The organism is Dermabacter sp. Marseille-Q3180, from assembly GCF_940792985.1.
Classification (GTDB): domain Bacteria; phylum Actinomycetota; class Actinomycetes; order Actinomycetales; family Dermabacteraceae; genus Dermabacter; species Dermabacter vaginalis.
This window is the reverse complement of sequence record NZ_CALNWU010000002.1, coordinates 230,319-286,449: the sequence shown is the minus strand read 5'-3', so window position 1 is coordinate 286,449 and position 56,131 is coordinate 230,319. Positions and strand designations below refer to the sequence as shown.

Below are 56,131 nucleotides of genomic sequence, written 5' to 3'. Positions count from 1 at the left end.
TGTGCGCATTGCGTCCTCGTCCATCACTCTGGGAGTGCCGCAGAGACACGCAGCTTCCGGATGACGTCGCGCGGCTTCTGGCGACAGTCCCGGAGTGGTTCGGCCTGGAAGAAGCGAATCAGGAGTACATCGACGCTGCCCGGCACATGGAGACGTGGTCTGTGCGCGACGAACATGGAAGGATCATCGGCGTGACCTTGGTCGACCGCGACTTCCCGATATCCGCCGACATTCACCTCATGGTCGTGGACCGAGCTTGGCTTGGTCAGGGCGTTGGATCAGCCATGCTCAGGGCTGTGGCGTCAGCCTCCCGTGCCGATGGTGTTCGGCTGCTCCAAGTGAAGACCTTGGGGCCGTCGCATTCCGACGCTGGATACGCCCGCACCCGCCACTTCTACGAGAAGTGCGGTTTCCTGCCGCTGGAGGAGACTGATCTGTGGGGTGATGACAACCCCTGCTTGTTCATGGTCATGCCTTTGTAAGGATCGCTGGGCTTCATGACCTGGGCTGCGGTGATCAGTCGTGCTTACCGGTGTCGTAACTCGATTGAGTTCAGGTTTAACGTCTAGCGTTAATGACGGCCCCCGTTATAGACTGGCTCCATGATCAGATCGTTCGGCGACAAGGCGACCGAACGGCTGTGGCGTCGTGAGCGCGTGCGGTCCATCGATCCGAGGATCCATCGCGTCGCACTGCGCAAGCTGCGTCAGGTGGGGTCCGCGGAGTCTCTCGAGGACCTCCGGGTCCCGCCCGGCAACCGGCTTGAGGCCCTCAAGGGTGATCGGGCCGGGCAGTACAGCATCAGATTCAACGACCAGTGGCGTATCTGCTTCGTGTGGAGCGACGCCGGACCGGAGGAGTTGCAGATCGTTGACTACCACTGACAGGATCGAGCCGATCCACCCGGGTGAGGTCCTCATGGAGGACTTCATCGAGGGCTTCGGCATCACGCAGAACAAGCTCGCCGTCTCGATCGGGGTTCCGCCGCGGCGGATCAATGAGATCGTGCACGGCAAGCGGGGCATCACTGCCGACACCGCGCTGCGGCTCGCGAAGTACTTCGGCACGTCGGCGGAGTTCTGGATCAACCTGCAGAGCCACTACGAGCTGGACCGTGCGGAGGACCTCGCGGAGGAGCAGATCGCGGCGATCACGCCCCTGCAGGTCGCGTGAGCTCTCGCAGACGGCTGGCTGTCGGGTCCGGTCTGGTGGTCGCAGGAGTAGCGGCTGTTGAAATCTTCGCCCGAATGAGAACTCCGAGCCTGTGCCGCGAGTCGTCGGGAGATCCTTGGCTCGTTCGTGAAGCCGAGACGATTCTTCGACGTTCGCGCGGGCCTCGAGACCGAGCCAGTATCGCAGTTATCGACAACGGTGTACTCCGTGAGGCTCATTTCGGTGCGGGTCGTCATACGCAGTACGAGATCGGTTCGATCACCAAGACGATGACGGCTGCGGTCTTTGCTGACATGCTGGAGCGCGGTGAAATAAGCCGACGGACTCCTCTGGGAACCTTCTTTGATCTGGCGAGCAGCGAGGTGGCTGCCATCGAGCTTGAAGAGCTTGCTACTCACACCAGCGGCCTGCCTAATATGGCGAGCACATGCCGCAACGTCGCTGATCTTGCTCTTTGGCCGTTGCTCGTGCATGACCCAAGTTCGTCAGTGACTCTCGAGCGTCTGATTGCGGATGCGAGCCGGTCTCGCCTGGGGCCAAGGGAATACGCATACTCAAACCTCGGCTACTCCTTGCTTGGGCAGGCGCTGGCTCGCCGAGCGGGAACGAGTTTTCCGCGACTGCTACAAGAACGGCTGTTCGCACCATTGGGGATGGACGACACCTTCGTTCCAACAGATCCGACGTCGCTTGGAGTAGATGCGCCCCGCGGTTACTCGGTCATGTGGGGGCGGCGATCCGCGCCATGGACGTTGGGCGCTGAAGCGCCCAGTGGCAGTGTCCGATCGACCCTTGCTGACATGACTCGATATCTTCAGTCCCTGCTGGACGCCACCGCGCCGGGCAGGGCTGCGATGGATCAGGCAGTCGTTGCCAGAGATGGTCTGCGCATCGGCTACGGCTGGCATATCGACCAGAACTCACTGGTGTGGCACAACGGCATGACCGGTGGCTTCAGCAGCTGGATAAGTCTTCAACCCGGCCGTGGGCAGGGCGTGATCGTACTTAGCAACACGATGAACTCGGTTGATGACCTTGGGATGGCACTGGCCCGCTCGCTGCCTTGAAGCACCAGTGAGGTAGGAAGCGTTCGCCGTATGTTTCTACCCAGCGGAACTCGACCACGTTCCGTAGCCGAATAACCTCAGCTTGCGAACTCGGCAAAGCAGCGCGATGAGCACGCCGCAGAGAGCCAGCGGCGCACCGAGCCGGTCGAGCCCGTCGTCCAGGAAGACCGCCATGTCGTGGGAGAGCAGGACGATTGGAGTGACCGTGACCAGCAGGAGGAGGATCCGCGCGATGACGTCGGCGCGGTGCTCGCGCAGGATTGCGCCGATGCCCGGCTGCCCCTCGTCTGCTGCGGTGCCCGCGGCTCGTCGGGGAGCGGTGACCGCGGGTCAGGTTCGATCCCTACTCCGCTCGACCAGACAGACCGCTGCCGCAGCAGTTGAGAGGGCGGCGACGATTGCGACCGGCAGCCAGGCGGTGCCGCCGATGAGCGCTCCGGCGACGGCGGTGCCGGCCGAGCCGGCGGCGATCTTCAGCGCGCCGACCCAGATGAAGATCTGCCCGCGCGCCTCGGGCGGGGCGTACTCGCTCCGAGCCGCGAGCGTAGCCGCGAAGAACAGTGAGTTCGCAATCCCTGCTGCGCCGAACGCGACGAGGGCAGCAGTGAAGTTCGTCGTCGCGATGACCAGGAGCAGTGCCGCAGCGACGACTGCCGCGAGGACGCCGGTGAGCTTGTCGGCGTCCCCGTGCAGCGGCCGGACCATGAGCAGTCCGGAGCCGGCGAGGGTGCCGATTCCGTAGCTTGCGACCAGGCTCCCGGCCAGCGCCGCCTCGCCCAGGGACTGCGCGACCGCGACGGCATAGATCGGCAGCGCCGCGACGGAGAATGCGACGACGACGGTCAGGACGAGAGTGCGCCGCAGCGGGCCGGATCGCCGGATCGTGACGAGGGTGCGTCCTGGGGACGGGACCGCGCCGGGGTCGTCGAGCGGGGACTGGCGCGGCAGGGCGAGCACGGCTCCGGCCCCGACGACCTCAGCGGCCGCCAGTGCCAGGGTCGCGACGAGCGGGCTCGCGGCTGCGGCGAGCCAGGCGACCGCGGCCGGTCCCAGGGTGCCGCTGAGCCTGAAGTGCTCCCCGGAAGTTGGACTGAGAATTCAGTTTCTTCTTCCGGGGAGTCTTCATGTATGCGAGTAGTTCTCTGACCCAAGCCCAGCAGCGGGCGGCTGTAGGGTTGTTCGAGGCGGGCTGGGGCGACACGGCCGTGGCGTCTGAGCTTGGTGTGAGTCGTTGGCCGGTGCGAAAGTTGTTCCAGCGTTGGCGTGTTCGAGGCAGAGGAGCGCTGGTCATGGCATCGGGCAAGAAGGTCTATCCGTTCGAAACGAAGGTGGCCGTCGCGCAGCGTTTCCTGGCTGGGGAGCCGAAGACGGACCTGGCGATCGAATTCGGTCTGTCCTCTCCCCAGATCGTCCAGAGATGGGGAAGGATCCTGCGCGAGCAGGGCGAAGACGGTCTCAGACCCAGACCACGAGGTCGGAAGACGGCCACGGGGCCGTCCGACGAGATCGAAACTCTGCGGCGCGAGGTTGAGCGGCTGAGGGCGGAGAACGCCTACCTGGGAAAATTGCGGGCCTTGATGGAGCCACAACGTCGGTCAAGGTGATGGCCGTCGTTTCCCTCAAGGCAGACCACAGGCTCACCGATCTGCTCGCCGCGGCCGGGCTGGCGAGATCCACGTTCTTCTATCACCAAGCCCGCCTCACCGCCCCGGACCCGCAGGCTGGGTTGAAGGCGGCGATCAGGGAGGTCTTCGAGGCCTCGCGTCGCCGGTTCGGGCATCGACGGGTCTGGGCCAAACTGCGGGCCCAGGGCTGGATCGTCGCGAAGAAGACCGTCCTGAAGTTCATGCGCGACCTCGGGCTGCGTTGCGAGATTCGCCGCAAGCGGTTCCGGTCCTTCAAGGGCGAGGTCGGCAAGACCTTCCCGAACCTTCTCCAGCGTGACTTCACCACCACTGGCCCGAACCAGAAGTGGGTCACCGACGTCACCGAGTTCCACCTCGACGGCGAGAAGGTGTATCTGTCGGCGGTCATGGACCTGTTCGACCGCCAGATCATAGGCGCGACCATCGGCCCGTCACCGAACCTGGCCCTGACCAACACCTCCCTGGAACAGGCCGTCGGCCGGCTGCGAGAGGGAGACCACCCGATCGTCCACTCGGACCAGGGATTCCAATATCAGCACTGGCAATGGCGCAGGATCCTCGGCCAGGCCGGCGCGAGAGGATCGATGTCCCGGCGCGGGAACTGCCTCGACAATGCCGTAATCGAGAGCTTCTTCGGCCACCTCAAGGACGAACTGTTCTGCTCGACCACGATCACCACCGTCGAGCAACTCACCACCGAGTTCACCGACTACATCGACTGGTTCAACCACCACCGCCCCCACAACAGCAACAAGGGCCTGCCCCCGGTCCAATACCGGGAACAGACCCTTGCCGCCTAGGCCCTAGGCTTTCAAACCAGTCTGACAATCGGGGGCCAGTTCACCAAATCTGGCTGCGGGGCTCTTATGTCACAGGTCTCGGAATACGAACACCCCACCGTCGGGTGCGGGTATGACGGTGTGGTCGAACAGCAGGTCGCGGGTCCATGATTCCCAGTTGAAGTACCGCTGAGCCTCCTCGGGCCATCCGTCCATTAGACCGGTGTCCTCAGCGAGCTGGGCGGCGAAGTCGTCGAAGCGCTCCCACTGCCCGCAGTAGCGCTCCTCGAAGTCGGAAGTGCTGGGCAGGCAGCGCCCCACGGAGGTGTAGTTACCCGACTCCACCCAGGCGCACAGCGCAGGCCACAGAGTCTCACCGACCTCCTCGTGGACCTCACCCCACTCGGCGACCTCGGCAAGGCCCATCTCGCAGGGCACCGGGATGTTCTCGTGGTCGAGGCACCAGACCTCCTCACAGCCCGTGTACGGGCCGCCAGCGTCCCCGTGGAGCTGGGCGAGGGTGACGTCGGCGGCGTCGGTGCCGGCGGGATGGAACTCGACAGGGCTCGCGAGGATCTCGTCGAAGCCCATCGGCGTGACCGTCTCGTACACGACGTCGACGATGTGCTCCCCGTCGACCACCGGCTGGCCCCGCCAGAGGTTGCCCGGCTTCATGATGGCGCCCATCGACTTCGAGATCCACCAGCCGTGGACGTTGGCGCGGGCCCGCTCGCACACGAGCCATGCGCCGTTGAGGGCTCCTGCCGACGAGCCGTACACCGCGTCGAAGGCCGCCAGCAGGCCGCGTTCCTCCAGCTCACAGATCATGCTGCCGCCGTGGGCTGCTCGCGAGCTGCCGCCCTCGAGCACCACGGCGAGGCGGGCGTCGTCGTCCCGGTGCAGCGGACGGGAGCCCGCGGCCATGCGGGTGCGGATGAGGTTGAGGACGGGGTGCACGGCCCCATCCTGCCGCGCCGAACCGGCGCCCGGGTTCATGGCACGAGCTGGCGCACCAGGGGCAGGGCGTAGGCCCAGTCGTCGCCGTCCTCGTCGATGAGTCCGCTGCCCTTCAGCCAGGTGCCGTCGGCCTCGGGGTGCGGGCCGATCAGGCCGATGCGGCCCTGCCCGAGGACGTAGCGCGCCGCGGCGATGTCGCCGGTCTCGTAGCGGGCATGCACGACGGCGCCACGTTCGGGCAGTCGGGCACCTTCCTGGAAGTACGTCCACCGTCGGGTGCCGTCCCAGGTGACCGCGACCAGGTGGTCGGCACTGTCCACCACGGGAAACCCCGGCGCCCCGACCTCACCGTCGATCTGCCTTGGGATGAGTCCGAACCCGTCGTTGCCAGCCAGGTAGGCCCCCATGCAGACGCCCAGATAGCGGCCCCCGCCGCGCACCCACTCCTGCAGCGCCTCGACGAACGGTGCGGGGAACTCGGCGGCGGCTGCCGGGATGTCGTCGCCGCCGCCCGGCTGGACGTACAGGTCGATCCCGTCGAGGGCCCCCGCGTCCAGCGCAACCTCCTCGTCGGGGCCGACGAAGGTCACCTCCATGTGCAGCGGCGCGCCCGCGAGTCGTTCCGCGAGCGTCTCGGCGCAACCGTCGCATCCGGCTGAGCCGCGATACACGGCAGCGACGGTCGGTCGCGGCGTCGGTTGCTGGGCCGGAGGCGTCGGCGAGGCGCACGACGTCAGCCCCGCGGCGACCGGCACCAGTGCGGCTCCGGTGAGGAACCCGCGACGGGTGGCGCGGGCGGGCGGACGGCAGGACGACGCGCCGGCAGCGGGGCTGCGCTGGTCAGTCGTCGCGTGGTCCATGGGCCACATGGTTATTGGTCGCTGGCGTCGTCACCAGTGACTACTCGACATCCAACCTGAACAACGGCTGGTGATGGCGTGGATCGATCTGCCTTCGCTGGAGGTCAGCGCCTCGGAGCAGTACTACGCCAGCATCGATCGCGGCTCGGTTCGCTTCATCAACGGGACGAGGACTTCGACGCTGTGCTCGACGTCGACGGCGACGGCGTGATCACCGACTACCCCTTCGCCCGAAGGATCGAAACTGGCGCCTGACAAGGGCAACCGGCGAGCATCCCCGCCAGCCGGGACGGTGATCACTCGAACCGGCGCAAGGTACACCAGTCGGGGACGCTGTCCGTCCGGTAGTAGTGGACGAAGATGTCGCCGGCCTGTTGCGCAGTGAAGACCTCAAGCTTCGGAACCGTCTCCGCCCGACCTCGCCAACGAACCTCCAGCTGCGCGGCTCCTTGTTCGTCGGAGCCCCTGCACCCGAGCTTGTACAGACCCAGCTCGCCCGAGGCATCGAACTGGCTCACTTCGACCATCATTGCCGTCGCTGCCCCCGCCGCCTGCAGGAAGCACAGTGGCCACCCGGAGGCCCGGGGATCCCACAACCGCTTCCCCTCGGGGAACCGTGCCAGGGAGACGGCGAACTCCTGCTGACCATCCATGCCCGACAGGACGCGCCGCAGCATCGCCTCCGGATCGAGCAGCTTGCACACTTCCGTCACGGACGCGCCGCCGTTGAGCGTCAGTGCATGCGTGGGATCCCAGGAACCCATACAACCCTCCTTCGAGCAATCAGCGGTGCAGCGAGCACCAAGTATAGCCAGACCAATGACCCGCGAGCGGAGCACGCCCGCAGGCACGGCGTCGCTCATCGAGCCGCAGGACCAGCGGCCCTGCGGCGACGGGCGGGGATTGTAAGAGGTAGCCCGTACGGTCGGCGACACGGGTGAGGTCAAGGAGAATCCCGGGCATGCACCACGATGGATACGGCCAGTCAGGAAAAGGCTGGAAGAGCTGGCAACCGCCGGCGGCAGAGCCGAGCGAGGCAATCACAAGCGTAGAGAGATTCGCTCCTACTGGTGCCGAGACTGCCACGCCTACCACCTCACCGGCAAGCTCCTGAGGTGATGCTTGGAGCGACGAAACCAGGTTCCGACACCGGGGACACGCTGGGCGTTGAGCGAGGCCGCGTCGCAGCTGCACCGCTTGGCTCCCCGAGGTGCCGTCACAGCCCGTTCAGAGCACGGGGACAACTCCGACGAGATCGCTTGACAGGGGGTCCCCCCTGATGGCAGCGGCGTACCTGTCGCTGTGGATCGCCGTGGGCTTCAACGAGGAGATCTGGTTCCGGGGTCTGTTGCTCGCCGCCCTGCGGGGGCGCGGCGACCGGTTCGCGATCGTCGCAGGCGCAGTGATCTTTGCACTCCTCCACCTCGGCAACATCTTCACCGGCCAGCCAGTCGTCTACATCGTCGGCCAGCAAGCGCTCGCCCTGCTCGTGGGGATCGTCCTCGCGGGAATGGTGATCGCATGCCGGAGCCTGTGGATCGGGATCATCTGGCACGCGGTCTATGACTACGCGGCCTGGCTGACCGGGGATTCGGTCGACACTGCAGGGCTGATCAGCCTGTTCGGCACCCTGGCCCTGCTGGCAGTGCAGGCGGTGTGGTGGTGGCCCCGCACCACCCAGGCCGAGGCAGAATGAACCCATGGAACTGACCTCACGGCAGCAGGCCTATGCCGACGCGGGCCTGGCCGTCATGGCTCGCGACGGCATGGGAGCGGTATCCTATCGCAGCGTGGCCGCAGAGGCGGGAATGTCGCTCGGGGCGGTCCAGAAGTCCTTCGCCACCAAGGACGAGCTGCTCCAGGCGATGCTCGCCCGCTTCCGTGCAGCCGCGGCGGCACCGGCTGTCGCCGTGCCGAGTCAGCCGACGCTCGTGGACTGGCTCGTCGCCCTGACGCTGCAGATCCTGCCACTCAACGAACGGAGCCGCCGCCAGGAAATCGTCGCGACGGGATTCGGAAACCTGGCGCACACCAATCAGGCCTTTTCCCTCGCACTGCGCACGGAGGATGCCGAATTGGTGGGGCGCATCGCGTCACTCATCGGACGCGCCATCGCGGAGGGCGAGATCCAGCCCGTCGATCCAACCCGCGCGGCACGCATCTGGCTCGCCCTGGTGCAGGGATATGGCTCGCAACTGCTCTATGACCCACGCACGGCTGACGCCGTCGAGGAAGAGCTCCACATCGCCTTATCGGCGCTGTTCAGACGCGCCGATCGCGTCGAGTCGGCGTAGCCACCTGCACAATGCCCCTGCGGCCCCTTGCTCCAAGTCGCAGCAGCCAACTACACACAAACCGGAACTCGACCGGGTCGCCACGATTAGGGGCAGTCAGGTGGATCTTGGAAGGCTCGCCACAGGGCAGCTGACCTCAGGCCTTACATGCCGCTGCCACAGGGTCAGACGCCTGTGCTCACCCACCGTCTCTCACCGTCGACCACATCGGTCGGGACCATGCCCAGCTTCGCAGCTACCGCCTGCGAGGCCAGATGATCGGGATTGATATGCGCAGCCACACTGTGAACTCCACGTTGAACGAGCCGATCGACCAGCAGCTGCGCGGCCCGCGACGCATAACCGTGGCCCTGCCACGGCTTACCGACCACCCAGGCAATCTCGGCGGGTCCGCCATTCTTGGGAACAGTGGCTTGCACATATCCGATGGGCTGGGCGTCAAGCAGCACCACCAAGTTGATCCAGTCCTTCGAGCCATCGAGGGAGCAGCCCCGAGTCTGGATCGCGTACGGCCGCTCGAGCTCCGTAGCGCTCGGCGGACCCACCGGTGAACTCGTACAGCGATGGGTCCGCCAGCACTTCGGCCATCACCTCCGCGTCATGGACCGACAGCTCACGAAGGTGCACAGCGTTGACCATCAGGAGCATTCCAGCACCAGGATTCACCCCCAAGCAAAGCATTCCCCACGCTTCTGGGGCGGCGAAGCATTCTGGGTGCCGAGGGGTCGTGGCAAGCGAGCCTTAGGCGGCCCGCAAGGGCTTGATCGCAGCGATCTCATTGATTGCCCGATCCTGCGCAAGCTCTAACCAAGGCCCGCGACGAGCCCGAGTCACGAAGCGGGGTGCGAAGTTCCTGTCCACGGATCAAACAAGGAGACACCGGTCCTCAGGAAGTCCTTGATGTTGCGCGTCGCACAGACCGCTCCCCGGGCTCGACAGATCGCCGCTATCTGCGCATCCCCAGTCGAGACCGGAAGACCAGCCGCTTCTCGCTGGGCCAGGGTGTCGGCATAGTGCGGAGCCGCCACGGCATCGAAGGCAAGAATCGCACCGGTGTCGCGATACGGACGCAGAGCACCCTCAACCGCCCCAGTGAGCTCGGTCTTTCGCCTACCATCAGGCAACCTGCGCAGGCCCGCCAAGAGCTCAGCCAGAGTGATTGCGGTGATGGCAACGTCATCAGTGACCGATTCCAGCCATTCCACGACGTTCACTTCCGGACGCGGCCTGAGCACCTCGGAGACGACGTTCGTGTCGAGAACGATCACGAGAAGTCCACTACGCGGGCGCGGTCAGAACGTTCGGGAATCGGCAAGTCTTCGACCCCACCGGCCAGCTGTCCCGCACGCAACAGCGCGAGCCCAATGTTTGGACGGGTCGCCGCCCGCGTCAGGATGTCACGAACTTCCGCCTCCATGGAGCGACCATGCTCCCTGGCCTGAGCAGCCAAGCGAGCCTTGACCGACTCATCAAGCCCACGGACGACAATGGACGACATCACGATCACCTCCCGAAGGTGCTTGCACTCATGCTATCACCCCAACATCAGCTCCAATCGGACTGGCCCCGGAGCCGCCGGCGACCGCCTCACACGTTGAAGCGGAACTCGACCACTTCGACATCAGTCGCCAAGAAGTCTTCCGGTGGTGCATGCGCTACAACACCCGCAGACGGCACTCCTGGTGCAACTTTCTAGCCCCCAATGACTTCGAAGCACTCACATCAGCTACGCTGACCCAAGCAGCATAGCTAACCCCCGACGTGTCTACTTTCCGGGGGTCAGGCCCGTGCTCGACAACCCCAGCGGACTCAACGCCCACGCCAGCGTCGCGGACCATGCGGCCGGGTACCGGAAGGTGGCCAAGGCCGCGGGCATCGCGATTTAATCCCGCGCAGAGCCGGAGACTGTGACCTGGCGATCATTGATGCGCAAGGTGCTGTCAGCGGCAGCAATAACTGCGGCATCGTGCGTGGCGGCCAGAACGAGTGCGCCCCCGTCCGCAGCTCGCCGCAGGAGCGCGATAACTTGGTCGCGGTTAGTGGGGTCGAGGGAGGCGGTCGGCTCGTCAGCGAACACATAAGCCGCGCCGCGGAGCAGGGCTCGGGCGATCGCCAGCCGCTGCTGCTCGCCTCCGCTGAGAATAGCTGCCGGCCCGTCGAAGGGGACATCAAGACCGACTTCGCCGAGGGAGTGCAGCAATTCTTCTTTGGAGTATTGCTTCCTGGATAGTCCGAGGGTGAGGTTATCTTCGCAGCTTAGTTCGGGAATGATTCCGTGGTCTTGGTGGATTATCGCTGCGCGTTCTCGCCAGAATCTCCGCCTCCGCTTCATCCTCCACGCGGAGGCATTCTCACCGTCTATCCGGAGGAGGCCGTCCGCCGGCGGCAGGAGCCCGGCCAAGGTGTTGAGCAGCAAAGTCTTTCCGGAACCGCTGGCTCCACAGATGGCGACAAAGCCTGGCCCGGGTAGGGAAAACGTTGCATTTTCCACGAGGGACTTCTTCACCATCCGCGTGCTGCGCCCCACAGAAAAAGTCGACTCCGCGGCGAGACAGAGATGAGAGGTGGAAATCTCCGGCGGCAGAGTGGGGGACTGATTGGGGCTAGCCAATGACATTGTGACTCCTAGGGGAGGCGGACATGTGCTGAGAAATACTGAGACGGGCAAAACCGAGGTAGACGATTAAGACAAGGCAGCTTAGCGCGGTGAAGGTGTAGAGGAACGGGTTGGGAAGCAGTAGCGGAGCCAGGACGGACAATATGACGACAACTGTCAGGCTGACCAGTTGGCTTTTGAATAGTCGCCACATCGTTTTGTCCGGTGATTGCCCAGCGCTGTGGAGGAGTACCAGGAGGCGACGGTGAACTCGGAGCTGGATGCGCGCCTGGACTATCAAGGCCGCAAGCGTGGCGAGCAAAGCTCCGAGGACGCTCAGGATATTCAGCCAGAACAGCGCCGTGCTGGCTACTAGTTCGGCCAGACCGCGATCGGCCGCGCGTACCGGGTACACGTAGCCTTCGAGGCCGGCAGCGGTAAGTTCTGGACCCAGTTCCGAGAAATCCGCGAAGAGCAAATTTTCACTCGAAGCTGTGGAGCTTAGGAAGTCTGCGTCGAAGCCGGATAGATCGTCCGTTTCAAGCACGTAAAAACAATCGCCGGGAACCAGTTCCCCCGACATTGTTCCACTAATGAATCCGACCGCATGATCGGCACTGACCGGACCAATTTGCGCAGACTTAAGGAGCAGGTCGCCGGATTCCTGAGCCCACAGATCCACGGAAGCTGCGAAATGCTCTTGGGCTGCGGAATAGTCGACCGAGTGGTTGTCGTCTCCGGGACGGAACTGATAATCCTGCAGATCGTGCCATTGGCGGTTAGCAAGTGCCACGGGGCAGGAGTCCGGCACACCGGTACCTTCTTTCGGCAAAGTATGGCTGAGGACAGCCCCGTGCTCCCGTTCCCAGCTGAGCGCGAAGTCGCGGAAGTTCTGCTGCACACTGGGCGGCAAGAGCTCGCCTCCTTCCGCGCGGCCAGCAGGGCCGTCGAAGTTGGCTGAAAAATGCAAGGCTCCAAACTCCGCGAGAGATTTCCAGGTCTGCTGGGCCTCGGATTCCTGCTGGTAGGAGCGGAGCGCAGCCGCTGAGCTAAGACCCGCTGCTACAAAGGTCACGCAGGTAAAGACCGAAATTACTTTCAGCGCTTTTCCCGCCGCCTTCTCTGCGGGGGCACGCTGCCCCAGCAGCGCTACTGCGCGGCGCAACAATGGGGCGGTGACGGCTACGGCCAAACCGGTGGTGGCCAGGGCCAAGCCTATCCCGGCGGCGTAGAACCTGAGGAACAGGAAGGCAAAAGAATAGCTTCCTTGGCGGGCGAGGAATGTACTCGCAAGGCCAATGAGAACTAGGTGTGGGAGGATGACAAAGGCCCATTGCCGCCAATTGCCTTTTTGACTGCGGTGCCCGCCATTTATTGTGCGCAGCGCTGCCAATCTAAGACCGGAAACCCGAAGAACAAATACCAGGGCAAAAAGGGAAACGACAAATAGAAACAGGATCGCCACCAACGCGGGCAGGCGGAATACGACCGATTGGATGAGGTGAAGGAACTGCGTCTTTTCGCTTAGCCTGAGCCCGTCATTCCTGGCCGATTCGTAGAAGTGGTTCGCATTGCCACCCGTTGCTTTGGGAACCAAGACGTAGTCACCGTGGTAATCCAGCGACCCAAGCTCACTGGACGCTTGGCTCAAGGCATCCGGCCGGTTGAGCCGGGGAATGCGTTCCGGTGCTGGATAATTTTGCTCCAGCGGGATGAAAACCTCGTGGGAAGTCCCGCTTGCGTCATCGGTGCCAGTCAGCCGGTAGATGGAGTAGCCGTTCTGCTCGGCCAATGAAACCAGTGAGTTACGGATTACCGTCGGTGCGTAGTCTGACTCAAGTTCCTCCGCGAGTGAAGTCTTAGGCTCGACGTAGTCAAGACTAAAGGTTGATTCGACCCCTAAGGACAAGGGCTTGGTGGAGTCAACCAGGGCTGTCAGCAGCCACCCAGTAGTCGCGATGACTGCAGCAAGAAGTAGGCTCAAAAGCCCAAGTACTAGGGGTCGAATGCGCATGAGTTCTAGCAGAAGTTGTAGTAGTAGCTGTCCTTAGTGCCCGGCAAATTCGTTGCCGAAAGCTCGGCGATTGACTTCTGGCCGCCGCGGGTGTTGATGCTTCGTTGCGTTCTGCCGTTGACGGTCACAGTCGAAGTATGGCACCGATTCACGGTGAAATAAGAACGCGCCTTAGCGTTCCAGAATCCGTCGATCTCGCCGCGCTCAAAGGACGCCACCATCGCGTCGTAGTCGGGACGGTCCACGTCCTTCTTTGATGCAGAGATCGATTGATCGACGTAGGTATGCACGACGTCCCAGCCGCGTTGCTCGGCGAGGGCTTCGCAGTCCTGACGCTGCCGGTCGATGGCGAGGCCGTCCATGGCAGCATCTAACGAGATACGGAGGTAAATAGCAGCGCGTGTAGTCATACGCTATTCATAGCGTATTTAGGTTACATTGAAACGAAACTCCACCGTGTTCAGTTTTGACGTGTAGCGCTGTTGAGTCGCGTTATTTTTCTCCGTGTCTCACTGGATGCTGCTAAGGATGGTCTAGTCATCGAGCGGCAGCGTGAGTACTAAGCCATTGCGAGCAGCGTGACTTTTAGCCGTGGCATGTACGAGGCTTAGTCGATCTTGGCCTCTGAGAAATATAGAGATTGTCCTGGCCACGACGCGGGCATGCCTTGTGTTGGGATTGAGGTCGCCTCAGACGGCAGCCCGCACAGCTCGACTATTGGATCTCGATTGCGACGACACCGCGACTGGCTGGCGCCTTACGGAAGAAGACCTAAAGCGCACGCACCGTCATAATTGGGCGACTGGGTCTTTGGCGTTGAGATTCTCAGGCTCGGTTCATACCGGCTCGATCGGCCAACACCTTGGCTGTTACCGAGCGCGAATCCGGATGAAGGGCATGCTGAGCGACCGCCGACGGTGTGCCAGTGACCAGGATCTGGCCACCCTCATCTCCGGCTCCCGGGCCGACGTCGATGATGTGGTCGGCTTGCGCGATGACCCGGAGATCGTGCTCGACGACGACCACTGTCGCGCCGTCGTCGACCAGGCGACGCAGCTGGCTCAGCAGTAGATCAACGTCCGCCGGATGCAGCCCCGTCGTAGGCTCGTCCAGGAGGTACAGGCTGTGCTTGCGGCTGGAGCCTCGTTGCATTTCGGTGGCGAGCTTAATGCGCTGCGCTTCCCCACCCGAGAGTTCCGGGGACCCCTGCCCTAGCCGCAAGTAGCCAAGGCCGAGTGCATGCAGAAATTTGACGGTGCGCAGAATCCTCGGCTCCTCGGCAAAGACCTCGAGCGCCTCGTCCACGGTGAGTGCCAAGATCTCCGCGATGCTGCGGCCACCCCACTGCACCTCGAGGATCTCCTGCTTATAGCGCTTGCCGTGGCAGACCGGGCAGGTGGTGTACGTGCCGGGCAGGAACACCAGCTCGACCTCGATGCTGCCCGCGCCATCGCACTCCGGGCAGCGGCCCTTCTTCGTGTTATAGGAAAAGTCCGACACCGACATATCCCGCTGCTTCGCCTCCGGGGTGTCAGCAAACAGCCTGCGGACGTAGTCGAAAAGGCCCGTGTAGGTCGCGACGGTGGAACGCACCGTGCGTCCAATCGGCTTCTGGGTGATGTGGACCAACCGACGGATGCTATCGATCCCCGTTGCGCTCTCCACCCGGAAATCCCGGGTCGGGTCAGAGCCTGCCGTGAAGTCAGCATCCGGATCCTCGTCCGAGACCTCGTCGGCGCCGACCACCTGCTTAGCCGCGCGGGATGCCACGTCGGCCAGCACCCCGGTGACCAGGGTGGATTTGCCGGAACCGGATACCCCCGTGACTGCGGTGAGCGCCCCTAGCGGGAAGTCCACGTCGACCCCATCGAAGGCGCGCGCGTGCACGCCGCGAAGGCCGATGGATTCACTACTTCCGGCCGGGGTGTCCGTCAGCTCGGGGAAGCCCTCGTTCAGGGCGGTAGCAGTGGGCGAGTCCAGCTGCTCGGCGTTGGCGCGGAACTGGTCAATAGGTCCGGAGAACACCAGCTCCCCGCCGCGCTCACCGGCGCGGGGGCCGATATCGACGATCCAATCGCATTTCGCCACCAGCGACATATCGTGCTCCACGAGAAGCACCGAATTACCCGCGTCGATGAAGCGCTGCAGCAGCTCAGAGACCGCCTTTCGCTCCACGACGTGCAGGCCGGCCGAGGGCTCATCCAGCACATAGGTTGTGCCGAACAGGTTCGAGTTGAGCTGGGAGGCTAGGCGCAGGCGCTGGTGCTCGCCCGCTGACAAGCTCCGTGCCTGGCGGGCGAGGCTCAAATGCCCCAGTCCCAGCTCGATCGCCGCGCGCACCGTGGGTAGCACCTGATCCAGCAGCAGTTCTTCGGCCTCGTCGTGTTCGTTCCACTGCTGTTTCTCGATCGCCGCTAAGTGCTGGAGACGGTCTTCCAGTACAGTCAGCAGGTCCTTCAATGCCAAGTCGTTGAATTCGTCGATGGCGTAACCGGCGTAGGTGACCTTCAAGGTATCCGGCTGGAAACCGCGGCCCTCGCACGTCGGGCATATCGATGAATTCATGAACGAGAGCACTCGGCGGCGGGTCTTATCCGATCCCGTCTCCGCCAGGGAGTCGGTGAGGTAGGTGGCGACCGAGCGCCATTTGCCTTGATATGACAGATGTACGGCGTTTTCGTCCCGAACCGGGTGGACGGTGACCACCGGCTGTTCGTCAGTGAACAGGATCCAGTTGCGATCCTCTTGCGGAATGTCCCGCCACGGAACGTCGAGCGGATAGCCGAGAGCACCAAGGATGTCCCGGAAGTTCTTGCCCAACCACGCTCCCGGCCACGCGGCGATTGCGCCGTCCCGGATGGACAGGCTGGGATCTGGCACCATTGACTCTTCCGTCGGCTTGTGCACGGTGCGGGTTCCCTGGCACTCGGGGCACATTCCGGCGGTGGTGTTGGGGGAGAAGGCGTCGGAATCCAGCCTGCCGTATTCCAGCCGCTCGCGCATGCCGTCCGGGTAGCTGCCGGAGCGGGAAAAGAGCAGCCGAACACTATTCGAGATATTCGAAATCGTGCCCACCGAGGAGCGTGCCCCACCCAGGGAGGTGGACTGCTGTAGGGCCACCGTCGGAGGCAGGCCCGTGATGGATCCAACGCGCGGGTTGACCGCGCCACCGATGAGACGTCGTGCGAAGGGGGCGACGGACTCCAGGTAGCGACGCTGCGCCTCGCCGTGGATGGTGCCGAAAGCCAGGCTGGACTTGCCCGAACCTGAAACGCCGGTGACCGCCACGAGAGTGTCCCGGGGCAGATCGACGTCGATGTGTTTCAGGTTGTGCAGGTGCGCGTCACGCACCCGGATCATCGGATCGTGGCCCGCAGGCAGCGTGGTGTGCGGAGCCGGGAACTCGTGCGTGGCGTGAGTCATGGTGGCTACTCTACCGAGCAGACAGCGCCCTGGTGGGCGGCGTCTTGCCGATGTCAGTTGCGGGCGGCGCTTGGCCTTCCTGTCGTTCTAGCCTTGAGACCGGGAGGGCTCCACGATCAGTGCGAGCCCCGCATTGAGGTCTGCCAGTAACTGCTTTGCCGAGTTTTTCGGGCCGTTGAGGTAGTCGATCGTGAGCCCGTTGACGAGTGCCGTGACCAACCGAGCTCCTTGTTCGGGCGATAGTCGGCTGTTCAATCTCCCATGCTGTTCAGCTGCCGCAAGCCCGTTGCTTACACGTGCTCGAAAGCGTTCCACTTCGGCGTCGTATAGGTCGGCTAGCCATTCGCGTGTGGAAGCGGCAGCGCCCACGATAACCCACACTGCAGCGTCCTCACGCTGTACAGGACCAATCGGCAGGAGCTCGGCTAGGCGGCTGTGGATGACCGCGTGAAAGTCTGTCGCGTCGGTCTCTCGGAGCGCCCTCGACTCCTGCCGCTGAATCGAGCGCATGAATGCTTTCGCGATGATGTCGTCCCGCGTTCCCATCTGATACTGGACAGTCCCGGGTGCGACCCCCGCCTCCGCCGCGACATTGCGAACACTCAGGGCATCGAGGCCTTTGTTGACCATCACTCGAATAGCAGCGTCGGCGATCAGTGCCGCTGTGCCGGTGAGGGGGGTGTTGCGGTCAACGGGCATGAGTCTCCAATCTTGCGTGACCCAAGTGCGGCCAGCCGTTCGTTACCTGGTTGCATTTCACTGACACGTTCCATACGATCGTATCAATCGAAAAGTTCGTACAAATGTATGGATGTGGAATCTCCTTCATCGTTCCGCAAGCTGAGGAGAGCATTCCCATGGCCGCGATTTCCGTACCTGACCATTGGAGAACGTCATGTCAGACTTTCTAGCCCTCGCTGGTCTCGCGCTCGTCGACAGCTTGAGCGTAGGAACTCTTGTCATTCCTATTGCTCTCATTTTTGTGTGGCGTCGAGTCCGTTTCGGCCTGTTGGGTGCATATCTCACGACGATTGGTGGGGCCTACTGTGGTCTCGGCATTGCTTTGCTGTTCGGTTTTGAAGCGGTAGTGCAGCGTTTTTCTGGAGTCGCCGAGGCCGATTGGTTCCGATGGGTGACTCTTGTTCTAGGTGTGGGGCTTTTCCTTTTTGGGGTGGCCGCCCCAAACCCTAAAAAGCAAGCAGCCAAGGGGTCTGATTCGGTGGAGCAGCCGTCTGTGGCGAGTGTCGACGCCGCTGCCGCAACTATTACCTCTGCCGCTGCGCTTCCTGACGCCGATGTCCGGGAGGGTCGGGCATTTCGCCTCGCCCGGGGTGTTTCGCTGAGTGTGAGCGGTATGGTGGCGTTGGCGTTGGGAGCCGCCGTTGTAGAGGCAGCCACGATGTTGCCCTATTTGGGTGCGATGGGGATTATCCAGTCCATGTCAGTGGGGATGTCCAGCAAGATTGCGCTGATTGTGGGTTACTGCGCCGTCATGATCTTGCCAGCGATTCTGATGAGCGTCATCGCGGGCGTCGCGGGGCCCGCTATTTTTCCGCGGCTGGAGCGTGCCATTGGCCGGCTGGAGTACGAAGCCAAGGTGACACTGCTGTGGATCGCGGCAATCGTTGGTTTTTATATGGCGTACAGGAGTGCGGTGCGGCTCGGGCTGATGGGCTGAGCAACAGGTAGTAGTGCAACACGGTCCGTCTTCGTCGGTGTCTCCTTCTAGGGAACGGGGTATGGGAGCCCGTGAGACGTGAGAGCGTGCCGTAGATGACTGCGTACAGCGCTACTCGGTAGGGGGTATCAGGTAGCTGTTGAGTTCGCGGATCTTGTTGCCGGTGAGTCAGCTAACCGCCCCAGGTGAACGGCGCGTAATTCAGTAACTCCCAAACACGTCGCGCTGCGATTTTGGCTTAACGTCTCCCATGCACCTCGCGCGATTGAGGCGAGCCGTCTGGATCAAGCCGCCGGGGGGTATCGAGTCCGGTTTCCGACGCCTGACGCAATGATGATCGCCACGGAAGTGCCGGCGTGAACGAATTAAGTAAGGCGAGCCTTTCCTAATTATGGTACGTTGTGCGGCATGAGATCAAAGCTCTCGTATACCGCGGTTGAGGTCCGCGTCGACGCGGTGCACGACCTGTGCCCCTCGATGCGTCGAGTCACCCTAAGCGGAGAAGGACTTAAGAAGGCTGCTCCACTTTGCCTCGACCGTCGGATCAAGCTCGTGCTGCCCCGATACCACGGTGACGCACTGGAGGACATCCCGCGTATCCCAGGTTGGTATGACGCCCTCGTGTCTTTACCGCCAAGTGATCAGCCGCCCGTGAGGACATACACGGCACGGGCAATGCGTTCAGACATGGCCGAGCTTGACGTCGATGTGGTTCGCCACGGCACCAGTGGCCCCGCGGGCCGGTGGATCGAAACCGTGGCTGCTGGCGATCGGCTCGTTGTTGCCGTCCCCCGCGCCGATTTCAAGGACATTGACACCATTGGCCTGGCCTGGCATCCGGGTAGTGCCAAGCAAATCCTGGTGGCTGGCGACGAAACCGCGGCACCGGCGATAGCCAACATCGCCGCCTCCCTGGCCCCAGATGTCGTCGGCACGATTTTTGTCGAGATGCCGACTCTCGAGGACTCCTGGCCTCTCACGGCCCCGCCCGGGGTTGACGTTAAGGTGCTGTGCCGCGAAAGCGAGGCTCCCGGCAGCTTGCTCGAACGTGAACTTCACGCGCTGACGTGGCCGCCCGAAGCGGCCGAAAGCGTAGCGGTCGATGACCTTGACGATGACGCTGGAATCCTGTGGGACGAACCCGCCGGAGATGCCGACGGCGAGCATTTTGCCTGGTTGGCAGGCGAAAAAGGAGCTGTGCAACGTATGCGCCGCTTCCTCGTACGCGAACGCGGCTGCCCCCGCGATCGGGTGGCCTTCATGAGCTACTGGCGTCAAGGGTACGCCGAATCCTAACCATCCCGGCGCGACCGCGTCGGTCTCGCATAACCCCTAAAGGAACATCAGAAATGTACCCCTCAGATCAGCGTCTCAGCATGCCTCGTCGCGGGCTGCTCGCCCTGGCCGGAGCCTTCTCGCTGTCTGCCGTCACCGGTTGCGGCAGTAACCGTTCGAGTGCTGGGTCAACGTCCACCGAAACCGCGTCGGCGGGCAGTTTCCCCGTTGTGATTCGCCATGCCTTGGGATCCACGACCATCAAGCAGGCGCCTCAGCGAATTGTCACCATCGGGCAGGGCGCCACTGAGGCCCTCATCAGTATGGGGGTCTACCCGGTTGGCGTTGAAACCTATGCCTGGGGAGCTGACAAGGATGGACATCTACCCTGGAACCGAGAAGCCTTCGAGAAGGCGGGACGGCCCCTTCCAGCTCTATTCGCCGGCGGTGAGCAACTCGACGTCGAGGCCATTGCGGAGCTCGAGCCCGACCTGATCCTCGCTCCATGGTCAGGGCTCACCCAGAAACAGTATGACCAACTGACCGCGTTCTGCCCGACTGTCGCCTACGAGAAATCCGCCTGGACCACTACTTGGGACGGCGAGATCCGCATGGTGGCCAAGGCGCTGGGGCGCCCCAGCGACGGCGACAGAGTCATTAGCGACCTCAAGAAAACCCTCGCCGACACTGCTGCTCAGCACCCACATTGGGAAGGCACGACCTTCAGTTACATCTACACTGAAGGCCAGGGAACGCTTGGCATTTTTCGTCCCACGGAACAACGCGTGGCCTTGATCAGCATGCTCGGCCTGACGGTCGACCCAATTGTCGATACCATCACGGCCAACGATGGGTCCGATTGGGCGCTCATCAGCCTCGAGAATGCCGATAAGCTCAAGGATTCTGACCTCATCTTCACCTTTCATCTGGATGCCGCGACCAAGAAACAGGCCACCTCGCAGCGGCTCTACTCGTCCATCCCTGCCATCAAGCGTGACAGCGTGGTGGCCCCGACTGACCCGCAGCTCGTCACAGCGATCAGCATGATCAACCCGCTCACCGTGCCGTGGAGCCTTCCACGTCTCACTGATCTCATCGACCAGGCCGTCGCGAAGGTGACGGACTAACTCTTGCTGGCTCGTCGACGTACTCTGGTCGCCACCGCTCTCGTGGCGATGGTGCTCGGTATCACCTGTGTGCTCAGTCTTGCTCTGGGCAGTAAAGCCATCGGACTCCGTGACCTGGCGGAAGCCATCCACAGTGGCGGCGATCCCCACGTGCGGGAGGTGCTGGCAGCACGTGTCCCACGCACCTTGTGCGGGCTGGTTGCGGGCGCTGCCCTCGCCAGTTCTGGCGCCGCGATCCAGACAGTCACTCGTAATCCCCTCGGGGATCCGGGGGTTCTGGGGCTGACAAGTGGTGCAGCAGCTGGAATCGTTACCGTCACGTCGATCCCCGGGCTCGCTGGCCTCCAGCTCGTCGGGGGAGCCTTCGCCGGAGCAGCGGCGGCCACGGTTGCAGTGATGGTACTTGGCAGTTTCGGGCGTGGCACCGATGCCACCAGGTTGGTACTCGCCGGGGCCGTGACGACAGCCGTCGCCGTTGCCTACTCGCAGGCCGTGAGCCTACGCCACAAGGCAGCCTTTGACGCGTTGCGCTATTGGTCAGCGGGATCGCTGGCGGTAGGCGACTTCCTCGATTGGTGGCCCGTGGTGGTGATCGCAGTCGCGGGCGCGGGGCTCTTCGCCGTGGGACGTGGGCTGGATGCCGTGGCTCTTGGCGACGAAGTTGCCGCGGGCCTGGGACACCATCCCGCACGTGTGCGCGCTCTCACTCTTACTGCGGTGGCTCTGATGACCGCGGCCGCGACAGCGATTACTGGCCCTATCGTCTTCGTCGGTCTCGCTGCACCGCACTTGGCCCGACGATTCGCTCAAGGCTCGGCGCGTGCGCTCATCGGGTTGTGTTGTCTGATTGGGCCGGTACTCATGCTGCTGGCTGATGTGATTGGACGCCTGGTCCTGCGTCCTGCTGAGGTACCTGTTGGAGTCGTGACCGCACTCTTGGGTGCGCCTTTGCTGCTCGCAGTAGTCCGCCGCTCACGAGGCGTGCTGTGAACGCGGCCCCTACCTCCCTCGCCGCGAATCAGGACCGCGCCGCCCGTCTCGCCCAGCGCAGCCGTACCCGGCATGTCCTCGCGGTGGTGATTCTGGTGGTGGCTCTAGTGGCATCCTGCGCGTGGACGCTGGCCGTTGGCAGGCTCGGCACTCCCATTACACGTCAACCGCAAGCTTTGCTCGATCTCCTCACCGGACGCGGGAGCCTCGCTCTGACGACACTGCGCGGGCCGCGCCTTGCCGTGGCGGTCGGGGCGGGTGCGGCGCTGGGACTGGCAGGAGCATTATTTCAGCGCGCTACTGCGAATCCACTCGTCACTCCCGATGTCATTGGGATTACCACCGCAGCTGGAGCTGGGATGGCGGTGGCGAGTGCGCTCAATGTTCCGACCAGTCTTGGCGCGCTGGGTGGTGCCCTTGCGGCCGGCCTCATCATCCCGTGGGCCACGACAACAGGCTTCCGTAATCCCGGCGCGGTGATCGTCGCAGGGATCGGTATTGCAGCGGCCTCCACCGCGTTGACGCAGTTTGTCTTGGTTTTCTCGCGCCAGTCCGAGGCCATGGCTCTCGCGGCTGCACTCACGGGGTCGCTGACCGCGCGAACCTGGGGTGATGCTCTGGTCGTCTGGTCGGTGCTCCTACTACTGGGACCGGTGGCGCTGGGGCTACGTGTTGATCTCGATCTCATCAGCCTTGGCGACGATGCGGCTCACGGTCTCGGATCGCGCCCGGCCAAGACGCGTTCTTTCGCGCTATTAGTGGGAATTCTGCTGACTGTGGGCGCGGTGGCAGCAGCAGGCCCGCTCGCCTTCGTGGCGCTCACTGCCCCTCATTTGGCTCGTGGATTGACCGGGCGGCCGGCGATGGGATCCGCTGCGTTAGTTGGCGCGACGACGGTGTGCCTGGCTGATCTCGCCGTTCGACACGTGGCATTCCTGGCCGGGCTTCCCGTGGGTGTACTCACAGCCCTGATCGGCGGGCTTTTCCTTGGCGCGGTTCTCATCTCACAAATCCGGGAGGGCACACTATGACCAGTTCGGCAATCGACATGAACGAGCTCACCATTCGCTTCGGTGGCCTGACCGCTGTCGATCGCCTTAGTGCCACGGTGCCGAAGGGAAGCTTCAGCGTCGTCATCGGCCCTAACGGGTGTGGCAAGTCGACCTTGTTGCGCGCTGTGGCCCAGGTGCGGCCGGCCGACGAGGGCAGTGTTACGGTGCTCGGCCACGATGTTTCCCGCATGGGGCGTCGACAGCTGGCCCGCACCTGCAGCCTTCTGCCGCAGACCACCGTGGCCCCACGAGGTCTGCGCGTGGGGGAACTCGTGGCGCGTGGCCGCCACCCCTACCACTCGTTTCTCAGGAGCAGTGCCCCCGGTGACCAAGAGGCCATCAACCGGGCGGTTGAACGCGCCGGAGTTGCCGACCTCGTCGGCAGGCACGTGCACGAGCTGTCTGGTGGCCAGCGGCAGCGTGTTTGGTTGGCGATGGTCCTTGCCCAGGACACCCCGGTCATCCTGCTGGATGAGCCGACCACATTTCTGGATCTCTCGGCGCAGTACTTACTTCTCGATCTATGCTCCGACCTGGTCGATGAAGGTCGTACGGTCATGGCCGTTCTGCACGATCTGCCCCAGGCAGCTGCCTATGCCGATCACGTGCTTATGCTGAACCAAGGGCGATTGGTTGCCGCGGGATCTCCTGCCGAGGTGATCACTGAGGAGAATGTGGAGAAGACCTACCGAATCAAATGCCGCGTGGACCTCGAGGATCCGCGCGGGCCGGTTGTTCTTCCGCTTGCTCGCAAACACCGACTGTGAACTAGCCGGTGCAGCCCCTTGGGCCGTTCGAATCCGACAGCTCAAGGCGGTGAAATGCGGACCCCAAGCTCGGTATGCACGCAGTGGACTGCGGTCTGAAAAAAGGAGATGCTGAACAGTTCCGATCGGGGTCTAACCAGGAGTAGGGCCGCCCACGCAGAACTCGTTGCCTTCCGGATCCTGCATAACGGTCCACACGAGTCCCGGTGCTTCATGACTGCCGAGTTCGGTGGCGCCTAGCTTCTTGAGGCGCTTTACTAAAGCTTCGCGTTCAACCCCGCCGCCGTCGAGATGCACGCGGTTTTTACCGGGAGTGGGATCTTCAACGCGCTGAAAGCCTAGTGCCGGAGTGCAGTCGAGCAAAACGAAGTCTCCGTAGTCGGCGGCGATAGCGCATCCTGTGGCGGACGCCCAGAATTCAGCGAGCTTAGAGGGATCGTCGCAGTCGAAAGTTATCTGGCGGATAGCAAAGGTTGCGTCACGCATAGTCCGCATCGTACGCGTGTGTCGTTGTTCCTGCCTGTTAATCGCAGGTAGGTAAATGTCCAACGGTGCGCCGTGGGATTCTGCTTTAATGCCTCGGTCGTTATCGGGCCGTGTCACGTCGACGCTGAGCAGTGACAAGTGCGTAACCGGTCGTGGAGTCGATCCGCCCGGAATCATCGGCGTGGGCCTCGAGGTGATCGCGCAGCGCGGTCCAAAGAGCCTCTCGGCGGGCACCGGCATTGTCGGCCATCCACGCGTGCGTCGGGCTTCCTTCTCGGTAAAGCTGCATACCCTCTTCGACGCTTTCGAATGACCACTCCAGGTCGAGGTGTTCGATGCTGATGTGGTCGAACCACGGCGACAAACGCTCGTGCGCCGCATCGTCGATGCCCCAGGCCATGTGTGGCGGGATCTGTGTTGACCGATCGGGAGCAATGGCATCGTTCATCGCGTCGGTCATCGTCGCGAGAAAGCCCTCTTGGTTCCACGCGGTCATCATGAGCGTGCCGTCGGGGCGAAGGATGCGAGCCCATTCCGCCGGCCCTTTCGCGGGGTCGCAAAACATTGTCCCAAAGGTGCTTGTGACCGCATCGACGGATCCCTTCTCTAGGCCCGTGGCTTCGCCGAAGGCGTCAATCCACGTCGCCTCGGGTGCGAGCCGCTGCCCGATCGTGCGGATCCGTGCGGTCGGCTCGATGGCGGTCACGGAGTAGCCGCGGCTGAGGAGCTCCGCGACACCTTCGCCATGCCCGGAACCGATGTCGACGACAGTTGCGGGACTGGGCGTGCGGCGAGACAGTTCGGCGGCAACGAGTGTGGAGACTGGGCGCAGGCGTGCAGCAGTCGGGGCGTAGTCGCACGCGGACCAGATGTCGCTAGGGGAGGCCATGCCCACACCCTACATGAGAAGCGTTATCAAGTATCTTTTGCGGAGGGCTCAGCAGGGCCGCTCAGTTCAAGTCAAAGGTCACGATGTCGACACTGTCGTCCATTGCGAGGCCCGGGTAATGCTTATCGAGAGCTTCGTGCAACTCCGTTAGGGACGCAAAACCGTCACGCTTTGCATGCTCCTCGGTGAGGTCGTTGCGGCGAGTGGGCTTCACGGAGGTCACGGAGGCATCGATCGTCGTGACCTCACCGCTCTCTTTTTCGAAAACGAGCTGCGCGGGGCCTGGCCGGAACGGGTCGTCGACTCGGATGGTCTGCCGCTTATCTCCCTCCCTAATCGTGCGCTCGTAGCCTTCCCACATGTAGAGCTTTTGCGGGCGTTCCATGGCACGCCAGTCATAGGCGTAGGGGAGCAGCTCGGCAACACTCGCGGCCTCAAGTCCGTTGGACCCTCGAACCACGCACTGGATCGCGGGATCGCGGTCAAAAAGCACCTGTCGGCACTTCCCACACGGGGAAATGACCTGCCCGGTTGGCCCGTAGACAGCGGCGACGGCGACAACGGGGTCGTCGGAACATTCGGCGGCGTGATTAGCGAGAGCCGAAATCTCGCCACACGGTCCGCCTAGAAAATGGAATGCGTTGAGCCCGAGCACTGTTCGGCCAGACTTCGTGAGAAGGGCAGCGGCCACCGTGTGGTCGCCACCATCGTTGCCCCGTTGGGCATGGTCAGATGCAGCACTTACCAACTGTCGGAACTCGGACGTTATCACGCCCTCACCGTATCAGTGCCCTAGCGGGGTCGGTTCGTCTCAAATAAAAGCCAGGCGACCAGGAATCCTTGCGGTTATGCGAGTTTCGCCAGTTCTTGGGCAGCGTCAACCATTGTCCGACGGTCGCTATCCGACGGTTCTTTCTTATTTTCGGAGGCCGAGCGCGACGATGGCACTGTCGCCAAGCTATCGTTTGCCGATACGGTGAGTCGTGCTCGTCAGCCGGTTGAGCGCTGAGTTCCAACGATCGCGCAAAGCGATCTATGGGCCGATCGCTTCTCTGTATGGCATAGCTCCGGCCTTGGGGCCGAACAGGCGTTGCTCCACCTTGCCGTCGTCTTTCCCGACGATCCCCAAGAGAGCCGTGAGGATCCGGAGGCTGACGTTGCGTGAGGCAGCCGGAGCGCCGATCAGCACCGCAGGCGCCCAGATCGCCGCGATGTGTCGGGCACGCGGGGCAACCTGCGCCACGCGCAATGTGAAAGATTTCTAGCACATTGATTTTGAAGACGTGGACCCGTGGAACGTGGCCACAGAAGCCATCCTCATTCGAGGCCCGGTACCAGCTGCTTGGCGCCGGGGAAGTAGGCCGGGGGTTCCGCCATACGCCCCGGAGTGACCACGAGTTCATGTAGCGGGTAGGCAAGAGGGCCGAATTTGCTCCAAATGGTGGACCTCCGCTTAGACAGCCGTCGAATCGTGACGGTGTAGTTGCCTGGCGCCAGCTCGGTCAACGGCTCGAGGTCGCGAGTCTGCGTGTCGAGTCGTTCGTCGTTGAACTGTGCCACCATCGAGAGGCCGCCATAGGTCACGAATGACACCGGGCCCTGCTCCACCTTGAGTGGCATGGTGTGCTCCCACACTGCGGGCCGCTTGCTGGCGGTCTCCCGCAGCTTGAAGCGGCCGAAAGCATCATCCTGGCCCACATACGCCACAACGAGTTTCCCTTCGCGCATGCGCTCATTGAAAAGCGTGATGATCTGCTCGAGAGTCCAGTCCGCGCCGATGAATCCCTCGTAGGTGGAGGGCTCGCACAGTGCCAGAAACCCGTCGTTGTCGAAGTATCTGATCGTGGTCATGGCATGCCTTTCTTGGTTGTGTCAGCACCCGATCGGCCTTATGAGTACGCCGTGCCTTGATACTAAAACGGCCTTTTGTGAATGAGCATTGCGTAGCGGGGCGTATCTTGTGGCGTCGACTAGTGAAGAAGGCTTTGGTAGTGAGGGCGTCTTCGTGAAGATGCGCGGCTGGCTCCGCCACGAAGGCATGACGGCCGATGGCTCGCTGAGGCGCCAAACGTGGGCGATACGCCCCGACTTTTCCTCGCCCCACGAGATCTCGGCCGGAGCTTCCCCAACTCCCAATTACGTCCAGGCTTTTTTGTAACGCTGTCCCCGCAACTCCACACGGAAGAGGAAATCATGAGTTGGGAAGAAGACATCGACGCTCTCGCCGAAAAGGGAAACGAACGCATGGATGCTGAGGATTACCTTGGCGCGGTGGAGTTTTTCGATCTTGCCTGGACAATGCTCCCGGAGCCAAAAACACAGTGGCCGCAAGCGACGTGGCTGCTGGCGAGCATCGGCGATGCGCACGTGCTTCGCGGGGATTACGAGACGGCACACGCGGCTCTCACGACGTGCATGCACTGCCCTGAGGCGATTGGAAACCCGTTCATTCACTTGCGTCTTGGCCAGGCGCAGTTTGAGCTCGGCAATGAGCCGCGCGCGGCGGATGAGCTCATGCGCGCATACATGGGTGCGGGCCCGGAGATTTTTGCCGACGAACACCCGAAGTACATCGAATTCTTGGCGAGCAAGGCGCCGCATATCGAGCGGCCGCGCAGCTGAGGCTCACGAAAACGCCTACCGGCTCGCTGAGTCACCTCGCCCCTGCGCGGAAGCCATGAGCGCGAGTCAACCGTCGGAAATAGTGAAGCCCCCGCCTCCTCGCACGAACGCGAGGAGGCGGGGGGCTTCTTCGAGCTTTAGTGCTTCAAAGCTTCTCAGACGGTGTCGCCCTTGCGGTTGCCCTCGGCGTCAACGCCGTCCACGGCAACCTCTTCGTGTGCAACGTCGGTCGAGACTCGCTCGGTGTCCTGCACGGTGCGGGTGCCCACGCGGACGTCCTCAGTTGCAACGGTCTCCTTGTTCACGACGGGGCGCTCTTCGGAGATCGAGACCTCGACCTCGTCCTCGCCGAGGGGAGCGTCGGTGGCGGTGCCGCTGGCGGGGGGGCGCTCAACGACGAACTCTTCGCGCTCAACGGGAACCTCGATGGTCTTCGTGTCGGTCACGACGTGCTTGCGAAGGCGCACGCGGCCGGTCTCGACCTTCTCGGTGCCAACGTTGACCTGCTCCTCGTGGAGGGTGATCTTCTGCTCGCCGTTGACGTCGGCAGCCTCGCGGCGATCCGCATCAGCGGCGTGGCCTTCGCGGTTCGCATCGGTAGCGGCATCGCGCTCACCGGCAGCGCCCGCAACGCCAGCGGTGCCGGCAACGCCGGCGGTGCCGACGCCTGCTGCGCTCTCGTTGCCCGCAGCGTTATCGGCGAGACCCTGCTGGTTGAGGTCGCGCTCGTCGCGAGCCTCGCCCGTGTTGGCGTTGGCTTCGGTGCCGTAGCCCGGGTCCTTCACGCCGTAGTAGCGGTAGAGCTCGTTTTCCTGCTCGGGGGTGATCTCGCCGTCCTCGCTGATGTTCGGCGCGTCCTTCACGAAGTCCTTCTCGTAGGGAACGGTGATCTGGTCACCGGAGAGCTGGGCCTCGTCGAGGGGGATGAAGGTTTCGTTCGTGCCGAAGAGGCCCGTGTTCACCGTGACCCACGAGGGCTCGCCGGAGCTGTTGTGGAGGTAGACCTGGCCGACCGAGCCGATCTTGTTGCCGTCGCGGTCGATAACGGTGGCCTTCTGGAGAGTGTCAATCTGATCGCGGAGGTTCATGGTTGGTGTCCTTTCCTCGAACGTTGTCTTAGTAAGACTTCCGAGACACTGTGGGAAGCTCGTGAGCGTCTCTTATGGAGCGCCCGGAGCTCTTTTGTGCCCCAAGCGAGATCCACCCTTCCATGCCAACCTTGAGGTTTCTTCCACGCAATCTGACCGGTATGTGGATGCTTGCTTGTTGTGCGCTGAACATGGTGCGCGAACCCTGGGAGCGCCACGCGCGGGTCTCCCAGCTTTGAGTGCGGAACAATGGGGAAATGCTCTTCACGGTTCGACATGCCCGCCCCTCAGAAACGTTGGCTGTTAGCGAACTTGCAGTCCGCACCTTTCCCTTGGCATGCCCTCCGACGCTTGAGAGGGCCCACATCGATACCTATATCCGGGAGAATCTTTCTCCCACACACTTTGATGCGCACATCGGCCACCCAGAGCACGATGTGCTCGTGGCAACCGTCGGACCCGAAATACTTGGGTACGCGCTCGTGCTTTTTGGAGCCGACGGTTCTCCCTCCCCGGGACTTGGCGTCACGCTCAATCCCGCGGGCCTGCTGTCAAAGTGCTACATGGACCCAAAGGTGCACGGCACCAAAGCAGGGGCCAGCCTCCTCGTCGCAGCCGAAGAGCGCGCACGCGAGCGCCATGCGGAAGGCCTATGGCTCAATACCAATGCCCACAACATCCGGGCGCAGCGTTTCTACCGCAAGCACGGATTCAGCCGCGTGGGCGATATCGATTTCGTCGTGGGAGGGATCGTGCACCGCGACCCCGTGTTCGAAAAGCGGGTTTAGCCGAAAACAGCCCGCAGGATCACGATGCCCACCGCGCCAATGGCAGCCGCCGCCGGAAGTGTAATGACCCAGGCGAGGGCAATCGGTTTCATGAGGTTCCAATTCGCGGCCTTGTTGACGAGGCCAATGCCGAGGATCGCACCGATCAGGATGTGAGTCGACGAGACCGGGATACCCACCATCGACGCGCCCATGACCACGCCCGCAGCGGACAGCTCGGCGGCGAAACCTGAAGCGGGGTGCATCTTCGTGAGACCCGTACCGACTGTCTTGATGACGTTACGGCCGATGAACCAGAGGCCACAAATGAGGCCTACGCCGGCGCTTAGCATGAGCGCAGCGGGCACTGTTGCATCAGCGGAGATCGCCCCGGTCTTGAGAACGTCAAGGACCGCGGCGAACGGACCGACTGCGTTCGCGATGTCATTCGAGCCGTGGCTGAAAGCGAACGCCGAGGCGGTAAACACCTGCATCCACGAGAACAGGAGGAAGGTCGAGCGGGAGAGGTCCTCATTCTTAAGCGTCTTCGCGAAAATGAACACGGCCATCCACACGGCAGCACCCACCATCGCCATGATGAGGATGTTGCCCGCACCGTTGATGTCGAGGTGGAGGTTCTTGAGGCCCTTGAAGAGGAGCATTGAGGAGATCACGATCGAGCCGGCGGCAGCGAGGAGCGGCACCCATGTATCGAGTGCGCGGTGGGCGTTGATGTGCTCGGCGCGCTCTTCGATGTCGTGGAGCTCGCGGTAGTAATCCGAGTCGAGATCCTCAACGTTGTAATCGGGGTCTGACTGAATCGTTGAGGCATCGCGCGCCATGGCATTCGTGTAGGCGATCTGTTGAATTTCCGTGAGGCGTTCGAAGGCCTTCTTATGCTTCTCGCGGTGTGCGGCGCGGTCAATCTTGAGCTGGCGGAGTTTGTCGTCGGCCTCATCGTTGTACACGAGGATGTAGCGCTTGATCGCCCCGAACAGAATGTAGGCAACAATTCCGCCGAGGAGCGGGGAAGCAACCCACGAAAGCACGATCTTGCCGATCTCGCCCCACTGCACCATCTCGAAACCACCGGTGCCCGTGACGAGTCCGAGCGTCACGGCCGCACCAACGATGCCGCCGACGATTGAGTGGGTCGTGGAGACGGGCCAGCCCATCTTCGTGGCAACGAGTAGCCATAGTGCAGCGCCGAGGAGCGATGACATCATGATGAACGCAAAGTCGAGCGGCTGCACCGAAAATGCCTCAAGGTCAACGATGCCGCTGCGCACAGTTTCGGTCACATCGCCGCCAGCGATCACGGCGCCGCTCACTTCAAAGATTGCGGCCACCATGAGCGCTTGCTTCATGCTGAGGGTGCCCGCGCCCACGGACGTGCCGAACGAGTTAGCGACGTCGTTGCCACCGATGTTGAATGCCATGAACAGGCCCACGACGATGGTCGTGATGAGGATGCCCCACGATTCAGTGCCGGTGTAGCCAAGCGCCCAGTAGATGCACAAGATGAGCGTGCCGAGTGTGAGGACACCGAACGCGAGGTGCCAATTGCGATCGGGGCCAAGGAACTGGCGCTTTGGTTCGAGGACGTCGTGAGACATGGGGAAAATCCTTCGAGGGGGAGGGGCGGACCGCCTCATGATGCGCCGGCAGTGCAACTGAAAGGTTACGCTCACCTTGCTTTTGGGTGGATTTTTCCAGTCTATCGACCATGACCTCTGGATTCTGCTCGGGCGAGAGCCGAGGGAGTGTCGATGGCTGTGAGGGTCACGGGATATCTCCTTCTCAGTTGTGGTGTCACCCATGACAGTGCCGGCAATGTTTGAAACTGCCATGAGGCGAAAATGAAGAAACCTTCATCTATGGGGAGCGCTAGGGTTAAACGGGCGCACGCCCGGTGGTGTCGGGTGCGGGGCCGCTCACATACGAGACGAAGAAAAGAGAGAGAAGGATCCATGCGAGACGAGCGAGTGCGAGCTCTCGCGACAACAGCCGGGTCCCTCGTGGGGTTCGGCCATCTCACGTCGGAGGCAATCTCCGCGGTCGAGTCCCTGAGCGTTCGGCTCGGCTCGCCGGTGCGGTGCATCGTTGAATGGAACCGCGTCGTCCTCGTCGATCTCGACGGCCTTGCTCATACGACCGTGCACGTGCGACCCGAGGCCATCAACATGGCGCGCGTGAACGCGACCCTTCGGGCCATTGACTCGTTGCCGAGCGCCGAGAACATCGATGAACGCGAGATCGCGCGTCTTAACTCCCGGCTAGATGACGCGGCGTCGATTGCACACGCACCTTTGTGGCTCTTCATCCTCGCCTGTATTGCGGGCGCCTGGGGGCTCGCCCTGATCTACGGGGCGCGGAGCCCCCAGTCCTACGTCCTGATGGCGATTGCCGCGGGAGTGGGCGGGTTTGTGAGACGCTGGCTCGGATCCCACGGGATTGCCGTGCCGGGCCAGGCGCTTGCGGCTGCCATGCTCGCGGGGATCTTGGGCGGAGTCGCCGACCACCTCGGTATCGCGTCGGCAGCCCGGCTCGTGGCGGTGTGCCCCGCCATGATCCTCGTGCCGGGCCCCCACCTCATCAACGGCGCGCTCGACGTCACAGGCAAGAACGTCACGGTGGGGTGGCATCGCCTTGTGTATGGCGGCATCATTCTCGCGGCGATCAGCGGCGGACTCGTCGTGGGCCTTCTCTTGGTCGGGAGCGACCTCCCCGTTACGGCAGGGGCTCGCACGACTTCGCTGTGGGTCGATGCGCTCGCGGCAGCGCTCGCCGCAATGGCGTTCAGCGTCTATTTCTCCATGCCGCTCACGCAGGCGGCATGGCCCATCCTCGTCGGGGGAATTATCCATGCAGGCCGCTGGATTCTCATGGTCGTGTGCGGCGTCAACGTCATCAACGGCGACCTCGCGGCGTGCATTGTCGCGGGACTTGTGCTGAGCGCCGTTGCGCACCGCAAACGTCTATCGTTCGCGGGCGTCGGATTTGCCGCGATCGTTGCACTTGTGCCCGGCATCTACCTCTTCAGGGCCGTTGCGGGGATGGTGCAGCTGACGACGCGGCCCAACACGGTTGTCGTGGTCGGCGTCGCGCAGGATTTCTCCACCGCCCTGCTGATCCTCGCGGCAATGACCTTTGGGCTCATCCTTTCCCATGGTTTCATCATGAGGTGGCGCGCGGTCGCGCGGTAGGGGCGGTCGCTAGCCCTCGACCTTGCGCTTCGCCTCGCGTAAGAGAGTCGCGTATTCGGTCGCGCTCATCGACACTTCGGGCATATTGCGAAGCCCATAGTGGGCCTTGCCATCGGCATCGTGCTCAAACTTCCACGCTAGCGGGAACCCTGCGCGGGCAGCCTTGCGGCGCGGCCACGCAAGAACGCCGGGGATCACGCGTTCACTCTTGAGTCCAAGCGCTGCGACGATCTCCGAAGCTCCGAGCGTCTTCGGAGAAGCGTCCATAAAGAGGGTAAAAATATCTCGCTCGTTGCGTTTGAGGGAGCGCCACCACTCGACGGCGCCATCGAGAAGGTCCTGATCGCTTGAGGTGGGCGCAGCTGTAGCCGCGCTGCGGCGCGGGTTTTCCGGCACAGGGGGTGTGCGGTCCGACGCCTGTTTCGCCTCATCCCTGCTTCGGTTCACGGCGCGCTCGCCGCCTGGACTTTGAGGCGCGCGTGCGGCGGGGCGAGTTTCCGCAAGGGCACCGCCTTCGGTCGCGGGCCTCTCGCGCGCGTCGTTGTTCGCCTTGGGCCGGGCCGGGTCGCTCCCCGCGAGCCACGTGCCAAAACGCGTGTAGAAATCGGCGAGCCGATCTTCGGGGACGAGAACCTTTACCTCATGCATGACCATAGGGCAATTCTAGGCCGCATCGAACGGCGTCGTGCCCTTTCGCTGCCGTGTCCCTATGCGCGTGATGCCGCGTCTTTCGGAGCCACCACCCGGTCGAGAACGGCGAGCAGCGCAGGCAGAACTCCCACGATCAGGATGATCGCCGCCAACGCCCCGATCGCGATGGTTCGACAGATCTGGGCAACCGTCGGATTTGAGAACAGAAAACCGATCGCGCCGGTCACCAGCACCATGATGAGGCCCGAGGTGAGGATCGTGTGAATCGAACCGTCATAGGCGCGCGCAAGCGAATCTCGCACCCCGTGCTTCTGCCGCGCCTCCCGGTAATACGTCGTGAGGACGATCGCGTAATCGATCGTGGCACCCATCAAAATGCACTGCACGATGAGCATCGCGAGGTAATACATGCTGTATCCCTGGAGCCCGACGGTGCTCACGGTGAGAAAAACGCCCACCTGCACAAGCAACACAAGAATCGCCGGCACTGCGATCGAACGGAATGTGAGCGCCACAATGATGAAAATTGCGGCCGCAGTGAAAAGCGCGATCTTCACATTTTCCGCGCCGAATCCCTCGCGCATTTCGTACACCATCACGGAGTCGCCCACGAAGAAATGCTCACCGGGAATCTTAGCGTTTGCGAGATCGACGAGATTCTCGACGAACGCGAGAGTTTCCGGGCTTTCCTTCGGGTAGTCAGTACGGATAATCAAGCGCGAGAACTCGGTTCCCACGAACCGCGTGCGAACGTCGCCGATCTCTGCGGCAGCGTTCTCGAGTTGGGAGACCTGTTCAGTGCTCAGTTGCCCCTCAAATCGCCCGCCCTGCCCGGACTCCTCGAGCAGGAAGTGCACGAGGTCATCGATCGACATCGTCCAGGACGGATCCGATTCATGAAGCGCGCGGTGCAGCATGAAGAGCTGAGTGAGATCCTCCTCGTTGAGAGGAGCCGCGTCGCTCGTGTCGCCTGAGTGGCCGCCGTCGCTCTCGCGCTCCTTCATGCTGTTCAGGGCCGACGCTAGCTGCCCCGGGGTGAACTCACGGCCCCGAACGTCACCGGGGACCTGACCTGACTCGAGTGCGTGCTCGAGAGCGTCGACTCCTTCAAACCGGCCGATGCTGCCCGAGGTGAAAGAGGCGAGTTCGCCCCGCTGACTGAGGTTTTCAGCCTCGCGAGCGGCAGCCATGAATTCTCGTAGCGTCATCGTTCCCGCCTGACCGTCGTGGTAGGCGAAATACACCATCGAAAGGGCCGTGTCGTTGAGGGCCAAGGAGTCGTCGGACCCGTCCGTGCTCCCCATCGCGTCCCCAGAGTCGTGCGAGCCCCCAAATTCCTCCAGGGTGCTTTTCATCTCGCCCTTCGTGAGAGGTGCCCCGACGGTCGTGGGGTAGCCCATCACGCTTATCGTGTGCGGATCGCGCTTCGCGGCATCGGCAATCTCATGAATGTGCTCAGCGTTCGAATTGAGGTAGACGAGCACGATGTCGTTATCGGGGGCGAAATGCTCGGAGACCCGGTCGGGTGTCGAGAGAGTGTACGCCGTCTCCGTGCGGGACTGGAGGAACGCGGATCCCGCGAGGATGGCGATGAACACAGCGAGCACGACCCATCGTGCAGCGTGCTCGAGCCGTGCGAGCACGCCCAGGCGGGGGTGGAGGAATGGTTTTGGGGTGCGCGCGATCAAGGCGTCGCACATGACAAGGAGCGCGGGGAGGACCGTGAAAACGGTCAGCATCGAGATCGCCACGCCCTTGGCAAGGACGATGCCAAGGTCGGCGCCAACCTTGAAGCTCATGAAGATGAGCATGAGGAGGCCGACGATGGTCGTGATCGATGCCGAGGCGATTGCGCTGAAGGCCTTGGGCAGGGCTCGGCGCATGGCGATTGCGCTCGCCTCCGGTACGGAGTCCACACCGCGGCTTTTCTGCGCGGCGCGTTCTTGCCGATACCGATTGGCGAGGATGATCGAGTAATCCATCGACAAGACGAGCTGGAGGATCGCGGCAATCGAAAACGTCACTTCGGCGATTTCGCCAAGGAAGACGTTGGATCCCATGTTGAGCAGCACGGCGATGCCGATCGTCGCGAGATAGAGCAGGGGCTCGATCCACGACGCACTCATCGCGATGAGGATTGCGGCGAGCAGGGCGACGGCTATGGCCGCGATCCACAGGGGAAGCTCGCCGCTCGTCGAGGGATTATCGCTCGTGAAGGTGAGGGGGTGCCCGTTCAGGCCGGACTCGCTCAGTGCGGAGAGTTCCTCGGCAAGGGAGGTCGCCGCCGGGTCTGCGTAGTCGGATTCGGAGGAGACGACGAAGAGTGTGTGGTCACCGTTGACGTATCGGGCTGGGTCGCCGTCGGCAGCAGTGGCATTCGTTGAGGAGGTGACGCGGTGAGCACCCTCAAGCTTCTCGAGGGCAGCGAGGGCCTCTGTGCGCTCCGAGTCGTCAGCGAGTCCCTCCACCATGACTCGAAACGTCGAAAGATCGGGGTCATCGAACTGGTCGGTGAGGACTTCGGTACCTGCGCGCATCGGTGATGCGGATGGCAGGTACTTCGCCATGTCGGCATTCACGCCGACGAAGGGAATCAATGCGCCAAAGAACACCGCGCACAATGCCGCAAGGGCGACGATGAGGTGCCGCGCGCGCACGATGAGAGACGCACAATAATCGAGCATCGCGGCTCCTGCTGTTGTCACTGGTGAGGTGCCTACCGTGAGGATCGGCGGCTGCAGGCGAGAGTATGGCCAGTTTATACACTCGGTAGTAGCTTCGCGAGTCTCACCCCTAGAATGGAGCTACGACCGGTTGGCCCCGCGGGGCGGACGGGGGAGACTACAGCGAACACACCGCCGGCCAAGTGTCGGTGCAATCCGGGAATACCGGGGAAATGAGGACACCGTGACTGGCGCCTACCACGCCGACTCGAGCGATCTGCAGGTCAAGGAGGTCCTCACGTGGGACACCTTCGGCACCGCGAGTCGCGAGCTTGCCCAGGCCATCGCCGATTCGGATTTCGAGCCCGAAATCATCATTGCGGTGGCGCGCGGCGGTCTTCTGCCAGCGGGGTCCCTCGCGTACGCCCTCGGTCTCAAGCTTGCCGATGCCATCAACGTTGAGTTTTACACCGACGTGCACGAGACCCTTCCCGATCCGGTCCTTCTCGCGCCGCTCCTTGACACCGAGGCTATTGAAGGCAAGCGCCTGCTCGTCGTCGACGATGTTGCCGATTCCGGCCGCACCCTCGCGCTCGTACTCGAGCTTCTCGAGGCTCAAGGCGCCGAGGCGCGCTCCGCGGTCCTGTACTCGAAGCCGACGTCGGTCGTCGAGCCGCACTTCGTGTGGAAGCACACCGCCGACTGGATCGTGTTCCCCTGGTCGGCTGAACCGCCAGTCACCCCCACGGAAAAGTAGGCGGCCGGCCTCGCTGGCGCTAGTGGGCTTTCTTCCCCCACGGGGTCAGCGCCCACACGCCAGCCACGACGGCGCCCCACGCGAGGCCGAACACCAGGGCGCACAGCGTATCGACGAGCCAGGCGAGCACGCCGCCTACGCCCGCGATTCCCTCGACACCCTCAGCGAGGTGGTGAACGAGGGCGTACGGTGCGTGCAGCCCGAGTTCGTCGAGGCCCGTGAGCATGATGTGACCGCCCACCCACAGCATGGCGAACATGCCGACATAGCTGATGATGGTCATGACGACAGGCATAGCCCGCACAAGCCACGCGCCGAACGTCTTCGCGGCGCCTGAGTCTCGTTTCGTGAGCGCGAGCCCAACGTCATCCATCTTCACGAGTAGCCCCACGACGCCGTAAACGGCGAGAGTGATGACAATCGCGACGACGACGAGGATGAGGGCACGGTCCACGAGAGGCTGATCAGCGACCTCGTTGAGAGAGATCACCATAATCTCTGCGGAGAGAATGAAATCGGTGCGCACGGCCCCCGATACAACCTTCTTTTCGGCCTCTTCGCCTTTCACGACGGAGGGTTCTGAGTCCTTGGCGGCCTTATCGCCCGTCACGAGCTCCCAAATTTTGTGCGCGCCTTCGAAGCATAGGTACGTTCCGCCGAGCATGAGAAGCGGCGTGAGGACCCACGGCGCAAACTGCGAAAGGAGGAGCGCGAACACGAGGATGATGGCCTTGTTGAGCAAGGAGCCCTTCGTGATTTTCCAAATGATCGGCAGCTCGCGCTTGGGGTTGACGCCGCGCACGTATTGCGGAGCTACGGCTGCGTCGTCAACGACGACTCCCGCTGCCTTGGCGCTGACCTTCATGGATGCGGCGGCAACATCGTCCGCATTGGCCGCGGCCATGCGCGCGAGGGCGGCGATATCGTCGAGCAGTGCGGCAAAGCCAATGGCCATAAGGAAAACCTTCCGGTGTGCGCGTTTGTAGCGCTCCCATTTTATGGGTATCTGCGCGGTGAATCCCGCCACCAGGACTTGGAGGAGTCTCCCGTCTTTTTCTAGAGTGTTGGGCGCTGCGCGGGTCAACATCCGTGAGCCCAGGCACCGGAAGTGTCTGCCGCATACCGATGAAGGAGTGTGCCGTGTCGGCTGTTCCTCCTACCGTGACAGGCTCGATTCCCGCGATCAACCCGGAGGTCGATCCGTCGACCCTCCCGGAGGCAGCACCGAACAGCGAGCCGGAACGCTCGAATTGGATCGCGGTGGTCGCGCTAGCTCTCGGGATCTTCACGCTTATCACCATCGAAGAGCTCCCCATTGGCGTGCTCACGCTTATCTCCAACGACCTCGGTGTGAGCCGAGGAACCGTCGGACTCGCGGTGACCCTCCCCGGGGTGATCGCGGGCGTTGTGGCCTTACTCGTGCCGAGCGTGACTCGCTCCTTGAACCGCAAGACCGTGCTGCTACTCGCTCTTCTCTCGGTGGTCGTGAGCTGCACGATCTCCTTCTTTTCCACCTCGTGGCCGCTCTTTCTTGCCTCGCGCATTTTCACCGGGATTGCCATCGGGATGAACTGGCCCGTGCTTCCGCTCGTTGCGGTTGGCCAGGTGAAAAAAGAGGACCGCACGACTACGTTGACCATTGCGTTTGCCGGGAACGGGAGCGCGCTCGTGCTTGGTCTGCCTCTTGCGACGTGGCTCGGAACGGTGCTCGGATGGCGCGGAGCGTTCGCTGCCACGGGTATTCTCGCACTCGTCGTGGGCCTCATGATGGTCGCCATGGTCCGGCCCGTGCAGTCGGCCGCGGTGGAAACCGTGCGCTCGACCCTCGGCGCTGTAAAGATCCGCGGCGTGCGCTACGCATTTGTGCTGACGCTCATTATCGTGACGGGCCAGTTCGTCTCGTACAGCTACGTGAGCCCGATCCTTCAAGACTTTGCCCACGTCGATCTCGAAAAGATCAGCATGTACCTGCTGCTTTACGGGGCGCTCGGCCTCATCGGGAACTTCGCCGCGGGCCCGCTCATCAAGCGCTCGCCTGCCGTGGCGGTTCTTGTCCTTGCGGTGGGTACGGCGCTTTCGCTCACGCTCGTCGCGACCGTGATGTCCGCCCCCGTCAATGCTCTTCTCATCATCGCTGTGTGGGGCTTTTTTGGCGGCATGGCCTCGGTGTCGATTCAGTCGCTCGTCAACGCTGAGGCGGGAGACCGGGTCGAGGCGGGCACCGCCCTCAATAGCGCGGCATTCAACATCTCGATCGGTGGGGGCGCGATCATTGGTGGCCTCATCGTGGATAGCGCCGGGCTTCGCGCGGCGGTCTGGGTGTCGACGGCTGCCATCGCCCTCGGTGCCCTCATCGTGACGCGCTTCATCGCTCTCACGCACAGGCGAGCTTCTAAGTAAGTGTGGGGTAGGGAGGGTCCCGCCGCTTTCTCGACTGGCCAAAGAGGACAAGAAGAGCGAAAAGAGCGCTAATCGTGCTCACGAGCTGGTGATTGTCGAAAGTGCGCGGCGCGTACTCGCACCTGTCGTAAAACTAAGCTTTTCGGTAACCCTGGCGCCCCTGCTTCGCAGCTCAGGGCACTACTTCTTTCTGCCCCGCACGTAGATCAGTGCGGCAGCGAGTATGAACAGCACCCCTGCGGCGACAGCAGACCAACCGCACAGCGGATTGTGAGGGATAGTCACCGCGCCGATTTCTACGCCGCCCTCAATAAGCAAGAACCCGAGTGTCAGAGTTATCAGCCCGGCAGTAAGAACCCCGCCGACGCGCGGAACGGAGGGAGCAGGCATTACGCGGCGGCCCACTGCCTGACGGCGGCGCGGATTGCCGTGGAACGGTCGATCCCTTCGCGCTCGGCGCGTTCCATGAGGCTGGCTAATTCATCGTCAGAAAAGCGTGTGGGGATGACTTTGGAGGCTTTCTCGGCGCGTGGTGGGCGGCCCCAACGACGGGCGAGTTCTTCAACGTCGTATCCAGCCTCGGCTTCTTCGGCCCAGGCCTGCACTTGGGCATCGCTCACTTCTCGACCTTGAATGATTCTTTTCTTACCCACGCCACTATTCTCATACGAAAGTGGCGGGTGTTGTCTAGGTGTGCAGTGCACTGCATCGAACTTGCTTACGTGTACCGTGCCGGGGAAAAGGTGGGGCACGAGCTGGTGGACCGCCGTCTTCTGGTGGCCTAAAGCGCACTGGGGCGTGCGGAAGTTGGCGAGCTTCTGCCGCACGATTGCGCGCTTTGTGCAGCGGAGAAGGGTGGCGCTTAAGATGCTGGCGAGTTGGAGACTGGGGCATAATGAAGGAGCCTCTCGAGCTTAAGTGGCGAAGGGGACTCGTCCGCGTGCGCTCGACGCAACGTTCCTGCCTGGGAGTTCGTTGGCTGTATAGCTGTAAAGCATTACAGGTGGTGTTGTGGGGCTTCTTTTCGAGGTCGAGCGCCGCGTGAGTGGTGTGCGGCGATTGTCCGCCAGGTGACCGCCCGCAGCGTGGTGGCGTGAATCGACGCCTGGTCGACGCGCTAGCCAGCGATGCAAGATGGAGAGTTAACTGTCCCCACACGATCTTGCCGCGGGCGGTGCGGAAAATTCGCCTAACAAAGGGCATCGTTTCACTGGGCCTATCGGCTGCCGCGCATTGTTTTGCGTCGCTGGGTCTCGAAGTCGGCTGATGACTTTTTGATTTACGTAACGTAAGCGAGGGGTGAGTGTTATTCTCGCCACGTGGAGCGATGGATGGATGCACAGGCGACCCACCGACTCAGTGAGCGGGAAGCAGGAAAAAACTGGATTGCTTATATTCCAGTGTCCCTAGCCTTGGCCATCATGTGTGTGCGGTTTCCTCCTGCAGGTTTGGTGGGATGGCTCAACAGCCTTGGAGGGGGAATTATCCCCATGGGGCTGATCATCTGCGGAGGTCTAGCAATGTTGAGCCTCGGGATGTGCGTGAGGCGAGAGCTTCGAGCCGGGGTCATCCTGAGTGCAATTGTCGTCGGAATTGCGGTGGCAGGGCTCTTCTTCCCTGTCAGCTTCTAGCTACCGAAAGGCTAGAGCGGCGAGTAAATACTCTCGAAACACTCTAGTTGGAGCAGCACTGATGGGGGAGTGTACTGGGGCTCGCTCCGGCGCAAGCTGAAGATTCGGATCGCTCGCCTCTGCAGCTGCAAAGCGATCTTAGAAAGGCACTCATGGAGCGTTGCAAAGAACTTGGCATTCCTGCCAGCTTGGTTGAGGGTGTTAGATATGGACCAAACTTAGATGTCATCATTGAGTATAAGAACGCCCCCAGGGCTTTGCATGCCCTGAGTAAAGATAGTAAGTGATCTTGGTACAAGAAAACTCAGAACGACACCTCTTACGTTCTCTCCAAGCTTCTAACGCAAGCGATGCTGCCGGGCGTGAATTTGTTGACTCTTCCATGTCAATCATCGCAATTTCACTCCTTGGCTTCTCTACCACCCAGATAGGAGTTCTGGACTTCCTCGAGGCGGGAGCTGCAATCTTCTTGGCGCTCCCCATCGGGCTTCTGGTTGACCGCTACAAACCGCAGACAGTCCTAGCGCTCTCCCTTGCACTCAAGGTACTTCTCGGCGCATCCCTGTGCCTCGGTCTCCACTTTGGGCTGGAAAATCCTGTGTTTTTCATGGCAATCGTCTTTTTCCTTGGGGTGTCGATAATTGCTTCGGAAAATGCCCAAACGAGTCTCGTGCCCTTTATCGCCAGGGCTGACGACCGGATCGAAAACGCTGTGTCTAGGATGGCGATGGCGGATTCCATTGCAGGGGTCATCGCGCCTGCGGCAGCCGGCCTAGCGTTGACCTTCTTCGGCACTACCCCAACTACCGGTGTCGCCATCCTTTTCTTTGCCTTATCTCTATTCTTTGCGCTACGAATACTGCAACGTCTCAGGCAGCAGCAGTTCTCTAGCAACCAAAACACGACTATCCACTCAGCGGACGAGAGCAGTGAATCGACGCATCCCGGAAAAGACAACCGACCTCTCTCGCAGAAACTGACCGACGGTTTCCGAATTCTTGGAACCAACCGTTTCCTTCTCGGTGCTGTATGTCTGATTTCAGCAGGCAACGTTGGCCTCGCCTTGAGCGACTCAATGGTTAGCGTGGTGATCCTGCGCGTGTTGGATCTTGGAATGCCATTTTTCGGCATCCTTGGAACGGTTTCCGCGGCAGTAGGGATCCTCGCCGCAGTGATCGCGCCCCGAGTCATGAATGCTATCCCTGTGCGAACGCTCTACATTTGGAGTTCCATCACGCAAGCAATCGTGGCGTGTCTGCCGATTCTGGCACTCCTCATCCCATCGTGGGCGCACACCCTCTTTCTCATTAAATCAGTGTGCTGGGCTTTTACCCTCACCATCGCCAACATCGCTGGGTTTTCATACGTAGCAAAAGCGGTGGATAAGAAGTACCTCGGCCGCACGAGCGCGGCAATGCGCATGGTGACGATGGGCACTGTCCCTTTTGCGGCTCTCCTTGGAGGTGTTCTCGCCGATGTTGGCGCGATCACCGTCCCGCTCATTATCTGGCCAGTACTCACCGCCGCGGCAGTTACCGCTTACATCGTCCTCACACGCCAGTCCGCTTAGTGGCACTACGTCAACCCGCGTTGTCCTAAGGCAAGTGGTCCGAGTACTTTCAAAACGTTTCGACCCGTCAGCGTGAGCCGAAGGTGCGTAATACGCTGCGTTCGGTGGGGATGACGAGGTGGGTTGTGCTCGGGCGTGGGGGAAGGCCATACCCGATAGTGATTAGCGTTTAAAGATGGATCGATTTAAAATATCGATTCGAAGGAATAGTAATTATCTGATGCTCTGCTGTAGCAGAGCATCAGATAAGATCCATCTTCCCTCTTGGTGACCGGATGGCACCGCAGATCACTGAAATCGTCCAGTTTGAATGGGGCGTTCGAGTTGGTGATGACGGTCGTACCAACCCATTCATCTGGCGATTCTTGGAAGTTAGCTGGAGCCCACATCCCAACTTGGTCTGCCTTGGGCAGTTTCATTACGCGTAGATAGTCTCCGTCGCCTGTGAACCCTACATCGCTGCTGTAAAACTCTTCAGTAGTCATAGAGGCGGGGACGTCAATCCCCCAGGCTTCCGACAGTACTTGCGGTGAGTCATCGGCCTCTATCTCCGTGCTCAGGGCGTCGCCGCAGCCTTGGAGGGATAGGAGGAGTGGGACGATGGATACGCAGGCCAGAATCGTTGACCATAACTTCTTCTTCACCGAATCCCCTTCGATACGTGATACAGCCGGGTCAAACATTGTCTATCAGGAGACGCCATTTTATGCCTGACAGTCATGTGAATTACGCGTGCGCGATGCGGTAGGGGTGTTCCTAGGCGTCGATGATGAGGTTGTCTGAGAGCCTTGGCCGTGTTTATGGAGCTTGCGTGCGGTTTTTTGGGGGCGACGGAAGGGGAGGTCGCATGTGGGGTGCCTGCCGTGTCGTCGAGGGCGCGGATTTTATTGGGCGCGTTCGGCGCCGGTTTTCTTCCGCTCGGCTGCCGCGGCGGTCTGGGTGTCGACGGCTGCCATCGCCCTCGGTGCCCTCATCGTGACGCGCTTCATCGCTCTCACGCACAGGCGAGCCTCGAAGTAAGCGTGCGTTAGGGAGGGCCCCTCGCCCCTTCCTAAACTGGATGCATGGCCAAAAAGGACAAGAAGAGCAAAAAGAGCACTAAGAGCGCTCAGGCGCCCGTGCGTGAACAGCGCGAACAGATCGTTCTCGATCAGGCAAAGAAACACCTAAAGGTGAGTGATGCCGCGCTCGACATCGTCGAGGACGGCACCTATGTGGACGCGCGCCCGCGCGGGCACGAGCTCCCGCTCGACCTTGAGGGCTTCACCTCCGTGCGCGACCTCTCGACGAAGGCGCGGCTCGACTTTGACGGCGACAAGCAGGACGGCAAAGCGATCCTCGCCGCGCGTACCGCGTACCTCAGTGAGCTCCAGGAAAGACTGTGGGCGGAGCATCGTGGTGAGGACAATGGCCGCCGCGTCCTTCTCGTGATTCAGGGCATGGACACGGCCGGCAAGGGCGGAATCGTGCGCCACGTGGTGGGCGCTGTTGACCCGCAGGGCGTACGGATCAAGGGCTTCAAGGCGCCAACGGCAACAGAGAAGAATCGCCACTTCCTGTGGCGTATTCGCCGAGCGCTTCCTGAGCCGGGCTTCATTGGAGTGTTCGATCGATCGCACTACGAGGACGTGCTCATTCACCGCGTCCACGGGTGGGCAGATGACAAGACTCTCGCGAAGCGCTACAGCGACATCAACAGGTTTGAAAAGCAACTCGTCGAGGAACGAGGCTACGAGGTCGTGAAGGTCATGCTTCACATCTCTAAGGAGGAGCAGTGGGAGCGGCTGTTCGAGCGCCTCGAGCGTGAGGACAAACATTGGAAGTTCAACATGGGCGACCTCGACGAACGCGAGCACTGGGAGGCGTACATGGATGCGTACGATGCTGCGATCCGCGAGACGCATACACCGTGGGCTCCGTGGCACGTCGTTCCTGCGGATCGAAAGTGGTACGCGCGACTGGCGGTTCAGCAGCTTCTGACCGATGCTCTCGAACGCATCGCTCCCGCTTATCCGAAAGCCGACTTTGATGTGAAGAAGGCCATTGAGCGTATGAAATCGGAGAAGGCGTAGGCGTGCGAGAGCAAGCCGCTTTCTGGCAACGGTCAGATGGCGGTTCTACTGTACGAGACGTAGCAGGGCCGCAGGTCGCGGCCGGACATAGCGATGAAAGAAGGATTGACGATGGCAGAAGTCACCATTGAAGGCGCAACCGTGTCGACGAACGGGGAGCTCCCCAAGGTTGGCGATCAGCTTCCCGCATTCATCCTCGCGAATGCTGACCTTGGCGATGTCACCCTCGACGACTTCGCCGGCAAGCGCATCGTGCTGAACATCTTCCCTTCCGTGGATACCCCCACGTGCCAGGCGCAGCTCCGCACGTTCAACAAGAAGGCGTCCTCGCTCGACAACACCGTCGTGATCGGTGTGTCGGTGGATCTTCCGTTCGCGCAGGAACGCTTCTGTGGCGCGGAGGGCCTCGATGACGTCCACACGTTCTCGGCGTTCCGCTCGAGCTTCGGCAAGGACTACGGCGTTGTGCTGTCCGACGGTGACTTCGCCGGCCTGTTTGCCCGTGCCGTGCTCGTTGCCGACGAAACCGGGAAGGTTGTGCACTCGCAGCTCGTGCCGAGTGTCGATGACGAGCCCGATTACGAGGCTGCACTCGCGGCTCTCTGATTCCGCGACCGTACGAAAGCGCCCCGGCATGTGTCGGGGCGCTTTCGCATGCGGGGGCTGGTAGCCGCTGTACGGCCTTACGGATTCGTGAGCCACGAGACAGCCTTAACGGTTTCTTGACCCATGGGGTCAGGTTAGACTCGTCGCTCGTGATGACAACTCACGCCCGTTCACAAGGTATTTTTGCGCTGTCCGTCGCTGCCCTCGGCGTTGTATTCGGAGACATCGGCACCTCGCCGATTTACGCATTCCAAGCGCTTTTCACAGAGGCCGACGGTCACCCGCTTCCCCCTGATCCCCAGCATATTTTTGGCGCGTTGTCCCTCGTGCTGTGGGCGGTTACCTTCACGGTCTCCATCAAGTACGTAGGCGTGCTGCTGCGTGCCGACAACGACGGTGAGGGTGGCGAGCTCTCGCTCACGGCGCTTCTGACATCCGTCCTGTCGAACGCGAGCACGCGAGGTCTGCTCGGCGCGGTGATGGTGCTCGGTATGTGCGCGGCTGGTTTGTTTTACGGCGATTCGCTCATCACCCCGGCCATCTCGATCCTGTCGGCTGTGGAAGGTTTGGAAGAGGCCTCTCCCGCCCTCGGACCGCTCGTCGTGCCAATCGCGCTCGTGCTCGTGCTTGCCCTCTTTAGCATTCAGCGGTGGGGAACGGGCGTCGTGGGACGCGCGTTCGGGCCCGTCATGATCGTGTGGTTCCTTGTGATCGCGACCTTCGGCGTGCTGTCGATCGTGAAGACTCCGGAAATCATCGGGGCGCTTTCTCCGCATCACGCTCTCGGCTTCATCGTGACGGAACCGCTCTTGGCATTTTTTGCACTTGGCGCTGTTGTGCTGACGGTGACGGGCGCCGAGGCACTGTATGCGGATATGGGGCACTTTGGCCGAGGGCCGATCGCGAGGGCGTGGTTCGTGCTCGTCTTTCCGTGCCTCGCACTGAACTATCTGGGGCAGGGTGCGCTCGTTCTGCGCGAACGTAGCGCGAGCCACCCGTTCTACGATCTTGTGCCTCACTCGCTGCAGTTTCCAGTCGTCATCCTCGCGACTCTCGCGACGATCATCGCCTCACAGGCCGTGATTGCGGGGGCATTCAGCGTGTCGATGCAGGCGCAGCGCCTCGGTCTACTTCCGCGCCTATCGCATACGTATACGAGCGAGCACAAGGGGCAGGTGTATGTGCCCGGTGTGAACTGGCTATTGTGCGTGGGGGCACTCGTGCTCATCCTTGCCTTCCGCTCCTCGCAGGGGCTCTCGAGCGCGTACGGCATCGCCGTTTCGGGATCGTTCCTCCTCTCGACTGCCCTTCTGTTCCTCTACCTTCGCCACGTGCGAAAGTGGGCGCTGTGGAAGGTGATCGTCGTGGTCGCATTCTTTGCGAGCGCCGAGCTCTTCCTGTTTGCGGCCAACGCCGCGAAAGTGTTCACGGGAGGATGGATTCCCCTTGTCGTATCGGCGCTGTGCATTGCGACAATGCACGTGTGGCGTTTCGGCGCCGATCGCCTTCGTGAGCGCCGCCGGGACCTGTGCGGTACGTGGGAGGAATTCGTGGCGCGCACAGAAAAGAAGCAGCTCCAAAAGCTCCCGGGAACCGTCGTGTACCTCCACCAGGATGTCCATACGCCGCCGCTCGCGCTTCTCACGCAAACGCGCGTGAATCGCGCGATCCACTCGCGCGTCGTGATTGCCGAGGTGACGACCGAGCCCGTTCCGCGCGTGAACGCGGAAGATCGCATCAAGATTCTGGACGTCCCGGGCGTGCCCGACGGCGTCGAATGCGTGAACGTCCACTTCGGCTTCAAGGAACACCTGGACGTGCCGAAGGCGATGCGTCTTCTCGCCTCGTGCCCCGATGCGAGCGAGCGTTGGAGCAATCAGCGATTGAAATCCACGTGGTTCGTGACAGCGCGCGCCAACCTCGTGCTCGCGCCTGCGTCCTTCGCAACGCTCGTCGCGAAGAAACTGTTCCGCGTCATGTTCAAGAACCAGGCGCGCGCGAGCGACCACTTCCATTTGCCGGTCGCGCGTTCGATGGGAGTCGAGACCGACCTGCGCTTCTAGGGAAGCTCGAGGCGGGCGCGTTAGCGCGCAGCGAGTTGGTCGATGATCGCGTTGAGCGTGGCCGAGGGGCGCATGACCGCTGCTGTTGATTCAGGGGCAGGCCGGTAGTAGCCGCCTATCTCTGCGGGTGAGCCCTGAACCTCGAGAAGTTCGCGCTCGATCTGCTCCTTGGCCTCGCTCAGGTCATGCGCGACGGGCGCAAAAGTCTCAGCGAGCACGGAGGAGTCCGTCTGCGACGCGAGTTCGCGCGCCCAGTAAAGCGCGAGGAAGAAATGCGAGCCGCGATTGTCGATGCCACCGAGACGGCGTTCGGGCGACTTCCCCTCGTTCAGAAGGGTTTCCGTTGCGCGGTCGAGCGCGTTCGCGAGAACCTCGGCTTCTCGATTGCCGTCGTGGCGCGCGAGATGCCTGAGTGATTCGGCAAGCGCAAGGAACTCGCCGAGCGAGTCCCACCGCAAGTAGTTTTCGCTCATGAGCTGCTGCACGTGCTTCGGTGCGGAGCCACCGGCTCCGGTCTCGAACAGTCCACCGCCCGCCATGAGCGGCACGACCGAGAGCATTTTCGCACTCGTGCCGAGTTCCATGATCGGGAAGAGGTCAGTGAGGTAATCGCGAAGCACGTTCCCCGTGACCGAGATCGTGTCGAGCCCGGCACGCGTGCGCTCCAGGGTTTCCTTCATCGCCTCGACGGGACTTAGCACTCGTATATCGAGACCGTCCGTGTTTTCCTCGCCGAGGTAGCGCTCGACCTTCGCCGCGACCTCACGATCGTGTGCGCGCTCGGGATCGAGCCAGAAAAATGCGGGAGTGGAGCTCAGACGTGCGCGACGCACGGCAAGAGCCACCCAGTCTCGCACGGGTGCGTCTTTCGTGTGGCACGCGCGGAAAATATCGCCTGCCTCGACGGTGTGCGATGTCAGCGCCGCGTCACTGCACCCGCACGTCGAGCGGATCTCGATTCGCCCGTCTTGGGGGGCGACGAAAGTCTTGTCGTGGCTACCGTATTCCTCGGCTTTTTGCGCCATGAGGCCCACGTTCGGCACGGTCCCCATCGTTGCCGGGTCAAACGCGCCATGGCGACGGCAGTCGTCGATCACAACCTGGTAGATAGGGGCATAGGAGCTATCGGGAATCACGGCCAGGGTGTCGTGCGTGGCGCCGTCGGACCCCCACATTTTTCCGCTCGTGCGGATCATGGCGGGCATGCTCGCATCCACGATCACATCGCTTGGGATGTGGAGGTTCGTGATGCTTCGATCCGAATCGACCATCGCGAGTTCGGGGCCCTCCAAGAGACGCTTGGCCACGAGGGTGCGAATCGACTCGGCGGTACCCGCGTCGAGAGCGTCGAGCCCCCCAAGAACAGCGCCGAGACCGTTGTTTGCGGAAATCCCCGCTGACTCGAGTTCTGCGCCGAAGCGCGCGAAAACCTCGGGGAAGAAAGCGCGCACGGCGTGGCCGAAGATCACGGGGTCGCTGACCTTCATCATCGTGGCCTTGAGGTGAAGTGAGAAGAGCACGTCGCGCTCGCGGGCCTCGTCGATTTGTTCCGCGAGGAAGGTGTCGAGCGCACTGGCACGCATGACACTCGCGTCGATGATGTCGCCATCCTCGGTCGCCACGGCGTCCTTGAGGATGGTCTCGGTACCGTCGGGCGCGACGTGGACGATCTGGAGCGTTTTTTCGCCGCGCACAACGACGCTCTGTTCGCTCGCGCGGAAGTCGCCTTCACTCATCGTCGCGACCTGCGTGCGCGATTCGTTGCTCCACTCACCCATGCGATGCGGATGGGCTTTCGCGTAGTTTTTGACGGCGTGCGGGGCGCGTCGGTCAGAGTTTCCTTCGCGCAGTACGGGGTTCACGGCGGAGCCCTTGACGGCGTCGTAGCGGGCGCGAATCTCGCGCTCGTCGTCGCTTGAGGGGGACTCGGGGTAGTCGGGGAGGGCGAAGCCGTGCGCCTGCAGCTCGGCAATCGCGGCCTTGAGTTGAGGAACCGAGGCCGAAATGTTCGGCAGCTTGATGATGTTTGCCTCGGGAGTGCGTGCGAGAGCGCCGAGTTCGGAAAGGGCATCGCTTTCGCGCTGGTCTTCTGGGAGACGGTCCGCGAAGGCCGCGAGGATGCGGCCTGCGAGCGAGATGTCGCGCGTGGCAACGTCAACGCCAGCTTTCGACGTGAAGCCGCGCACGATCGGGAGGAGCGATGTGGTCGCGAGCATGGGGGCTTCGTCGGTGATGGTGTACATGATGGTGGACATCGGCATCTCCTCGAGGTCGCGGGCACGAACTTTTCAAACGTATCAGGAGGGGGGAGCGGCGAGTGGGGCGTGCTCAACCGCCGAGCGCCCACAGGCTCGCCGCCATGACAAGCGCGCCCACCGCGCACCACGCGAGGGCTCGCGTAAGCCGGGCGTGCGCGTAGGCGAGGGGGAGGAGCTCAACCGCGCTGATCGCGATCATGACCCCCGCGATGAGGGGGTTTGCCCATTCGAGGTTCGCGGCGTGCCCCGTGGCGGTGAGGAGCCCGTAGAGCGCGAGGGCTCCGGCTGGTTCGGACAGCCCCGAGAGCGCTGTCGCGGCGATGGCCTTCGTGCGTGACCCGGTCGCGTGGAGGATGGGGGCGGCGACGGCGACCCCTTCGGGGATGTTGTGCAGCGCGATCGCGCCAGCGAGCGGGAGTGCGAACGCGGTGTCCTGGAGTGCGCTCGAAAACGTCGCGAACCCCTCGGGAATGTTGTGCGCGGTGAGTGCGAGAGCCGTGATGAGGCCCGTGCGCAAAAGTGCTCGTGCACTTGAGGGGTCCGACGGTTGCGCCGACTCCCTAGCGCTCGTGACCGCACGGCGCTCCCACGCTCGCGAAGCAAGGTCGAGGGCGCCAACAATGACGAGGCCGGCGACGCAGTAAAGGGTGGTCGTGTCCGCTCCGAGCACACCGATCGAGTGGGGGAGGAGCTCGAGAGCGCTGACGGTGAGCATCGCACCTGCGGCGAACGCGAGAGCCGCGCCTAGGGCTTTCGGTTCGCGGGCACGCTCACTCAAGGCTATGAGAGAGCCGAGGATCGTGGCGAGCCCGGCAATTGTGGTGAGGGCGAGCGCGGTCAGCATGTTTTGAATTATTATCAAAAAGCGGGACTGGGGCGCAAATGCGCGGCGTTCCTACCCAAAAAGGACGCGAACCTCGTCCCATCTGGACCTGGGCACGCGCTTCACCGAGTCGATTGCCTCGGTGAGCGGCTCGTTCACGATGTCGGTCCCGCGTAGCGAGACCATGCGACCAAAACCGCCTTCGTGCACGAGGTCGATTGCGGCCATACCGAAACGAGTCGCGAGCACGCGATCGTACGCATTCGGTTCGCCGCCGCGCTGGATGTGTCCGAGCACGGTCGCGCGGGTTTCGATACCCGTGGCTTCTTCGATATAGGGGGCGAGGCGCTGGGCGACGCCGCCGAGGATCGGTCGGCCAAATTCGTCCATCTCGTAGTCCATGAAGTCTGCCGGCGCGTCCTTCGGAACGAACCCCTCGGCGACGACGACGAGTGGGGAGCGGCGCTTTGAGCGTGCAGCGCGCTGCGCGACGTATTCGCAGATCTCATCGATCGTGAGCGGGAATTCGGGGATGCAGATGACATGCGCGCCTGCAGCCATACCCGAGTGGAGCGCGATCCAGCCAACGCTGCGCCCCATGACCTCAGCGACCATGCATCGGTGGTGGCTGTTGCCCGTCATGCGCAAGCGGTCGAGGTTCTCGGTTGCGATATCAACGGCGGTATTGAAACCGAACGTGTAGTCCGTGGCGTCGAGGTCGTTATCCACCGTTTTCGGGACGCCGACCACGGGGATGCCGGCTTTCGCTAGGCGATTGGCCGTGAACAGTGTTCCGTCACCACCGATGGCGATGAGGGCATCCACATCGTGGTCCGCGAGAACTTTGCGCACGCCCTCGGCGCCGCCGCCGTCCTCGTGGAAGGGGTTGACGCGCGAGGTGCCGAGGATCGTTCCGCCCTGACGGCCGATGCCGCGCACAAGGCGGCGTGGGATCGGGATGAATTCGTTGTCGCGCACGCCCTTCCAGCCGTCGAGGTACCCCACGAACTCGTCTTCGTAGATCGAATCCCCTTTGAGTACAGCTCCGCGGATGACCGCGTTGAGCCCCGGGCAGTCGCCGCCGGAAGTTAGAATGCCGACCTTCATGTCACTCTCTTTCGGTTGTGCCTTACGCCACGCCCATCCTAGTCAATACGATGCGGGACCCTCGAGAGCGACCACGAGCTGAAACGTGCCGCATGCAGAGGATGTTGCTGCGTGCGTTTCATACCTCGCGGGCCCCGATTCGAACTACATGACGGGCCAGGCCCTCATTATCGATGGCGGCATGGTTTTTAACTGAGCGCCTCAGCTATGGGAAACGGGACCCCGCCTTTCGCGGGGTCCCGTTTCTTGCGAGTAGAACTTAGGCGCGATGCTTTCGGTAGTACTCGATGAGCTGACGCGTTGAGGAGTCCTGCTCGGCGAGCACTGCTTCGTCGCCTGCAACGGCGCTCGTGAGTTGCTTCGCGAGCTGCTTGCCAAGCTCAACGCCCCACTGATCGAAGCTATTGATGCCCCACACGGCTCCCTGCACAAAGGTGATGTGCTCGTAGAGGGCGATCAGCTGGCCGAGGACGCTCGGCGTGAGCGCGCTCGCCATGATCGACGTGGTGGGGCGATCACCCGAGAATTCGCGTGCCGGAACGAGCGCGCCGGTCGTGCCCTCCGCCTCGACCTCCTCGGCGGTCTTGCCGAAGGCGAGGGCCTTCGTTTGCGCGAAGAAGTTCGCGAGGAAGAGCTCGTGGACGTCGGTCTCGCCGTCCTTGAGTGCGTAGGTGGGGTTCGCGAATGCAATGAAATCCGCGGGGATCAGGCGCGTGCCCTGGTGGATGAGCTGATAGAAGGCGTGCTGACCATTCGTGCCGGGCTCGCCCCAGAAGATCTCGCCCGTCTCGGCGGTCACGGGGGAGCCGTCGTAGCGCACAGCCTTACCGTTGGACTCCATCGTGAGCTGCTGAAGATAGGCGGGGAAGCGGTGGAGGAACTGGCTGTAGGGAAGAACCGCGTGGGTCTCAGCACCGAGGAAATTCACGTTCCAGATGTTGAGCATGCCCATGAGGAGCGGAACGTTCTTCTCGGGTTCCGCGGTGCGGAAATGTTCATCCATAGCGTGGAAGCCGGAAAGGAACTCTTCGAAAGCCTCGGGTCCGAACACGACCGTGAGCACGGTGCCGATTGCCGAATCGACCGAGTAGCGCCCTCCAACCCAGCTCCAGAAGCCGAACGCGTTTTGCGGATCGATGCCAAACTCCTCCACCTTGTCGAGCGCAGTCGAAACGGCAACGAAGTGCTTCGCGACGGCCTCGGCGTCGCGGGACTCGGCGACACCGGCAGCGTGAAGGCCCTCGAGGAGCCACGCACGCACGAGCTTCGCATTCGTAATGGTCTCGAGGGTCGTGAAGGTCTTGGACGCGACGATCACGAGGGTGGTTTCGGGATCGAGGTCGCGGGTCGTCTCGCCCACGTCGGTCGGGTCGATGTTCGAAATAAAGCGCGCTTCAATACCCGCATCCGCGAGCGGGCGCAGCGCCTCGTACACCATCACGGGGCCGAGGTCGGAGCCGCCGATACCGACGTTGATGACGGTCTCGATTTTCTTACCCGTCACGCCGGTCCATTCGCCGCTACGAACCTTGTTCGCAAACTCATAGATGCGCTCGAGAACCTCGTGCACGTCGTGATCGACGCTCTGGCCATCCACCTCAAGCGAGGGCGTCGCGCCCTTCGGGCGGCGCAGGGCGGTGTGCAAAACGGCGCGATCCTCGGTCGTGTTGATGTGCGCGCCCGCGAACATCTCATCGCGGCGCTCGCACACTCCCGTCTCTTTCGCGAGATCGAGGAGGAGGCCGACGGTTTCCTCGGAGACAAGGTTCTTCGAGAGATCGACGAACAGATCCGCCGCTTCAAAACTCAGCTTCTTCGCGCGATCGGGGTCTTCCGCGAACACCTCGCGCAGGCCCTTGTCGAGCATGCCGTCGTGTTCTTCGAGGCGCTGCCAGGCCTCCGTGGTTGTCGGATCAACTGGGATGGGGGAGAGGTTGCTGTTTTCACTCATGTTTCTATTGTGATCCCTCAGTCTGTGAGGCAGATTTCTATTCGCCACGTGAGACCCCACACGCGGCGGATTGGGAGCCTGGACGCGCTACCATGAATCGGGCGCGCGTGGGCCAGGCAAGCGTCGGACCCCCACACCTCACGAGACTTTCCGCCGATCCCGAACAGATAAGGCTCCTATGACCACTCAGCACCGCTCCGATCTTCGAAACGTCGCGATCGTCGCCCACGTCGATCACGGCAAGACGACCCTCGTGGACGCCATGCTTCGCCAGGGCGGCGCGTTCGGTGAACGCGACAAAGTTGACGAGCGTGCGATGGACTCCGGTGATCTCGAGCGCGAAAAGGGCATCACGATCCTCGCGAAGAACACCGCGATCCACTACTCGGGGCCGACGGCAGCCGAGATTGGGCACCCCGAGGGCATCACGATCAACGTGATCGACACCCCGGGCCACGCCGATTTCGGTGGTGAGGTCGAGCGCGGTCTTTCTATGGTCGACGGCGTCGTTCTCCTCGTCGACGCCTCCGAGGGCCCGCTCCCGCAGACCCGCTTCGTGCTTCGTAAGGCGCTCGCCGCGAGCCTGCCCGTGATCATCGTTGTCAACAAGGTTGACCGCCCCGATGCCCGCATCGACGCGGTCGTCAACGAAACAACCGATCTCCTCCTTGGCCTCGCGGAAGACCTTTCCCAGGACAACGCTGACATCGACTTCGACGCGCTGCTCGACGTTCCCGTGATCTACGCGTCTGGCAAGGCGGGGCGCGCGAGCGCAACCAAGCCCGCTGATGGCGAGCTTCCCGACTCCGAAACCGTTGAACCGCTCTTCAAAACGATCCTCGAATCGATCCCCGCTCCCGAGTACGACGACGAGATGCCGCTGCAGGCCCACGTCACGAACCTCGATGCTTCGCCGTTCCTCGGCCGCCTCGCGCTTTTGCGCATCGAGAACGGCGAGCTCAAGAAGGGGCAGCAGGTCGCGTGGGCGACCCGCCACGGCGACATCAAGAGCGTGAAGGTGACCGAGCTTCTCGAAACGAAGGGCCTCACGCGCGAGCAGATGACCCGCACTGCCCGTCCCGGCGACATCGTTGCTGTCGCTGGCATTCCCGAGATCATGATCGGCGAGACCCTGACCGATCTTGAAGATCCGCGCCCGCTGCCCCTCATCACCGTGGATGATCCGGCGATCTCGATGACGATCGGCATCAACACCTCGCCGATCGCCGGCAAGGTCAAGGGGCACAAGCTCACCGCCCGCCAGGTCAAGGACCGCCTCGATGCCGAGCTCGTGGGCAACGTGTCCCTCAAGGTGCTGCCCACCGACCGCCCCGATGCATGGGAGGTTCAGGGCCGCGGCGAGCTTGCCCTCGCAATCCTCGTGGAGCAAATGCGCCGCGAAGGCTTCGAGTTGACCGTGGGCAAGCCGCAGGTGCTCACGCGCGAGATCGACGGCGTCACGTGTGAGCCGATCGAACGCATGACGATCGACGTTCCCGAGGAATACCTCGGCACGGTCACGCAGCTCATGGCGTCGCGCAAGGGCCGTATGGAAACGATGAACAACCACGGCTCCGGCTGGGTGCGCATGGAATTCCTCGTGCCCGCGCGCGGTCTCATTGGCTTCCGCTCGCGCTTCTTGACCGAGACGCGCGGAACGGGCATCGCCTCGTCGCTCGCCGAGGGCTTCGAGCCCTGGATGGGCCCCATCGAATTCCGCAACACGGGCTCGCTCGTTGCCGACCGTGCGGGCGCTGTGACCCCCTACGCGATGATCAACCTCCAAGAGCGCGGCTCGTTCTTCGTTGAACCCACTTCCGAGGTGTACCAGGGCCAGGTCGTTGGTGAAAACTCCCGCAACGAAGACATGGACGTGAACATCACGAAGGAAAAGAAGCTCACGAACATGCGCTCGGCAACCGCTGACGCGTTCGAGAACCTCATTCCGCCGCGCAAGCTCACACTCGAAGAGTCACTCGAATTCGCCGCCGAGGACGAATGCGTCGAGGTGACCCCCGAGATCGTGCGCATCCGCAAGGTCGTTCTCGACCCGACCGAGCGCGCTCGTGCGCGCGCCCGCGCCCGCAACTCCTGACCCGGGAGTCACGTGATGAATGCGAAGGATCCGAACGGCGGTGGCATCTTCTTTGATGGCACCGCGCCCGCATCGCGCCGCACGGAGATCATCGTGGGCGTAATCGCGGGTGTGTTCGGCGGCCTCGTCGTGATTGGGACGCACCGTATGCGCTCCACCGTGGGCGGCGTGAGCGTGCCGTGGGGAATTGCCTTCGGTTGTGCATTCCAGGCGATTGCGACCCTTGGGTTGATCGCCCTCAGCGGGCGTAAGCTCCCGCTCTTCATGGATGCCCTCGCCTTCACACTCGTCGCCATGTACTTTTCTGGTACGTCGCTCGGCGGTGGGCTCCTCGTCCCAGCGCAGATTGCCGGCGAGGCACAGTGGCAGGGCTGGGCAGCCCAATTTCTCGGCGTGATCGTGCCGCTCGTGGGTGCAGCGGTCGTGTGGGCCCTCCAAATTAGAAACATTGCGCGCGCGACTAAGCGCGAAGAAAGGACTGTGAAGCCATGACCTACGTCATCGCCCTCCCGTGCGTTGATGTCAAAGACCGCGCATGTGTAGACGAATGCCCAGTGGATTGCATCTACGAAGGTGAGCGTTCGCTCTACATCCATCCGGACGAATGCGTCGATTGCGGTGCGTGCGAACCCGTGTGCCCCGTCGAAGCGATCTACTACGAAGACGACCTCCCCGATCAGTGGAGCGAGTACTACCGCGCGAACGTCGAGTTCTTCGACGAGCTCGGA

At 62.5% G+C, this 56,131-nt stretch carries 55 protein-coding genes and 1 pseudogene (2 of these 56 only partly in view); 29 read left to right on the top strand and 27 right to left on the bottom strand.

All coding sequences use genetic code 11. The features are described from left to right. The 4 genes from NBW56_RS07935 to NBW56_RS07920 all read left to right on the top strand — a co-directional run. Nucleotides 1–482, top strand: the final stretch of a protein-coding gene (locus NBW56_RS07935) for a GNAT family N-acetyltransferase (protein ID WP_349815708.1). The gene continues 493 nt to the left of window position 1, outside the view; the window shows 482 of its 975 coding nt (coding positions 494–975); its start codon lies beyond the left edge, outside the window; its stop codon occupies nt 480–482. Nucleotides 483–602: 120 nt separating this feature from the next. Continuing rightward, nucleotides 603–884 (top strand): type II toxin-antitoxin system RelE/ParE family toxin, encoded by a 282-nt coding sequence (locus tag NBW56_RS07930; RefSeq protein ID WP_250258757.1) that lies wholly within the window; start codon nt 603–605, stop codon nt 882–884. Next, a complete protein-coding gene (locus NBW56_RS07925) occupies nt 871–1,173 on the top strand; it encodes a HigA family addiction module antitoxin (RefSeq protein ID WP_016664140.1) in 303 nt (100 codons plus the stop codon). The genes NBW56_RS07930 and NBW56_RS07925 overlap by 14 nt, the downstream gene beginning before the upstream one ends. 74 nt (nt 1,174–1,247) lie before the next feature. Continuing rightward, complete coding sequence (locus tag NBW56_RS07920; RefSeq protein WP_250258756.1) at nt 1,248–2,240, top strand: serine hydrolase domain-containing protein; 993 nt, start codon at nt 1,248–1,250, stop codon at nt 2,238–2,240. A 330-nt stretch (nt 2,241–2,570) separates the two neighbouring features. Here the strand turns inward: NBW56_RS07920 and NBW56_RS07915 are convergent, their stop codons facing one another. Further along, nucleotides 2,571–3,197, bottom strand: a complete 627-nt coding sequence (locus NBW56_RS07915) for an MFS transporter (protein WP_016664125.1) — start codon at nt 3,195–3,197, stop codon at nt 2,571–2,573. 332 nt (nt 3,198–3,529) lie between these two features. Between NBW56_RS07915 and NBW56_RS07910 the strand changes: the two genes are divergently transcribed. Next, on the top strand, nt 3,530–3,844 hold the full coding sequence (locus tag NBW56_RS07910) for a helix-turn-helix domain-containing protein (protein WP_161493661.1): 315 nt from the start codon (nt 3,530–3,532) through the stop codon (nt 3,842–3,844). Next, nucleotides 3,844–4,686: an IS3 family transposase gene (locus NBW56_RS07905; RefSeq protein ID WP_016664123.1), complete on the top strand. Its 843-nt coding sequence runs from the start codon at nt 3,844–3,846 to the stop codon at nt 4,684–4,686. The genes NBW56_RS07910 and NBW56_RS07905 overlap by 1 nt, the downstream gene beginning before the upstream one ends. A 69-nt stretch (nt 4,687–4,755) precedes the next feature. On the opposite strand, the gene NBW56_RS07900 is transcribed toward NBW56_RS07905, so the two are convergent. Beyond that, a complete protein-coding gene (locus NBW56_RS07900; RefSeq protein WP_250258755.1) occupies nt 4,756–5,661 on the bottom strand; it encodes an antirestriction protein ArdA in 906 nt (301 codons plus the stop codon). Next, nucleotides 5,658–6,482, bottom strand: coding sequence for a BPL-N domain-containing protein (locus tag NBW56_RS07895; protein WP_061211158.1), 825 nt, complete (start codon nt 6,480–6,482; stop codon nt 5,658–5,660). Before NBW56_RS07895 ends, NBW56_RS07900 begins: the two co-directional genes overlap by 4 nt. Nucleotides 6,483–6,560: 78 nt before the next feature. On the opposite strand from NBW56_RS07895, the gene NBW56_RS07890 reads away from it, so the two are divergent. Further along, the gene (locus NBW56_RS07890; RefSeq protein WP_147594896.1) at nt 6,561–6,737 is read left to right on the top strand and encodes a putative glycolipid-binding domain-containing protein; all 177 of its coding nucleotides are present in this window, start codon (nt 6,561–6,563) and stop codon (nt 6,735–6,737) included. 41 nt (nt 6,738–6,778) lie between these two features. Here NBW56_RS07890 and NBW56_RS07885 read toward each other — a convergent pair whose 3' ends face one another. After that, nucleotides 6,779–7,246 (bottom strand): hypothetical protein, encoded by a 468-nt coding sequence (locus tag NBW56_RS07885; protein WP_250258754.1) that lies wholly within the window; start codon nt 7,244–7,246, stop codon nt 6,779–6,781. 515 nt (nt 7,247–7,761) lie between these two features. Here NBW56_RS07885 and NBW56_RS07880 point away from each other — a divergent pair. Further along, nucleotides 7,762–8,178, top strand: coding sequence for a CPBP family intramembrane glutamic endopeptidase (locus NBW56_RS07880; protein ID WP_016664119.1), 417 nt, complete (start codon nt 7,762–7,764; stop codon nt 8,176–8,178). A gap of 4 nt (nt 8,179–8,182) precedes the next feature. Further along, the gene (locus NBW56_RS07875; protein WP_016664118.1) at nt 8,183–8,776 is read left to right on the top strand and encodes a TetR/AcrR family transcriptional regulator; all 594 of its coding nucleotides are present in this window, start codon (nt 8,183–8,185) and stop codon (nt 8,774–8,776) included. A gap of 164 nt (nt 8,777–8,940) precedes the next feature. Here the strand turns inward: NBW56_RS07875 and NBW56_RS07870 are convergent, their stop codons facing one another. From NBW56_RS07870 to NBW56_RS07860, 3 genes are all read right to left on the bottom strand, one after another. Then, on the bottom strand, nt 8,941–9,228 hold the full coding sequence (locus tag NBW56_RS07870) for a GNAT family N-acetyltransferase (RefSeq protein ID WP_232049727.1): 288 nt from the start codon (nt 9,226–9,228) through the stop codon (nt 8,941–8,943). A 378-nt stretch (nt 9,229–9,606) separates the two neighbouring features. Next, entirely contained in the window at nt 9,607–10,044 is a 438-nt protein-coding gene (locus NBW56_RS07865; protein WP_016664116.1) for a type II toxin-antitoxin system VapC family toxin, read from the bottom strand. Beyond that, nucleotides 10,041–10,274, bottom strand: a complete 234-nt coding sequence (locus NBW56_RS07860) for a FitA-like ribbon-helix-helix domain-containing protein (RefSeq protein WP_016664115.1) — start codon at nt 10,272–10,274, stop codon at nt 10,041–10,043. The genes NBW56_RS07865 and NBW56_RS07860 overlap by 4 nt, the downstream gene beginning before the upstream one ends. A gap of 128 nt (nt 10,275–10,402) precedes the next feature. On the opposite strand from NBW56_RS07860, the pseudogene NBW56_RS07855 reads away from it, so the two are divergent. Next, a pseudogene (locus tag NBW56_RS07855) lies at nt 10,403–10,525 on the top strand (IS3-like element IS1206 family transposase); the annotation flags it as partial. A gap of 133 nt (nt 10,526–10,658) precedes the next feature. Here NBW56_RS07855 and NBW56_RS07850 read toward each other — a convergent pair. The 5 genes from NBW56_RS07850 to NBW56_RS07830 form a co-directional block, all read right to left on the bottom strand. After that, entirely contained in the window at nt 10,659–11,393 is a 735-nt protein-coding gene (locus NBW56_RS07850) for an ATP-binding cassette domain-containing protein (RefSeq protein ID WP_016456434.1), read from the bottom strand. Beyond that, nucleotides 11,380–13,386 carry a bacteriocin-associated integral membrane family protein gene (locus NBW56_RS07845; RefSeq protein ID WP_070452606.1) on the bottom strand — a complete coding sequence of 669 codons (2,007 nt, stop codon included), beginning with the start codon at nt 13,384–13,386 and terminating at the stop codon, nt 11,380–11,382. Before NBW56_RS07845 ends, NBW56_RS07850 begins: the two co-directional genes overlap by 14 nt. 5 nt (nt 13,387–13,391) lie before the next feature. Continuing rightward, nucleotides 13,392–13,796 (bottom strand): recombinase family protein, encoded by a 405-nt coding sequence (locus NBW56_RS07840; protein WP_074299875.1) that lies wholly within the window; start codon nt 13,794–13,796, stop codon nt 13,392–13,394. A gap of 415 nt (nt 13,797–14,211) precedes the next feature. Next, nucleotides 14,212–16,809: an excinuclease ABC subunit UvrA gene (locus tag NBW56_RS07835; protein WP_250258753.1), complete on the bottom strand. Its 2,598-nt coding sequence runs from the start codon at nt 16,807–16,809 to the stop codon at nt 14,212–14,214. A gap of 87 nt (nt 16,810–16,896) precedes the next feature. Continuing rightward, complete coding sequence (locus NBW56_RS07830) at nt 16,897–17,508, bottom strand: TetR/AcrR family transcriptional regulator (RefSeq protein WP_250258752.1); 612 nt, start codon at nt 17,506–17,508, stop codon at nt 16,897–16,899. Between the two features lie 196 nt (nt 17,509–17,704). On the opposite strand from NBW56_RS07830, the gene NBW56_RS07825 reads away from it, so the two are divergent. From NBW56_RS07825 to NBW56_RS07800, 6 genes are all read left to right on the top strand, one after another. Continuing rightward, nucleotides 17,705–18,487 carry a GAP family protein gene (locus NBW56_RS07825; RefSeq protein ID WP_250258751.1) on the top strand — a complete coding sequence of 261 codons (783 nt, stop codon included), beginning with the start codon at nt 17,705–17,707 and terminating at the stop codon, nt 18,485–18,487. A 408-nt stretch (nt 18,488–18,895) separates the two neighbouring features. Continuing rightward, nucleotides 18,896–19,783, top strand: a complete 888-nt coding sequence (locus tag NBW56_RS07820; RefSeq protein WP_250258750.1) for a siderophore-interacting protein — start codon at nt 18,896–18,898, stop codon at nt 19,781–19,783. Nucleotides 19,784–19,836: 53 nt separating this feature from the next. After that, nucleotides 19,837–20,889, top strand: coding sequence for an iron-siderophore ABC transporter substrate-binding protein (locus tag NBW56_RS07815; RefSeq protein ID WP_250258749.1), 1,053 nt, complete (start codon nt 19,837–19,839; stop codon nt 20,887–20,889). 3 nt (nt 20,890–20,892) lie between these two features. Continuing rightward, nucleotides 20,893–21,879 carry a FecCD family ABC transporter permease gene (locus NBW56_RS07810; protein ID WP_250258748.1) on the top strand — a complete coding sequence of 329 codons (987 nt, stop codon included), beginning with the start codon at nt 20,893–20,895 and terminating at the stop codon, nt 21,877–21,879. Then, nucleotides 21,876–22,910, top strand: coding sequence for a FecCD family ABC transporter permease (locus tag NBW56_RS07805; protein WP_250258747.1), 1,035 nt, complete (start codon nt 21,876–21,878; stop codon nt 22,908–22,910). Before NBW56_RS07810 ends, NBW56_RS07805 begins: the two co-directional genes overlap by 4 nt. Beyond that, on the top strand, nt 22,907–23,698 hold the full coding sequence (locus NBW56_RS07800; protein ID WP_250258746.1) for an ABC transporter ATP-binding protein: 792 nt from the start codon (nt 22,907–22,909) through the stop codon (nt 23,696–23,698). The genes NBW56_RS07805 and NBW56_RS07800 overlap by 4 nt, the downstream gene beginning before the upstream one ends. Nucleotides 23,699–23,830: 132 nt before the next feature. Here NBW56_RS07800 and NBW56_RS07795 read toward each other — a convergent pair whose 3' ends face one another. From NBW56_RS07795 to NBW56_RS07780, 4 genes are all read right to left on the bottom strand, one after another. Beyond that, nucleotides 23,831–24,184 (bottom strand): VOC family protein, encoded by a 354-nt coding sequence (locus NBW56_RS07795; protein WP_250258745.1) that lies wholly within the window; start codon nt 24,182–24,184, stop codon nt 23,831–23,833. A gap of 100 nt (nt 24,185–24,284) precedes the next feature. Next, nucleotides 24,285–25,073 (bottom strand): class I SAM-dependent methyltransferase, encoded by a 789-nt coding sequence (locus tag NBW56_RS07790; protein WP_250258744.1) that lies wholly within the window; start codon nt 25,071–25,073, stop codon nt 24,285–24,287. 61 nt (nt 25,074–25,134) lie between these two features. Beyond that, nucleotides 25,135–25,845, bottom strand: coding sequence for an ASCH domain-containing protein (locus tag NBW56_RS07785; RefSeq protein ID WP_250258743.1), 711 nt, complete (start codon nt 25,843–25,845; stop codon nt 25,135–25,137). A 545-nt stretch (nt 25,846–26,390) separates the two neighbouring features. Beyond that, nucleotides 26,391–26,924, bottom strand: coding sequence for a hypothetical protein (locus NBW56_RS07780; protein ID WP_250258742.1), 534 nt, complete (start codon nt 26,922–26,924; stop codon nt 26,391–26,393). 342 nt (nt 26,925–27,266) lie between these two features. Here NBW56_RS07780 and NBW56_RS07775 point away from each other — a divergent pair, with 342 nt between their 5' ends. Continuing rightward, nucleotides 27,267–27,695, top strand: coding sequence for a tetratricopeptide repeat protein (locus NBW56_RS07775; protein ID WP_250258741.1), 429 nt, complete (start codon nt 27,267–27,269; stop codon nt 27,693–27,695). Nucleotides 27,696–27,850: 155 nt separating this feature from the next. Here the strand turns inward: NBW56_RS07775 and NBW56_RS07770 are convergent, their stop codons facing one another. Continuing rightward, nucleotides 27,851–28,783, bottom strand: coding sequence for a DUF2382 domain-containing protein (locus NBW56_RS07770; RefSeq protein WP_250258740.1), 933 nt, complete (start codon nt 28,781–28,783; stop codon nt 27,851–27,853). 257 nt (nt 28,784–29,040) lie between these two features. On the opposite strand from NBW56_RS07770, the gene NBW56_RS07765 reads away from it, so the two are divergent. Then, a complete protein-coding gene (locus tag NBW56_RS07765; protein ID WP_250258739.1) occupies nt 29,041–29,571 on the top strand; it encodes a GNAT family N-acetyltransferase in 531 nt (176 codons plus the stop codon). Here the strand turns inward: NBW56_RS07765 and NBW56_RS07760 are convergent. After that, on the bottom strand, nt 29,568–31,166 hold the full coding sequence (locus NBW56_RS07760; RefSeq protein ID WP_250258738.1) for an inorganic phosphate transporter: 1,599 nt from the start codon (nt 31,164–31,166) through the stop codon (nt 29,568–29,570). The genes NBW56_RS07765 and NBW56_RS07760 overlap by 4 nt on opposite strands. Before the next feature lie 354 nt (nt 31,167–31,520). On the opposite strand from NBW56_RS07760, the gene NBW56_RS07755 reads away from it, so the two are divergent. Continuing rightward, a complete protein-coding gene (locus NBW56_RS07755; protein ID WP_250258737.1) occupies nt 31,521–32,756 on the top strand; it encodes a threonine/serine exporter family protein in 1,236 nt (411 codons plus the stop codon). Nucleotides 32,757–32,765: 9 nt separating this feature from the next. Here the strand turns inward: NBW56_RS07755 and NBW56_RS07750 are convergent, their stop codons facing one another. Both NBW56_RS07750 and NBW56_RS07745 read right to left on the bottom strand, forming a co-directional pair. Continuing rightward, on the bottom strand, nt 32,766–33,410 hold the full coding sequence (locus tag NBW56_RS07750; RefSeq protein WP_250258736.1) for a hypothetical protein: 645 nt from the start codon (nt 33,408–33,410) through the stop codon (nt 32,766–32,768). Nucleotides 33,411–33,463: 53 nt separating this feature from the next. Next, the gene (locus tag NBW56_RS07745) at nt 33,464–36,091 is read right to left on the bottom strand and encodes an MMPL family transporter (protein ID WP_250258735.1); all 2,628 of its coding nucleotides are present in this window, start codon (nt 36,089–36,091) and stop codon (nt 33,464–33,466) included. A gap of 223 nt (nt 36,092–36,314) precedes the next feature. Here NBW56_RS07745 and NBW56_RS07740 point away from each other — a divergent pair, with 223 nt between their 5' ends. Next, complete coding sequence (locus NBW56_RS07740) at nt 36,315–36,827, top strand: phosphoribosyltransferase (RefSeq protein WP_065247483.1); 513 nt, start codon at nt 36,315–36,317, stop codon at nt 36,825–36,827. Between the two features lie 19 nt (nt 36,828–36,846). Here the strand turns inward: NBW56_RS07740 and NBW56_RS07735 are convergent, their stop codons facing one another. Beyond that, entirely contained in the window at nt 36,847–37,782 is a 936-nt protein-coding gene (locus NBW56_RS07735) for a DUF808 domain-containing protein (RefSeq protein WP_074297386.1), read from the bottom strand. A gap of 185 nt (nt 37,783–37,967) precedes the next feature. On the opposite strand from NBW56_RS07735, the gene NBW56_RS07730 reads away from it, so the two are divergent. Further along, entirely contained in the window at nt 37,968–39,227 is a 1,260-nt protein-coding gene (locus NBW56_RS07730) for an MFS transporter (protein WP_250258734.1), read from the top strand. A 389-nt stretch (nt 39,228–39,616) separates the two neighbouring features. Here the strand turns inward: NBW56_RS07730 and NBW56_RS07725 are convergent, their stop codons facing one another. Continuing rightward, a complete protein-coding gene (locus NBW56_RS07725; protein ID WP_250258733.1) occupies nt 39,617–39,880 on the bottom strand; it encodes a ribbon-helix-helix protein, CopG family in 264 nt (87 codons plus the stop codon). A 1,360-nt stretch (nt 39,881–41,240) separates the two neighbouring features. Between NBW56_RS07725 and NBW56_RS07720 the strand changes: the two genes are divergently transcribed. Beyond that, nucleotides 41,241–42,428 carry an MFS transporter gene (locus NBW56_RS07720; RefSeq protein ID WP_250258732.1) on the top strand — a complete coding sequence of 396 codons (1,188 nt, stop codon included), beginning with the start codon at nt 41,241–41,243 and terminating at the stop codon, nt 42,426–42,428. A gap of 185 nt (nt 42,429–42,613) precedes the next feature. On the opposite strand, the gene NBW56_RS07715 is transcribed toward NBW56_RS07720, so the two are convergent. Beyond that, nucleotides 42,614–43,072, bottom strand: coding sequence for a hypothetical protein (locus tag NBW56_RS07715; protein WP_250258731.1), 459 nt, complete (start codon nt 43,070–43,072; stop codon nt 42,614–42,616). A gap of 420 nt (nt 43,073–43,492) precedes the next feature. Here NBW56_RS07715 and NBW56_RS07710 point away from each other — a divergent pair, with 420 nt between their 5' ends. From NBW56_RS07710 to NBW56_RS07700, 3 genes are all read left to right on the top strand, one after another. Next, nucleotides 43,493–44,500, top strand: coding sequence for a PPK2 family polyphosphate kinase (locus tag NBW56_RS07710; RefSeq protein ID WP_250258730.1), 1,008 nt, complete (start codon nt 43,493–43,495; stop codon nt 44,498–44,500). A gap of 111 nt (nt 44,501–44,611) precedes the next feature. Further along, nucleotides 44,612–45,106, top strand: a complete 495-nt coding sequence (tpx, locus tag NBW56_RS07705; RefSeq protein ID WP_074297383.1) for a thiol peroxidase — start codon at nt 44,612–44,614, stop codon at nt 45,104–45,106. Nucleotides 45,107–45,258: 152 nt separating this feature from the next. Next, nucleotides 45,259–47,169, top strand: coding sequence for a potassium transporter Kup (locus tag NBW56_RS07700; RefSeq protein ID WP_250258765.1), 1,911 nt, complete (start codon nt 45,259–45,261; stop codon nt 47,167–47,169). A gap of 20 nt (nt 47,170–47,189) precedes the next feature. Here the strand turns inward: NBW56_RS07700 and NBW56_RS07695 are convergent, their stop codons facing one another. The 3 genes from NBW56_RS07695 to NBW56_RS07685 all read right to left on the bottom strand — a co-directional run bounded on the left by NBW56_RS07695 (nt 47,190) and on the right by NBW56_RS07685 (nt 51,357). Next, nucleotides 47,190–49,424 (bottom strand): NADP-dependent isocitrate dehydrogenase, encoded by a 2,235-nt coding sequence (locus NBW56_RS07695; RefSeq protein ID WP_250258729.1) that lies wholly within the window; start codon nt 49,422–49,424, stop codon nt 47,190–47,192. A gap of 73 nt (nt 49,425–49,497) precedes the next feature. After that, nucleotides 49,498–50,271, bottom strand: coding sequence for a ZIP family metal transporter (locus NBW56_RS07690; RefSeq protein WP_250258728.1), 774 nt, complete (start codon nt 50,269–50,271; stop codon nt 49,498–49,500). 51 nt (nt 50,272–50,322) lie between these two features. Beyond that, nucleotides 50,323–51,357: a 6-phosphofructokinase gene (locus tag NBW56_RS07685; RefSeq protein ID WP_250258727.1), complete on the bottom strand. Its 1,035-nt coding sequence runs from the start codon at nt 51,355–51,357 to the stop codon at nt 50,323–50,325. Between the two features lie 85 nt (nt 51,358–51,442). Between NBW56_RS07685 and NBW56_RS07680 the strand changes: the two genes are divergently transcribed. Continuing rightward, on the top strand, nt 51,443–51,553 hold the full coding sequence (locus tag NBW56_RS07680; RefSeq protein ID WP_223845687.1) for an SDR family oxidoreductase: 111 nt from the start codon (nt 51,443–51,445) through the stop codon (nt 51,551–51,553). 63 nt (nt 51,554–51,616) lie between these two features. On the opposite strand, the gene pgi is transcribed toward NBW56_RS07680, so the two are convergent. Next, nucleotides 51,617–53,308 carry a glucose-6-phosphate isomerase gene (pgi, locus tag NBW56_RS07675; RefSeq protein ID WP_150333486.1) on the bottom strand — a complete coding sequence of 564 codons (1,692 nt, stop codon included), beginning with the start codon at nt 53,306–53,308 and terminating at the stop codon, nt 51,617–51,619. Between the two features lie 178 nt (nt 53,309–53,486). Here pgi and typA point away from each other — a divergent pair, with 178 nt between their 5' ends. The 3 genes in view from typA to fdxA are tightly spaced (at most 15 nt apart) and all read left to right on the top strand, a layout consistent with a single transcriptional unit that may run on beyond the window. Next, nucleotides 53,487–55,403, top strand: coding sequence for a translational GTPase TypA (gene typA / locus NBW56_RS07670; protein ID WP_250258726.1), 1,917 nt, complete (start codon nt 53,487–53,489; stop codon nt 55,401–55,403). Between the two features lie 15 nt (nt 55,404–55,418). Continuing rightward, a complete protein-coding gene (locus NBW56_RS07665; RefSeq protein WP_065247497.1) occupies nt 55,419–55,895 on the top strand; it encodes a hypothetical protein in 477 nt (158 codons plus the stop codon). Then, nucleotides 55,892–56,131, top strand: partial view of a ferredoxin gene (fdxA, locus tag NBW56_RS07660; RefSeq protein ID WP_250258725.1) — the 5' portion only. The gene runs 93 nt beyond the window's last position; the window shows 240 of its 333 coding nt (coding positions 1–240); its start codon is at nt 55,892–55,894; its stop codon lies off the right edge, out of view. Before NBW56_RS07665 ends, fdxA begins: the two co-directional genes overlap by 4 nt.

Excerpts from the sequence above, each read along its gene's own strand:
- NBW56_RS07930 (WP_250258757.1), top strand. The coding sequence starts at position 603 with ATGATCAGATCGTTCGGCGACAAGGCGACCGAACGGCTGTGGCGTCGT.
- NBW56_RS07920 (WP_250258756.1), top strand. The coding sequence starts at position 1,248 with ATGAGAACTCCGAGCCTGTGCCGCGAGTCGTCGGGAGATCCTTGGCTC.
- NBW56_RS07910 (WP_161493661.1), top strand. The coding sequence starts at position 3,530 with ATGGCATCGGGCAAGAAGGTCTATCCGTTCGAAACGAAGGTGGCCGTC.
- NBW56_RS07905 (WP_016664123.1), top strand. The coding sequence starts at position 3,844 with ATGGCCGTCGTTTCCCTCAAGGCAGACCACAGGCTCACCGATCTGCTC.
- NBW56_RS07900 (WP_250258755.1), bottom strand. The coding sequence starts at position 5,661 with ATGAACCCGGGCGCCGGTTCGGCGCGGCAGGATGGGGCCGTGCACCCC.
- NBW56_RS07895 (WP_061211158.1), bottom strand. The coding sequence starts at position 6,482 with ATGGACCACGCGACGACTGACCAGCGCAGCCCCGCTGCCGGCGCGTCG.
- NBW56_RS07885 (WP_250258754.1), bottom strand. The coding sequence starts at position 7,246 with ATGGGTTCCTGGGATCCCACGCATGCACTGACGCTCAACGGCGGCGCG.
- NBW56_RS07880 (WP_016664119.1), top strand. The coding sequence starts at position 7,762 with ATGGCAGCGGCGTACCTGTCGCTGTGGATCGCCGTGGGCTTCAACGAG.
- NBW56_RS07875 (WP_016664118.1), top strand. The coding sequence starts at position 8,183 with ATGGAACTGACCTCACGGCAGCAGGCCTATGCCGACGCGGGCCTGGCC.
- NBW56_RS07860 (WP_016664115.1), bottom strand. The coding sequence starts at position 10,274 with ATGTCGTCCATTGTCGTCCGTGGGCTTGATGAGTCGGTCAAGGCTCGC.
- NBW56_RS07850 (WP_016456434.1), bottom strand. The coding sequence starts at position 11,393 with ATGTCATTGGCTAGCCCCAATCAGTCCCCCACTCTGCCGCCGGAGATT.
- NBW56_RS07845 (WP_070452606.1), bottom strand. The coding sequence starts at position 13,386 with ATGCGCATTCGACCCCTAGTACTTGGGCTTTTGAGCCTACTTCTTGCT.
- NBW56_RS07840 (WP_074299875.1), bottom strand. The coding sequence starts at position 13,796 with ATGACTACACGCGCTGCTATTTACCTCCGTATCTCGTTAGATGCTGCC.
- NBW56_RS07835 (WP_250258753.1), bottom strand. The coding sequence starts at position 16,809 with ATGACTCACGCCACGCACGAGTTCCCGGCTCCGCACACCACGCTGCCT.
- NBW56_RS07830 (WP_250258752.1), bottom strand. The coding sequence starts at position 17,508 with ATGCCCGTTGACCGCAACACCCCCCTCACCGGCACAGCGGCACTGATC.
- NBW56_RS07825 (WP_250258751.1), top strand. The coding sequence starts at position 17,705 with ATGTCAGACTTTCTAGCCCTCGCTGGTCTCGCGCTCGTCGACAGCTTG.
- NBW56_RS07820 (WP_250258750.1), top strand. The coding sequence starts at position 18,896 with ATGAGATCAAAGCTCTCGTATACCGCGGTTGAGGTCCGCGTCGACGCG.
- NBW56_RS07815 (WP_250258749.1), top strand. The coding sequence starts at position 19,837 with ATGTACCCCTCAGATCAGCGTCTCAGCATGCCTCGTCGCGGGCTGCTC.
- NBW56_RS07800 (WP_250258746.1), top strand. The coding sequence starts at position 22,907 with ATGACCAGTTCGGCAATCGACATGAACGAGCTCACCATTCGCTTCGGT.
- NBW56_RS07795 (WP_250258745.1), bottom strand. The coding sequence starts at position 24,184 with ATGCGTGACGCAACCTTTGCTATCCGCCAGATAACTTTCGACTGCGAC.
- NBW56_RS07790 (WP_250258744.1), bottom strand. The coding sequence starts at position 25,073 with ATGGCCTCCCCTAGCGACATCTGGTCCGCGTGCGACTACGCCCCGACT.
- NBW56_RS07780 (WP_250258742.1), bottom strand. The coding sequence starts at position 26,924 with ATGACCACGATCAGATACTTCGACAACGACGGGTTTCTGGCACTGTGC.
- NBW56_RS07775 (WP_250258741.1), top strand. The coding sequence starts at position 27,267 with ATGAGTTGGGAAGAAGACATCGACGCTCTCGCCGAAAAGGGAAACGAA.
- NBW56_RS07770 (WP_250258740.1), bottom strand. The coding sequence starts at position 28,783 with ATGAACCTCCGCGATCAGATTGACACTCTCCAGAAGGCCACCGTTATC.
- NBW56_RS07765 (WP_250258739.1), top strand. The coding sequence starts at position 29,041 with ATGCTCTTCACGGTTCGACATGCCCGCCCCTCAGAAACGTTGGCTGTT.
- NBW56_RS07760 (WP_250258738.1), bottom strand. The coding sequence starts at position 31,166 with ATGTCTCACGACGTCCTCGAACCAAAGCGCCAGTTCCTTGGCCCCGAT.
- NBW56_RS07755 (WP_250258737.1), top strand. The coding sequence starts at position 31,521 with ATGCGAGACGAGCGAGTGCGAGCTCTCGCGACAACAGCCGGGTCCCTC.
- NBW56_RS07750 (WP_250258736.1), bottom strand. The coding sequence starts at position 33,410 with ATGGTCATGCATGAGGTAAAGGTTCTCGTCCCCGAAGATCGGCTCGCC.
- NBW56_RS07745 (WP_250258735.1), bottom strand. The coding sequence starts at position 36,091 with ATGCTCGATTATTGTGCGTCTCTCATCGTGCGCGCGCGGCACCTCATC.
- NBW56_RS07735 (WP_074297386.1), bottom strand. The coding sequence starts at position 37,782 with ATGGCCATTGGCTTTGCCGCACTGCTCGACGATATCGCCGCCCTCGCG.
- NBW56_RS07720 (WP_250258732.1), top strand. The coding sequence starts at position 41,241 with ATGTCAATCATCGCAATTTCACTCCTTGGCTTCTCTACCACCCAGATA.
- NBW56_RS07710 (WP_250258730.1), top strand. The coding sequence starts at position 43,493 with ATGGCCAAAAAGGACAAGAAGAGCAAAAAGAGCACTAAGAGCGCTCAG.
- tpx (WP_074297383.1), top strand. The coding sequence starts at position 44,612 with ATGGCAGAAGTCACCATTGAAGGCGCAACCGTGTCGACGAACGGGGAG.
- NBW56_RS07700 (WP_250258765.1), top strand. The coding sequence starts at position 45,259 with ATGACAACTCACGCCCGTTCACAAGGTATTTTTGCGCTGTCCGTCGCT.
- NBW56_RS07695 (WP_250258729.1), bottom strand. The coding sequence starts at position 49,424 with ATGTCCACCATCATGTACACCATCACCGACGAAGCCCCCATGCTCGCG.
- NBW56_RS07690 (WP_250258728.1), bottom strand. The coding sequence starts at position 50,271 with ATGCTGACCGCGCTCGCCCTCACCACAATTGCCGGGCTCGCCACGATC.
- NBW56_RS07685 (WP_250258727.1), bottom strand. The coding sequence starts at position 51,357 with ATGAAGGTCGGCATTCTAACTTCCGGCGGCGACTGCCCGGGGCTCAAC.
- pgi (WP_150333486.1), bottom strand. The coding sequence starts at position 53,308 with ATGAGTGAAAACAGCAACCTCTCCCCCATCCCAGTTGATCCGACAACC.
- typA (WP_250258726.1), top strand. The coding sequence starts at position 53,487 with ATGACCACTCAGCACCGCTCCGATCTTCGAAACGTCGCGATCGTCGCC.
- NBW56_RS07665 (WP_065247497.1), top strand. The coding sequence starts at position 55,419 with ATGAATGCGAAGGATCCGAACGGCGGTGGCATCTTCTTTGATGGCACC.